The sequence below is a fragment of the Plectonema cf. radiosum LEGE 06105 genome, from assembly GCF_015207665.1.
GTDB classification, from domain to species: Bacteria; Cyanobacteriota; Cyanobacteriia; order Cyanobacteriales; family Nostocaceae; genus Rivularia; species Rivularia radiosa_A.
The window spans coordinates 1-57,671 of the sequence record NZ_JADEWL010000006.1 but is presented as its reverse complement, the minus strand read 5'-3'; the positions used below and the strand labels follow the sequence as shown (position 1 = coordinate 57,671).

39 protein-coding genes, 1 tRNA gene and 1 other RNA gene (1 of these 41 running past the window's edge) are annotated in these 57,671 nt (G+C 37.3%); 22 read left to right on the top strand and 19 right to left on the bottom strand.

Features of this window, described 5'->3' with window-relative positions; translation table 11 throughout:
- From IQ247_RS03030 to IQ247_RS03010, 5 genes are all read left to right on the top strand, one after another.
- Positions 1 to 1,100, top strand: the 3' portion of a protein-coding gene (locus IQ247_RS03030) for a 5-(carboxyamino)imidazole ribonucleotide synthase (protein ID WP_322745404.1). Its footprint begins 73 nt before the window's first position; the window shows 1,100 of its 1,173 coding nt (coding positions 74–1,173); the start codon falls outside the window, past its left edge; its stop codon occupies positions 1,098 to 1,100.
- Positions 1,101 to 1,172: 72 nt separating this feature from the next.
- Positions 1,173 to 1,355: non-coding RNA, 6S RNA (ssrS, locus tag IQ247_RS03025), on the top strand.
- A gap of 500 nt (positions 1,356 to 1,855) precedes the next feature.
- Complete coding sequence (locus IQ247_RS03020) at positions 1,856 to 3,127, top strand: M16 family metallopeptidase (protein WP_193916910.1); 1,272 nt, start codon at positions 1,856 to 1,858, stop codon at positions 3,125 to 3,127.
- A 187-nt stretch (positions 3,128 to 3,314) separates the two neighbouring features.
- The gene (locus IQ247_RS03015) at positions 3,315 to 4,238 is read left to right on the top strand and encodes a peptidoglycan-binding protein (protein WP_322745403.1); all 924 of its coding nucleotides are present in this window, start codon (positions 3,315 to 3,317) and stop codon (positions 4,236 to 4,238) included.
- A 337-nt stretch (positions 4,239 to 4,575) separates the two neighbouring features.
- Positions 4,576 to 4,821 (top strand): hypothetical protein, encoded by a 246-nt coding sequence (locus IQ247_RS03010; RefSeq protein ID WP_193916906.1) that lies wholly within the window; start codon positions 4,576 to 4,578, stop codon positions 4,819 to 4,821.
- Positions 4,822 to 5,133: 312 nt separating this feature from the next.
- Here the strand turns inward: IQ247_RS03010 and IQ247_RS03005 are convergent, their stop codons facing one another.
- Together IQ247_RS03005 and IQ247_RS03000 are read right to left on the bottom strand one after the other, a co-directional pair.
- Positions 5,134 to 7,662, bottom strand: coding sequence for a GUN4 domain-containing protein (locus IQ247_RS03005; RefSeq protein ID WP_193916904.1), 2,529 nt, complete (start codon positions 7,660 to 7,662; stop codon positions 5,134 to 5,136).
- A gap of 205 nt (positions 7,663 to 7,867) precedes the next feature.
- Positions 7,868 to 9,472, bottom strand: coding sequence for an AAA-like domain-containing protein (locus IQ247_RS03000; protein WP_193916902.1), 1,605 nt, complete (start codon positions 9,470 to 9,472; stop codon positions 7,868 to 7,870).
- Between the two features lie 326 nt (positions 9,473 to 9,798).
- Between IQ247_RS03000 and IQ247_RS02995 the strand changes: the two genes are divergently transcribed.
- Entirely contained in the window at positions 9,799 to 10,152 is a 354-nt protein-coding gene (locus tag IQ247_RS02995; protein ID WP_193916900.1) for a phage holin family protein, read from the top strand.
- Positions 10,153 to 10,485: 333 nt separating this feature from the next.
- Here IQ247_RS02995 and IQ247_RS02990 read toward each other — a convergent pair whose 3' ends face one another.
- From IQ247_RS02990 to IQ247_RS02950, 9 genes are all read right to left on the bottom strand, one after another.
- Complete coding sequence (locus tag IQ247_RS02990) at positions 10,486 to 11,409, bottom strand: NAD(+) kinase (RefSeq protein WP_193916898.1); 924 nt, start codon at positions 11,407 to 11,409, stop codon at positions 10,486 to 10,488.
- 4 nt (positions 11,410 to 11,413) lie between these two features.
- On the bottom strand, positions 11,414 to 11,719 hold the full coding sequence (gene nuoK / locus IQ247_RS02985) for an NADH-quinone oxidoreductase subunit NuoK (protein ID WP_193916896.1): 306 nt from the start codon (positions 11,717 to 11,719) through the stop codon (positions 11,414 to 11,416).
- Positions 11,720 to 11,765: 46 nt separating this feature from the next.
- Complete coding sequence (locus IQ247_RS02980) at positions 11,766 to 12,371, bottom strand: NADH-quinone oxidoreductase subunit J (RefSeq protein ID WP_193916894.1); 606 nt, start codon at positions 12,369 to 12,371, stop codon at positions 11,766 to 11,768.
- A 207-nt stretch (positions 12,372 to 12,578) separates the two neighbouring features.
- A complete protein-coding gene (gene ndhI, locus IQ247_RS02975) occupies positions 12,579 to 13,157 on the bottom strand; it encodes an NAD(P)H-quinone oxidoreductase subunit I (protein WP_193917024.1) in 579 nt (192 codons plus the stop codon).
- A gap of 178 nt (positions 13,158 to 13,335) precedes the next feature.
- Positions 13,336 to 14,454: an NADH-quinone oxidoreductase subunit NuoH gene (nuoH, locus tag IQ247_RS02970; protein WP_193916892.1), complete on the bottom strand. Its 1,119-nt coding sequence runs from the start codon at positions 14,452 to 14,454 to the stop codon at positions 13,336 to 13,338.
- Between the two features lie 490 nt (positions 14,455 to 14,944).
- Positions 14,945 to 16,084: a citrate synthase gene (locus tag IQ247_RS02965; RefSeq protein ID WP_193916890.1), complete on the bottom strand. Its 1,140-nt coding sequence runs from the start codon at positions 16,082 to 16,084 to the stop codon at positions 14,945 to 14,947.
- A gap of 114 nt (positions 16,085 to 16,198) precedes the next feature.
- Positions 16,199 to 16,693: a phosphohistidine phosphatase SixA gene (gene sixA, locus IQ247_RS02960; RefSeq protein WP_193916887.1), complete on the bottom strand. Its 495-nt coding sequence runs from the start codon at positions 16,691 to 16,693 to the stop codon at positions 16,199 to 16,201.
- A 197-nt stretch (positions 16,694 to 16,890) separates the two neighbouring features.
- Positions 16,891 to 18,183, bottom strand: a complete 1,293-nt coding sequence (locus tag IQ247_RS02955; protein WP_193916885.1) for a DHH family phosphoesterase — start codon at positions 18,181 to 18,183, stop codon at positions 16,891 to 16,893.
- Positions 18,184 to 19,515: 1,332 nt separating this feature from the next.
- Entirely contained in the window at positions 19,516 to 20,013 is a 498-nt protein-coding gene (locus IQ247_RS02950) for an HNH endonuclease (protein WP_193916883.1), read from the bottom strand.
- 214 nt (positions 20,014 to 20,227) lie between these two features.
- Between IQ247_RS02950 and alr the strand changes: the two genes are divergently transcribed.
- From alr to IQ247_RS02910, 8 genes are all read left to right on the top strand, one after another.
- Positions 20,228 to 21,424: an alanine racemase gene (alr, locus tag IQ247_RS02945; protein ID WP_193916881.1), complete on the top strand. Its 1,197-nt coding sequence runs from the start codon at positions 20,228 to 20,230 to the stop codon at positions 21,422 to 21,424.
- Positions 21,425 to 21,468: 44 nt separating this feature from the next.
- Positions 21,469 to 21,550, top strand: a tRNA-Leu gene (locus IQ247_RS02940).
- A gap of 1,093 nt (positions 21,551 to 22,643) precedes the next feature.
- Positions 22,644 to 23,720: a response regulator gene (locus tag IQ247_RS02935; protein ID WP_193916879.1), complete on the top strand. Its 1,077-nt coding sequence runs from the start codon at positions 22,644 to 22,646 to the stop codon at positions 23,718 to 23,720.
- Positions 23,721 to 23,793: 73 nt separating this feature from the next.
- A complete protein-coding gene (locus IQ247_RS02930; RefSeq protein WP_193916877.1) occupies positions 23,794 to 24,171 on the top strand; it encodes a response regulator in 378 nt (125 codons plus the stop codon).
- A 4-nt stretch (positions 24,172 to 24,175) separates the two neighbouring features.
- Entirely contained in the window at positions 24,176 to 24,679 is a 504-nt protein-coding gene (locus tag IQ247_RS02925) for a chemotaxis protein CheW (protein WP_193916875.1), read from the top strand.
- Positions 24,680 to 24,741: 62 nt separating this feature from the next.
- Positions 24,742 to 27,570 (top strand): methyl-accepting chemotaxis protein, encoded by a 2,829-nt coding sequence (locus tag IQ247_RS02920; RefSeq protein ID WP_193916873.1) that lies wholly within the window; start codon positions 24,742 to 24,744, stop codon positions 27,568 to 27,570.
- 290 nt (positions 27,571 to 27,860) lie between these two features.
- The gene (locus tag IQ247_RS02915) at positions 27,861 to 30,896 is read left to right on the top strand and encodes a hybrid sensor histidine kinase/response regulator (RefSeq protein ID WP_193916871.1); all 3,036 of its coding nucleotides are present in this window, start codon (positions 27,861 to 27,863) and stop codon (positions 30,894 to 30,896) included.
- Between the two features lie 686 nt (positions 30,897 to 31,582).
- Positions 31,583 to 34,456, top strand: coding sequence for a methyl-accepting chemotaxis protein (locus tag IQ247_RS02910; RefSeq protein ID WP_193916869.1), 2,874 nt, complete (start codon positions 31,583 to 31,585; stop codon positions 34,454 to 34,456).
- Between the two features lie 1,093 nt (positions 34,457 to 35,549).
- On the opposite strand, the gene IQ247_RS02905 is transcribed toward IQ247_RS02910, so the two are convergent.
- Together IQ247_RS02905 and IQ247_RS02900 are read right to left on the bottom strand one after the other, a co-directional pair.
- The gene (locus tag IQ247_RS02905) at positions 35,550 to 36,662 is read right to left on the bottom strand and encodes a sensor histidine kinase (protein ID WP_193916867.1); all 1,113 of its coding nucleotides are present in this window, start codon (positions 36,660 to 36,662) and stop codon (positions 35,550 to 35,552) included.
- A gap of 50 nt (positions 36,663 to 36,712) precedes the next feature.
- Complete coding sequence (locus IQ247_RS02900) at positions 36,713 to 38,032, bottom strand: ATP-binding response regulator (RefSeq protein ID WP_193916865.1); 1,320 nt, start codon at positions 38,030 to 38,032, stop codon at positions 36,713 to 36,715.
- Positions 38,033 to 39,010: 978 nt separating this feature from the next.
- Here IQ247_RS02900 and IQ247_RS02895 point away from each other — a divergent pair.
- Positions 39,011 to 39,730, top strand: a complete 720-nt coding sequence (locus tag IQ247_RS02895) for a response regulator (protein ID WP_193917022.1) — start codon at positions 39,011 to 39,013, stop codon at positions 39,728 to 39,730.
- A 152-nt stretch (positions 39,731 to 39,882) separates the two neighbouring features.
- Positions 39,883 to 40,233 (top strand): Dethiobiotin synthetase, encoded by a 351-nt coding sequence (locus IQ247_RS02890; RefSeq protein ID WP_193916863.1) that lies wholly within the window; start codon positions 39,883 to 39,885, stop codon positions 40,231 to 40,233.
- Between the two features lie 63 nt (positions 40,234 to 40,296).
- On the opposite strand, the gene IQ247_RS02885 is transcribed toward IQ247_RS02890, so the two are convergent.
- Both IQ247_RS02885 and IQ247_RS02880 read right to left on the bottom strand, forming a co-directional pair.
- Entirely contained in the window at positions 40,297 to 40,890 is a 594-nt protein-coding gene (locus IQ247_RS02885; RefSeq protein WP_193916861.1) for a hypothetical protein, read from the bottom strand.
- Between the two features lie 243 nt (positions 40,891 to 41,133).
- Positions 41,134 to 42,201, bottom strand: a complete 1,068-nt coding sequence (locus IQ247_RS02880) for a glycosyltransferase family 4 protein (RefSeq protein WP_193916859.1) — start codon at positions 42,199 to 42,201, stop codon at positions 41,134 to 41,136.
- A gap of 560 nt (positions 42,202 to 42,761) precedes the next feature.
- Between IQ247_RS02880 and xth the strand changes: the two genes are divergently transcribed.
- The 3 genes from xth to IQ247_RS02865 all read left to right on the top strand — a co-directional run bounded on the left by xth (position 42,762) and on the right by IQ247_RS02865 (position 46,145).
- Entirely contained in the window at positions 42,762 to 43,544 is a 783-nt protein-coding gene (xth, locus tag IQ247_RS02875) for an exodeoxyribonuclease III (RefSeq protein WP_193916857.1), read from the top strand.
- Positions 43,545 to 43,645: 101 nt separating this feature from the next.
- On the top strand, positions 43,646 to 44,521 hold the full coding sequence (locus IQ247_RS02870) for an SDR family oxidoreductase (RefSeq protein WP_193917020.1): 876 nt from the start codon (positions 43,646 to 43,648) through the stop codon (positions 44,519 to 44,521).
- Between the two features lie 127 nt (positions 44,522 to 44,648).
- Positions 44,649 to 46,145 (top strand): beta-barrel domain-containing protein, encoded by a 1,497-nt coding sequence (locus tag IQ247_RS02865; RefSeq protein ID WP_193916855.1) that lies wholly within the window; start codon positions 44,649 to 44,651, stop codon positions 46,143 to 46,145.
- Between the two features lie 70 nt (positions 46,146 to 46,215).
- Here IQ247_RS02865 and IQ247_RS02860 read toward each other — a convergent pair whose 3' ends face one another.
- The 4 genes from IQ247_RS02860 to IQ247_RS02845 form a co-directional block, all read right to left on the bottom strand.
- Positions 46,216 to 47,211: a TIGR00341 family protein gene (locus IQ247_RS02860; RefSeq protein ID WP_193916853.1), complete on the bottom strand. Its 996-nt coding sequence runs from the start codon at positions 47,209 to 47,211 to the stop codon at positions 46,216 to 46,218.
- Between the two features lie 372 nt (positions 47,212 to 47,583).
- On the bottom strand, positions 47,584 to 49,053 hold the full coding sequence (locus tag IQ247_RS02855; protein WP_193916851.1) for a S8 family peptidase: 1,470 nt from the start codon (positions 49,051 to 49,053) through the stop codon (positions 47,584 to 47,586).
- A 388-nt stretch (positions 49,054 to 49,441) separates the two neighbouring features.
- Complete coding sequence (locus tag IQ247_RS02850; RefSeq protein ID WP_193916848.1) at positions 49,442 to 51,796, bottom strand: C2 family cysteine protease; 2,355 nt, start codon at positions 51,794 to 51,796, stop codon at positions 49,442 to 49,444.
- Between the two features lie 779 nt (positions 51,797 to 52,575).
- Complete coding sequence (locus IQ247_RS02845) at positions 52,576 to 54,660, bottom strand: S8 family serine peptidase (protein ID WP_193916846.1); 2,085 nt, start codon at positions 54,658 to 54,660, stop codon at positions 52,576 to 52,578.
- 810 nt (positions 54,661 to 55,470) lie between these two features.
- Between IQ247_RS02845 and IQ247_RS02840 the strand changes: the two genes are divergently transcribed.
- From IQ247_RS02840 to IQ247_RS02830, 3 genes are all read left to right on the top strand, one after another.
- Entirely contained in the window at positions 55,471 to 56,247 is a 777-nt protein-coding gene (locus tag IQ247_RS02840) for a TIGR00297 family protein (protein WP_193916844.1), read from the top strand.
- Positions 56,248 to 56,453: 206 nt separating this feature from the next.
- Positions 56,454 to 57,212, top strand: coding sequence for a peptidylprolyl isomerase (locus IQ247_RS02835; RefSeq protein WP_193916842.1), 759 nt, complete (start codon positions 56,454 to 56,456; stop codon positions 57,210 to 57,212).
- Positions 57,161 to 57,671 (top strand): cyclic nucleotide-binding domain-containing protein (locus IQ247_RS02830; RefSeq protein ID WP_322745402.1); only part of this gene is annotated, 511 nt, incomplete at its 3' end. The genes IQ247_RS02835 and IQ247_RS02830, both read left to right, overlap by 52 nt.

Here is a 57,671-nt window from a genome sequence, read left to right as displayed (position 1 = left end):
TAGGAGTAGAATTAATTGTCCAAACTCCAGAGTGCAATGACCCCGCTGTTGGGATTGCTAGCGATACTGTTTTGGCAGCTGTTAATGATGCTCAAGCCACAACTGAGTTAGCAACAAAATGCGATGTGATCACTTTTGAAAACGAATTTGTTGATATAGAAGCGTTATCTCAAATTGCTTCACAAGGTGTTTGTTTTCGTCCTAGAATCGAAGCTTTATCTCCTCTACTAGATAAATATGATCAACGTTGTTTTTTGCGAGATTTGGGTATACCAGTTCCCAAGTTTATATTACCTGAATCATTATTTGCCGTTTCATCAGTTAATCAAAGTATATACACAAAAAAATCTGAACACTCGGAATGGGAATTAAGCTTTCCATCTGTTTTAAAAGCTCGTCGTCACGGCTATGATGGTCAAGGTACTTTTATCATCAAAAATTTAACTGATTTAGAAACAAAAATTTGTTTGAATTCTAATTTTCTGTTAGAAGAATTCATTCCTTTTCAAAAAGAATTATCCATAATTGCGGCGCGTTCAGCAAGTGGTGAAATTTCTCCTTTTGTAGTTGTAGAAACCCAACAAGAACAACAAATTTGTCGGCGAGTTATTGCACCTGCGGACATCAGTCCTCAGACAGAAAAAACCATTCAAGATATTGCTTGTACTGTACTAAATAGCTTGCAAGTAGTAGGAATTTTTGCTATAGAATTATTTTTGACCGATGGTGATAAAGTATTAGTAAATGAGATTGCACCCCGGACTCATAATTCCGGACACTTTTCTATTGATGCTTGCTTTACTTCGCAATTCGAGCAACACTTAAGAGCCGTTTGCGATTTACCTTTAGGTAATGTGGCGATGAAAAATCCTTGTGCTATTATGGTAAATTTGTTAGGTTATGAAACACGAACAACTAACTATATCGATAAACGCTCTACCCTCGCAAAAATTCCTGGAGCCTATCTTCATTGGTATGGAAAATCAGAATCTCGTCCCGGACGTAAACTGGGTCACATTACAGTTTTATTAAATGAATTAAACCGTGATGAAGCAATGACAATTGCCCGAAATATAGAGTCTGTATGGTATTCTCAATAAATCAGGAATAAAAGGATAATAAAAAATATTTATTTATTACACAATAACAACAGTGAAAGTTATAATAGATTTGTTGCACTACGACGTTGGTGACTGCCATACAGTTTTGTGATCTATGACTTTTATGATATGGGAACTGAATAGTTTCGTGGCAGTATACCGGGCTTGTACCCGGAAACTTTAAACGTTCTAATTAGGTACCCCCCTGGTTTAACCAGGTCATAAACTTAGGTAAAACGGCGTTGCGGTGAACTAAAATTTTAAAGTTCCTCTAGTCACTTGTTGATTTGAGGGCTTTATTTTTTGAGTCTATTTTTTTTGATAACAACATATCCTAATGGAACATCATATTTTCAATTAACCCAGCCATACTTACTAATTTCTTTTTATCCTTGATTAATTGAAAATTCAAAATAAAAAATATGTTTCATAAAATTAGACAAAAAACTGTATTATAAACATCTATTTAGTTAAAACATTTCATTCAGGAATAAGAAAATTAAAAGTAATGTCAAGAAAACTGATAATATAGTTTAATCTTAATTATTCAGAACTTACGCTTTCCTAGAATTGTCCGCAGCGATGACCACTATATATAGAGAAACATTCACCCGGACGGTAAATACGTCGCTCTATAGCGAATAATGACGTAATTATCTTACCTTTAATTAATCGAGAAATATCAAACAATTCCCTAATTGTGGCAGATATTTGATAACTCCGGTAGTCCCCATTCCAAATCGAAAATCTTGCTGATGACAACCTTGCCAAAAAAATTGAATCTCCATCGTACCGTATTGAAGAATGGGATAATACTACTGGTTTCGGAAAATTCCGCTGCTGATATTATTGCAGCTCGAATATTTATCCGTGCGGGAAGTTGTGATGAAAAGCCAGAAAAAGCCGGTTTAGCCAATTTACTCAGTGCTGTACTCACAAAAGGATGTGATGGACTTTCAAACTTGGAAATTGCCCAACGTGTAGAATCTGTGGGAGCGAGTTTGAGTGCTGATACCACAACAGATTACTTTGTTTTATCCTTAAAAACCGTCACAGCGGATTTTACTCACATCTTGGAATTAGCAACACGAATATTGCGATCGCCAACTTTCCCAGCAGAGTCGGTAGAGATGGAAAAGCGGATTGCTCTACAAGATATACGCTTGCAAAAGGAACAGCCCTTTAACGTCGCATTTGAGCAATTACGGCAGATTATGTACAAAAATCATCCTTATGCATCGTCGGGATTGGGGGATGAAACAACTATTAGCAGCTTGACTCGCGAAGATTTAGTAAAATTTTATTCAGATTATTTTCGCCCAGATAATATAGTTATTAGTATTGCAGGTCGTATTTCCCCAGAGGATGCAACGAAACAAGTAGAAGAACTTTTTGGTGATTGGCAAACGCTAGATACACCACCACCAGTTATAGACGTACCATTTCCTCAAACTAAACCGCAACAAATAATTACCCCCCAAGCAACACAACAATCGATAATTATGTTGGGTTATTTGGGTGCTTCAGTGCAAGAAGCCGACTACCCTGCTTTAAAGCTGCTTTCTACTTATTTAGGAAATGGGCTTTCTAGTCGCTTATTTATAGAATTACGAGAAAAGCTTGGTTTAGCCTACGATGTGTCCGCATTGTATCCGACAAGAAAGTTTTCCAGTTCCTTTGTAGTCTACATGGGTACCGCACCGGAAAATACCACTACAGCTTTAGCAGGGTTACGAAGAGAAGTTGATTTACTTTCTAGTAGTAAATTAGCAGAAAGCGCTTTACAAACTGCGAAAAATAAAATACTCGGACAGTACGCTTTGGGAAAACAAACCAACGGACAAATTGCTCAAATATATGGTTGGTATGAAATTTTAGGATTAGGAATTGCCTTCGACCAAAAATTTCAACAAGATATTACAGCTTTAACTCCTGTAGAAACTATTAACGCAGCTTCTAAATACTTAAAGGAACCATTCGTATCTGTAATCGGTCAAAAAGAAGCAATTAACCGTGTAATTGCTTAACAGTAGTCTAAAGTATTTAGTTGGCATCAATTACTGACAATTTGCCGCTTTTTTTAAGCATTTATACTGCTGTGACAAATTAATTTTATACTGGTTAATAGATAGTATATTTGTAAGAGACTTGCCGGGGGCAAAAACCATGATAGGTAGTAGAAAAATAAGTATTTTCAAGTACTTAAGCTCTCTCGTGTCGTTTCGCTTCCTTCCGATAAATAGGATTTATTGGTTAGTTTTACTTTCTTCTACTCCTCTGCTATTTGGTTCCCAAATTGGAATATCAATTGCAGCAAAGCAACAAACAATTGCTCAAGTAGTCGTAGAGGCTAACATCAACCGTCCTAACCTGAAAATAGGTAGCGAAGGAGTACCTGTAAGAGAATTGCAAGGAGCTTTGATACTTTTGGGTTTTTATGAGGGTGAAGTCAATGGTGTGTTCACCGAAACAACCCAAAAAGCAGTTGCACGTTTCCAACAAGCAGCGGGTTTAAAAGCAGATGGGGTTGTCGATACAAATACTTGGGAAACGCTTTTCCCCAATGCAACAGTATCAACAGAAGTCGCTAATACCCCTACACCACCTCCTTTTGATACCTTCCCCGTACCTACAGAGTCCCTCTCTAACGTTAGGGTGGTGAATAATTCTACACAGCAACAAAGACCGATAACACCTGCTGTAGAGAGTCCGGTGAGGATTGTTCAGCCTGCACCAGAACCAAAACCCGCAACACCACCAAAAAATAATTCCCAGCCAAAACCAGTAAAACCAAAACCTCGAACAACTGCTACTGTGCAGCCCAAACCCGTACAAAAACAAGCTGCTACAACCCGTACTCGTCAAACCACCACATCTTCATCTTCCCAAACAAAAACCTCCACAATCCAATATACAGCCCAAGGATTACCGATTTTGCGTCCAGGAATGCGAGGTTCTCAAGTTGTCGAGTTGCAACAAAAATTATCTAAATTGGGATTTCTCAAAAGTATTGATGGAGATTTTGGTCCGGTAACAACAGAAGCAGTAAAAGCATTTCAGAAACGTAACGGTTTGGAACCCGATGGTGTTGTTGGAGGTGCTACCTGGCAACTTTTAGATAGAGGTAAACGTAATTGATGGTGAGTTAATTTAATATCCGATTTTTGTAGGGTGTGTTACCGCTGTCATGGTAATGCACCATTTATATATTTAGGGTTAACTCCATATCAAATGGGTTACTTCTTCCGTAGTGCAATTATTACCAAGGTTTATCTCTTACGAATGATGTAAAAATCCCCGAAAATTTAAACAATTGATGCATAACCTATCGCTTTATTCTTAAAGGCATATTCTTCTTGTAGGGTGCTGTACCCTAGGAGAAATTCCGAACGTAGCAATAAAGCTTGTGGTGTCACGCACCAACTACCTGATAGGTTGAAATCATTGTTTTTAATAATAAGGAAATTACATCAAAATGAATCCCTCAGAAGATAAAAACTATAATACATCCGGAGCATCAACTCACGGTAGCGGTAGTATAACTCCAGATGCTGGTCCTGATATTGGTCGTGCGGAGTATTCATCTACTCAAGTACCCGAAGATAATGAATCTCAATTAGATGAAGATGTAAATGAAGCTAATCCTCAAACTTATGAGGAAGAAAAAGAAGATAATGTTGGTCAAAATCAAATAGGTATTGTTGGTCGTACAACTGGGTAATTGTGGTTATTGATTGCTAATATAGCAATCCGAATTGAGATGTGAGAAAATACTTAGATTCAAAGTTGGGAATAGAAGTCAAATTTGACTCATGCCTGGCGACTGTAAGTCGCGTCTACACAAACCGGCACCCGCCGTGGCAGCGGGTTATTTAATTAAGTCCAGATCGCCGGACTTCGTTTGTGTAGTAGCGGTAATAAAGCGCCAGATTAACCTTTGACCTTCTGGCGGTGCCAGGTATCGGATTCTTGAAAAGCCTATGATTTCGTAAAAAAACTTCTATTTACAAATTTTAATAAAGAACTGGAACGCTTATATGTTAAAGTTTACAAGCCGCAACGCGAGAAAAGAAATACCGTTTTCCACTGCCCCGTAGTCCATATAGCGAGTGTGTGGTAATGTCCCCACAGGTGCTTGTTGATAATTTTTATCAACTACTTCTATCACTTTTGCATAATTTTTCCAAGCTCTTTCTTCACTATCATACCACCCAACGCGAGATATAAAACGCTTAAAGTTTTTTCCATCCTCGTCAGAAGGCTCAATAATACCTAGTCGATTTCCTGTCTTAACCCAAATCTGCTTTTGCACGCTAAAGCCAAAACGTTCGTCTGAATGTTTTACCCACAGCGAATCAATGTCTTGAAGGCTTTTGCAGGAGAAAGTTTTGAGAGAGTCTATATCTAAATAACTACTACTTTCTCTATTAGCAACATATAGCATAAGCCGATCTGTTCTTTGATCGGCTTCCTGCCATTTTTTGTTCGCAAGTAAGTTATTAAGCTCATCTAGATAGTGTTCTTTGAGAGATTCCTTAACTTGGCTCTTAAGATTTTCATTTCCAGCTTTTGATAGTAAATCGATAAATTCTCGATGTAATGCTTCTACATTTTCCTTAGATAAGATTTTAATTTGAGTATCTTGGAATGGAGGACTAATATTATTAACTGTCTTGTTTCCTCTTTTACCTTTTGATTTCAACTTTTCAAGGTATTTATAAGCTGATTGATATTCTCTGATTGCTTCTTGACTTTTCTTCTGCTCTCTTAAGAGATTTGCTGACGTTTTTAAAGTCAGGATACAAAATTGTGATGCTTCATTAGGAATATTTTGTTCCGACAGTTTACATTGCTTTTTAATTTGTTGTTTGCTTCTGTCTAAATTCTTTTGTGCTTCTTCTAAATCCTTTAATTTAAGCTTTTGGTAAGCATAAGATATGCCAGCATTCAGAATTGCAAGTCTAAGTTTATGGTCTTTAATATTAACAGATTGACCTGCTTGTGAGAAAAGTTCTTTAGCTTCCGAATCAGAACTTTCATCTTCAAGTTGCCCTGCAAGTTTTGCTAATGTTTCAACTGTTGCAAGATATTCATTAGTTTTGCTAGCTTCTCTTACTTTATTGGCTGCAACTAAGCTTGATATCGCTGTAAATGATAAGGTAAATACTAAAATAAAACTACCGATTGCTATACGTCGTTTCGCTTTCTGATTCGCTTCACTCAATACCAGATTTCTCTTCTCTACTGCTTCCTTATCCTTCCTCTCCCTCTCCAACTTTGCTGCTTGTTCATCAGCAGCAATTTTCTCCTGAATCTCCTTTTCCCTACTAGCAGCTAAAAACTGTTTATCTTGATAACTTAAATTCTTATCTTTCCCCCATTCCTTAGCATCTATTAAAGCTTTTCCTCGCAACAATCGTGATTCGTCTTTACCTCCAGAAGCAACCCAAAATTTAAAACTTTCGGAATAGGGACGCAAATTCTTTAATTCATTTTCAACCCAATTCTCGTTAAAAACTTGTTTATATATAAGGTTATAAACTCTTAATTTACCTTCTCGTCTGGCAACTAATCCTGAAAGCAGTAATTCACTTTGTTCTAAAGTATTATCGGCTGTAATCTCAGTTTCTACTTCCGAACGTCTAACTTGCTGATATAAATCCAACAAATACCCAGCACGTTCCTCATTACTTAAAATTCTGGCTCGAATGGTGCGTAAATGTTCTGGTTCATCTTGAGATTCCCAATTTTCAATAATCTTTGATCTAACAACTTCCTCAACAGTACGCGGATTTTCTTTTTCAGATTCTTCCACCATAAACTGACACAACTTTTGCGTCAGAAACGGTTGTCCTTTCGTCCAATCTAAAATTTCTTGCATCACCGCTTGGGGTTCACTAAATTTTCCCTTCAAACCCTTTACTAACGGTTCAACTTCGTGTAATTGAAACCCCTGAAGAGAAATAGCTTTACCAATATTAAACGGAGTGCGTTGTTTATCTTGAATTAAATTGCTGGGTGAAGCGACTCCCAACAAACAAAATGTCAAACGGTTATATGCGGGATTATCAACACGCTGGTTATAACAGGAACGAATAAAAGCGAAAAAGTCATCAGTGGGAAAATTTAAACTGAGAACACTATCAATTTCATCAATAAAAATAACAATATTTTCTTTAACTTCAACAAGTAATATTTCTTCCAGAAACTTGCGAAATTTGGTAACAAGAGAATTTAATTGATTTGCTCCCCACCACTCCCCAAAATCAACATCCAAATCAAAACTATCAATCAGCGTATCAATCAAATCCGCATACCATTGCTCTGGTGGGACATTTTGAATACCACCCGCAGAAAGATCGATCGCAGCACATTCGACACCATTTTCTCTTAAACGGCGCATTGTTTGCACTCGTAAGCTGGATTTACCGCTCTGACGGGAATTCAACACATAACAAAACTTTCCCGCTTGCAATCCATCATACAATTCACCGTCAGCATCTCGCGTTACATAGGTGCTGGCATTTTCCGGTAGACTTCCAGAGAAAATATAGTCAACCATAATTTACTCCAATTAGCATTCTCCGAAGGTGTCTTTTTTGTACCTCACCCCGCCTTCGGCACCCCTCTCCTTGCCAAGGAGAGGGGAAGGGGGTGGTCAACCATGATTTACTCCAATTAGCATTCTCCGAAGGTGTCTTTTTTGTACCTCACCCCGCCTTCGGCACCCCTCTCCTTGCCAAGGAGAGGGGAAGGGGGTGAGGTTATTAAACCAAACGCTCCGAAAAATACCGACGATATAAATCGTAGCTAGGAACACAATCATTACCTAAAAGCTTCACCAATCCCATGCTATGTAGTTTAAACCCAGTTTCTGCATCAAGTCGCACGGGTTTGTTTGCTGTCACCACTTTTTTATAAGCCGACTCCAACTGAGGATTATGTTGTAAATTCCATAATTGTTCCCGTAGATGGTTGCTAAAAATTCCCTCTTCTGTAGGTGCAAGTTTTAAAAGTTGCTCTAGAGTTATTTGTTTGGTTTTGAGATTGCTAATAGCTTCCTGTATTAAATAAGGATGTCCCCCTACTAATTCCATTAATTTATTTAAACCTTCTTGTCCCAACTGACTGTTATCATAGCGGTTGGCAATATTTTCTACTTGTTGCAAATTAAACTCAGGTAAATCAATTGCTATGCCAACATTAAAAGGTGAGTGATTGGTATCCAAGCAAGGATAAGCTTCAGTAGAATGAACTACCACTAGCCGCAATTTCTGCCAAATTTTACCAATCCTGTCTCCTTGCTTAGCAGATTCATACCATCCCCGCAGCAGCAAGCAGAATTGAGGGAAAATATCGGGATATTCAAACAGTCGCTCAAAATTATCGATCGCAAATACTAAGGGTTTATCGGTGACAGATAATAAATATTTTTGAAAATAACGAGTACAGTTTTTATTCAGCCCATAAATATCTTGCCAGTATTTATCCAATTCTGGCTCCAGTTCCAAACTGTCAGAAACATCAGCACACAACCACTGTAAGAATGTTTTTAAATCAGCTAGGGTATTAACATCAGCTTGTTTTAAATCTAATTTTGCTGTTTGATAACCTTGCTCTGTGGAATAGTCGAGCAATTTCTCCAAAAGCGAAGTTTTCCCCATTTTCTGCGCTGCTTTAATGCGAATTAGCGCTCCGGGTTGCAAAATTACTTGATAGCATTTTTCTTCAATATTCTGACGTTCAATATATACAGTTGTCGCTGCTTCCGCAGGATTTTCTGGAGGCGTTTGTGAAGAATTCCCTGCGATAAATCGGGGTGTGTGTTGCTCCGGTATTCCTGCTATCCCAATCAAATTACAACCTAATTTATAAGCAAACTCATAATTGTGTCCCGCTCCCAGTGCATCATAAAAACCCACCGCAAATTCAATCGCTGCTTTATCCCCAATTTCTTGACTCATCCCCACCACATAATCAATATACTGAGATATCTCCAAAGCCTGGTATTCTGAGTAACAACAATTCAGGACAACACACTCAACTTGGTTGCTAAATAATTGGAATAATCCAGCTAAAGCTTCTGCATCAACTAATTTGATTTGACCAGATTCATCTTCAAAAACCAAACCATCTTCACCAGTTCCATGTCCACAAAAATGAATAACCTGCGGTTCGTATTCTAGAATTGCTCTATGTATATCCCTATAGCGTACTGCTTCCGCCGAATCTATTGAATATTGCTCCCGCTTCTTAGCTCGCTTCAACCCTTCCTTAATCTCCCGCTTTTCCTCATCTAGACGCAGTAAACCAGTACCTCTGGGGTTCGCTGACAGAAGCAAAATTTTTCGAGTTGGATTATTTACATTCATGAGCAGCCCGAATATCTTGATGGCACTAGACTAAGAACAGCCAATGATTCAAATTTTGATACAAGATAAGTATGTAGTTTTCCGGCTTCAAAAGCAATCTCGCGAGTTTCTACATCACGATTAATACTGCGATCGCGCAACGTTACATTTAAGTAATTAACCAAATTTTAGCCGCAATAGGATAATATATATACCTTGTGAACTGAGGTATCATTAGATGCCTAATTAATGAAAAGCCCTATTTCTCAGCTTTCACGCATAAATAAATACTGAAAAGTCCTAGTGAATTATCTCAAGCAAATCAATAAAATTCGTACACAAAGCCTATGATGCATTTTTTATTAACTTGGCTTGGCACTGCGGTGTCATTACTAATTACCGCTCATATTGTTCCTGGATTCGTGATTAAAACTTTTGTTGCAGCTTTAGTTGCAGCTGTAATTATAGGACTAGTTAATGCTTTTATTAGACCAATTTTAAGCATTTTAACACTGCCAATAAACCTGCTGACCTTTGGATTATTCACCTTTGTCATTAACGGATTTACCCTTTGGCTAGCAAGTATTTTTACTCCTAATTACGGTTTTATCATCAACGGACCATTAGCTGCTTTACTTGGTTCAATAGTATTAGCGATAGTTTCTAGCGTAATTAATTATTTATTAAGAGCAGTTGATTAAAAGGTTATGATTACAGGTTAATTACACTCTTATCCTTACGGTAGGTTGGGTTAGACGCACGCAGAATACAGAATTAAACTAATATATTATTGCGTCGTAACCCAACATCTTCATTGTCTATATTAAAAATATTTTTGTTTGTCGATTCCAAACTTCAGATATTTAAAAGGCGATCGCCATGCAAATCCACAGAACTTTTTCCGGTGCAGCTTGGGAATCTACTAAATTATCTTCATCTACATTTTGTATTAAACACGAAACTGTTGTAGAGACGTAGCAGTGCTACGTCTCCAACAATCTGAAAACATAACATTATATTTTGAATAAGCGCGGTCAATTCGTACTATGTTTAGTATTATACCTAACTCTAGTTCCCGCCCAAAGCAATTTCTCTCGTAAAACCTGATAGTACGAATAGTTTTCCCGTAAAATAATAAACTTAGAACGACATTCCGCCATCCGTACATCTACGCGGTGTCCAGGCCATATCGAAGTCGCTAATACACCATCAGTCCACAATTTAGTACTTAAATCAAAATCCCCCAAAGGCCAAATGCTAATCACCGAACCCGGAGGTAAAACAATGGGACGACTTGAAAGACTCATGGGGCAAATAGGAGTAATGGTAATTGCTTCCATTCCATCATGCATTATCGGACCATTAGCAGAAACCGTATAACCTGTAGAACCAGTAGGTGTAGAAATAATTAACCCGTCTCCTTGATATTGATCAACGACCTCATTATCAATTTCCATTTCCAAAATTGACGTGATCATCCGGTGTGCGGAAGCGGGTTTGATACACATTTCGTTCAAAGCCAGGTAGGTTTCGGTTATCGGTTCCAAATTAGAACCATGTCCCTCATACACCGCTGCTTGCAACATCATTCGTCGCTGTATAGCATAGCGATCTTCTAGCAGTCGATTCCAAACTAATTCGGTATCCTGAAATTCTTCTACGGACTCAGTTAAGAATCCTAAATGACCCCCTACATTTACAGCCAAAATCGGAATGCCAGCAGGGGCTAAATGTCTGGCAGCAGTTAGAACTGTACCATCACCACCAAGTACTATAGCAAGGTCAATTTGTTGAGTAGCAGAAGCCAAAAAAACCGGGTATGGATTATCTTTTGGACCGCTAGGACCCATTAGTACATGGCATTTCAGATGTTCTAACTGGCTGGCACAGATTTCGGCCCAACGTTTGCTTTGGGGGTCTCGCGCCTTATAGGCAATAATTACTTGGTTAAGCTCCACGAAATTACCACTTTAGGAGATTAAATTGCTCCATATCAACAGTATCGCGATTTCGATAGATTGCCAGTACGATCGCTAAGCCTACAGCTGCTTCAGCCGCAGCTACAGTAATTACAAATACGGCGAAAACCTGACCTTTAATTAAAGTTGAATCCAAATAATTGGAAAAAGCCATTAAGTTCAAATTAACTGAATTGAGTAACAATTCAATTGACATTAACACTCGTACCGCATTACGACTGGTGACAATTCCATAAATACCGATACAAAATAGAGCGGCAGATAGTAATAAAAAGTACTGAAGTTGCATGATTATTTGCTGTTCCTATTTCAACTCAATTATTCATTGATAATTGCTATTTATCTTCGCTTGCAGCCGATACTAATTCTCTCGGACGTTCGGGCAATTGTAGAACAGTTTGTGGTAATTGGTCTGAAGTTTCTTCGGGAGGTAAATACTCGCGACGAGCTAAGATTATTGCTCCTACCATTGCCATCAATAGTAAAACAGAAGCCAATTCAAAAGGTAACAAAAAGTCGGTGAAGAAATGTTCACCAATTAAAACAATTGAGTTATTAACAGGAGTCCCAGTTGAATAACTCCAAGGGGTTGCCAAAACCATCGTACTTAACAGTACAAACAATCCCACACTAACTAATCCTGTTAATGCTTTCCTTGCCCAAGTTTTCGGTAAAGGAACAAAATTTTCTTGTTTGTTTACCAACATAATGGCAAACAAAATTAGTACGTTTACTGCTCCAACATAAACTAGTAATTGGGCTGCTGCGACAAAATCCGCATTCAACAGCAGATACAATCCCGCAATACTAACGAATACCCCCCCTAGCAAAAAAGCAGAGTAAACAATATTATCAAATAGCACAACTCCCAGAGCCGATCCAATCATCATCGCAGCCAGGATGGCAAACGAAATTATCTGTACTCCATCAGCTAAATTCACTTTTTTCGTCCTTCATTGTTGATTGTTGATTGTTGGTTGTTAGTTGTTAGTTGATGGTTGTTAGTTGATGGTTGTTAGTTGATGGTTGATGGTTGTTAGTTGTTTTTAAATTCCTAACTCCTAACTCATCACTCATAACTCCTAACTATTAACTCATTATTCCTAACTCATCACTCCTAACTCCTAACTCTTAACTCATAACTTTTTTTACTTTTCTTTTTCCACAAGGTCTTGTGGAAAAGCACCAGCACGGGGAGCATCCGCTGGTAAATCGTGGGGTTCCATTACTCCTTCGGGAAGGTAAACTAATTCGCGTAACGGCGTTACCATTGGGTCATTTGTGACTTTGTAAGGTAGACGACCAAGAGCAACGCTATCATAATTCAATTCGTGACGATCGTAGGTAGAAAGTTCGTAATCTTCCGTCATAGATAGACAGTTGGTCGGGCAATACTCGACACAATTACCGCAGAATATACAAACTCCGAAATCGATACTGTAGTGATTAAGCTTTTTCTTTTTGTTAGCTTTGTCAAATTCCCAGTCCACTACAGGTAGGTTAATAGGACATACCCGGACGCAAACCTCACAGGAAATACACTTATCAAACTCGAAATGAATTCTACCGCGAAAGCGTTCGCTAGGAATTAGTTTTTCGTAAGGATACTGTACCGTCACAGGACGACGCTGCATATGGTCAAAGGTAACAGCTAAACCTTGACCGATATAACGAGTAGCTTCCCAGGTTTCTTTGCCGTAATCAACAACTTGTTTGAGAAATTTCAACATCACAGTGTCTCTCTCCTTAAATTTTGGATTTTGAATTTTGGATTTTAGATTTAAGAACTAATTCAAAATTTAAAATCGGTTTATTTTCCAAAAGCAAACTCAAAAGCTACTTCTAATCCCAGATTTTAGATTTAAAAACCAATCCAAAATCTAAAATCTAAAATCCAAAATCGTTTCATCCACCAAAAGCAACGGGAAAAGCTAATTTTAAGGCTGCGGTTAACAACAAGTTAACTAAGCCGATGGGTAGCAAAAATTTCCACCCTAAATCTAACAGTTGGTCAATACGAACTCTCGGCACTGTCCAGCGCAATAAAATTGCTAGGAATACCAAGAAGTAGGCTTTGAGTACGGTCATTGTGATGCCTAAAGAGGCAGTTACTATCTGTAATACGGGATTAGCTTCACTAACTCCCAATACACTAGCAATTAAGTTGATGGGAATCGGAAAATCCCAACCACCAAGATACAAAACCGATACTAATAAAGCAGATAGTACTAAGTTTACGTAGGAACTTAAGTAAAACAAAGCGAACTTCATACCAGAATATTCGGTTTGATAACCTGCTACGAGTTCTTCTTCTGCTTCTGGTAAATCGAAAGGCATACGTTCGCATTCTGCTAGCGCTGCTATCCAAAAGATAACGAAACCTGCTGGTTGTCGCCAAATGTTCCAGCCCAAAATACCGTAACCCGATTGTTGATTGACAATATCGATGGTGCTGAGGCTATTCGACATCATGGCGATCGCTAATACAGCCAGAGCCAAGGGAATCTCATAACTAATAGATTGCGCTGCGGCTCGCAACCCCCCTAAGAGAGAGTATTTGTTATTTGAGGCATAACCAGCCATCAATAAACCAATCGGTTGAATGGAAGAAAGAGCAATCCACAGAAAAACTCCCATTCCGACATCAGTTATTAATAAATTCTGTCCAAATGGCACAATCAAATAGGACAAAAATACCGGCAGCACAACAATGATCGGACCAAGGGTAAACAGCCAACGGTCGGCTTTTGCCGGTACAACATCTTCTTTAAAGACTAGCTTCAAACCATCCGCGACTGGGGCAAGTAATCCCAAAGGCCCGATAAATTCCGGACCAATCCGCTGCTGGGCTGCGGCTGAAATTTTTCGCTCTTGCCAAACACAGACCAGCACCCCTACTGTGGCACCAATCAGCATCAAAATCATCGGTAACGGCATCCAAATGGCTTTAGCTGTACCATAGGGCAGTCCTAAATCCATCAAGCTTTGAATAAAATTTCCTTGCAGATCAATTCCTGAATTCATCTTTAATAATTATTGAAGTTAACTCAAGCTTGACATCACCCGCGATCAAGAAAACGCGGGATTATTTATACTTCATGCACATGATGGTTATTTACAACTATCTCTAATTATTAATAACTGTAAAGTAACCAAACAATATTTTTACCTCAAAAAGGTAAAATTTAAGATTTGTGAAAATAACCATGCCTAGTATATCGCTCTGTGGCTTGGTATTCTCTCACCCGAACGAGAGTTTCTAGTTATCTTATCGATAACTGATTAAAGGTGGGAAAAGGAAATGAGGAAGCTTACCACCGCCCTTGATACTCCTCCCCTTCCTTTAAATTTCGTACAAACGTACCAATGATACAGCCTCTAACGGGGGGGTACAGTCAACGGGGAACGGGGAGCAGGGGAAGAATTAGCCCCTAAATTAATTTATGAAAACAAATCCCCTGATTTTAATTATGGGATTTTCCTACTCCCTACTCCCTACTCCCTACTCACTGATTTAATCCCTTTCAGTTATATGGACATATTCAACTTGATGATGACCTTTGTAAACCTGACCAGGACGGAAAATGCGATTTTCTGCAATCTGTTCTTTCCAATGTGCTAACCAACCAGCAACACGAGCCATCGCAAATACTGGTGTAAAAAAGTCTGTAGAAATGCCTAATTTTCTATACACTAAACCTGAGTAAAAGTCAACATTAGGATAAATTCCTTTATGACCTAATTTTTCCTCTACTACTCGTTCCATTTCTTGGGCAATGTCATAGTATTTGTCATACCCAAATTTGGCAAATAGTTCTTCTGCTAAGTTTTGTAAAATCAGAGCGCGTGGATCTTTGACCTTATAGACACGATGACCAAAACCCATTATTTTAGTTTTGCGCTGAATACAATCTAAAACGTAAGGGCGGACGTTTTCTATAGAACCAATTTCTTCTAGCATCCCAATTACTTCTTCGTTCGCACCACCGTGTAAAGGTCCACCCAAGGTTCCTACTGCACTTGCAACTACTGCGTAGGGGTCTGTAAGAGTGGAAGCTGTCACCCTAGCGCTGAAAGTAGAAGCATTCATGGTGTGTTCGGCATGAAGTATCAAGCAAACATCAAATATCCGCGCTGCTAAGGGGTCTGGTTTTTCCTCATGGAGCATATACAAAAAGTTCGCAGCATAGTCTAGCTCATCATGAGGACGCACGGGGTCATCACCTCGTCGCATTAGTTCAAATGCGGCTACCATCGTCGGAATACTTGCTAACAGACGCACAACAGCATCTCTAATGTAAGCTGGATTATTTAAATCGCGGCGGGAATAAAATAAACCCAATGCTGCTGCTGAAGCTTGCAAAACATCCATGGGATGACCGCTTTCGGGAAAACACTTCATCATGTCCCGAATGCGGTATTTTATCCGTCTATTTTGGTGAACTTCACGTTCAAATAATGCTAGCTCTTCTTTATTGGGCAATTCACCCCAAATTAGCAGATAAGCAGTTTCTAAGAAAGTACTCTTTTTTGCTAGTTCTTCAATTCTGATGCCACGATATTCCAATATTCCCTTTTGCCCGTCAACATGACTGATACTAGACTGGGCTGCGGGAACACCATCCAATCCGGGCTTAAATTCGGACACCATCATGGCAATACCATATGAACGTTTGAAAGATTTTATAGAGCTAACTTACCAGAAAGTTTCACCATGATAACAGTATCCGTTAATACAAAATTTCTTGAACCAAGGATTGGATAACTATCATAGCAAATATCTAGGTGGTGTCAGCCAAAACATCTGACAACGACCCACAAGAGAACCGTTAGGGGGTGTTTCTATTCCGATAGTACCTGCTTTTTTCAGGACTAAGCTATCTTTAGCTTCACCCCAAACTAAAATTTCTGCCCAATTGCTTAAACAAGGTTCGTGTCCCACCAGCCCCAAGCGTGTGGAAGATGGATATTTTTTGGACATTAACCATTGTGTAATCCAATCTTGGATACTACCTTCAGGAGCAAGGTAAGAACATTCTTCTAGTTGCGAACTTAAACCTGTTGAAATTAATATTTCCGCCGTTTGTTGCGCTCTTACTAAGGGACTTGTAGCAATCAAATCAAAACTTAAGCCCAAGTTTTTTAAACGTTGAGCAACTTTTTGGGTTTTTTTTCGTCCATCTTCGGTGAGGCTTCGTTCTTGATCTTTCATCTCGCTTGTAGCAACTTGTGCGATACCATGACGAATCAAATATAGTTCCACGGCATTTAATTTTAGATTTTAGGTTGATAGTTGATAGTTGATGGTTGGTGATTATTAAGAGGGAAAAGACAGTTTACGCTAAGTTTTTTCACAAATTAATACAATAATCTTATATCTTATAGTAATTAGGTATTTATAAGTGAACTAACTTTTAACTAACCACTAACCACTAACCACTGTCCACTATCAACTATTTATTATTCATCATCAGACGAAATCGGATTATCTTTGGGATTGACCAATTTCAATAATTTTTGTTTAATTTGGGTATCATACACTTCCCATTTCATTTTGGCGTAACCGGAGTCTTCGTTGCTTCCAGACAAGAAACCCATGGGAATCTCAAAGCCTCCTGCACTGGTACGTCCACCACCAAAAAAACGACCCGTACTATCTTGCCCAAAAGCTTCTTTGATAAATTCATCGGGGTCTAAAGTTAGTTTATTCGTTCTCAAAGAACCAATCACTACTTCTAATTCTTCATCTTCATCGTGAACTATACCGTAGACAACTGCGGTGTGTACGTTGTCTTCTGTCACTAAAAAATCAGCTGCTTGGGGAATCGCATCTCTATCTTCGTAGCGCAAAAAACCAACACCAGCAATTGAAAAGTTATTTTGCACAATCCGATTTTTTAAAGAACGTTCAATTACATCCATAACTCGCTTAGAACGAGTCGCCCGCAATATGGTGTTAAGCAACTGACCGTCATAAAATCGACTTAGATAAGCTGCTGCGATGAAATCTTCTTCTTTAGCCTGCATCAGCCGATTTGTATCTGAGTGCAAGCCATGCATTAACGCTGTTGCACAATTAATGTGTTCGCTGATGCTGCTATCTAACTGCAATAACCCATTCTGTAGGTATTGAGTAAAAATTGTTGCCGTTGCCCTTACTCCAGGACGTATGTCAACAAATTCTGATTTAAAATCACCTTGTAAATTGTGATGGTCTACAACCACAATCGCTGGGATTCCCGCCTCTTTTACTACGTCTATTAAAGCAGAAGTGGTGCCTTGATTATCAATTAAAACGTAGCCTTGATAAGATGATAAATCACGTTTCTTAAAGTTTTGTAAGGGAGTGCGTGTTGCTGGTAAGTTGGTTAACTTGACTAGAGCAATATTTTCTTGATGAGAAAGAGTCCCACCATAGACGATATCGCATTTTATATCGTATTGCTCGGCAATCAATTGATAAGTCCAAGCTGAAGAAAGAGCATCGGGGTCGGGGAAATCCTGTAATATAATTATTTGACGCTCGTGTTTATGTGCTTTAAGCGTTTGCAATAATTGTTCTGATTTTTGGACAGCTACAGAATTAGCACGCAAGCCTGCTCCATAATTACCGCTCTCGAGTTCCACTGTCGCAATAGACCTTTTTTTTGATGGAAGCGATTCTTCTAAGGATTTTTGATTATTTTCAAGGGTTTTTAAGTCTGGTGTCAATTGCAATTCTTTAACCTGCTTATTGTAATAATTTAGTTGCATAGAGAGGGTTTATCGTAGCCTGAAAGGTTAGTTTCAAAAATTTTAAAAAACAGCTAATATTTTCACCTGCCACATACTACAATTTTCGCACTCTATGTAGCAAAGTGCTAATATCTCATATATTTATAATTTGTCAAGTTAACCGCTCGAAAAAATCTGGACATATCTACCAATATATAGACATATCTAGACAAAAACGTTTGTAATCTTAGACCAAAGTCCTAAAACAATCATTGCTTTTAACGCTTCTTTTAAGCAACTTACCTTTCGCATCGGAGGCGCAATTGATAGCGGTTTCTCATCGGCGTTTAACGACGCTAGTTCCTAAGACCATAAGCAGAGTATGAAACATGGGCTACAGCCAGGTGTAGCGCAACACGCTTCTTACGAAGTCTGTCCTCCGAATACTGGGCGCTACTGTCTGTATTGTTTTGGGTTAGACAATTTCCGACTAGTTACCTAGTTACTTTTCTGTGTACGGGTTGTCACCTCACGCTCTAAGTGGCTCTATTACTGTGCTTTAGCTCACTAAGCTAATTATAAACCGAAGCTACCAAATATCAACTGTGAAGATTGGTTGTTTCCACTTCATTCCAAGAACCCGCTCTAACCCCTACCCTATGAGTACACTCAGGGTAGGGACTGCCGCGAGTAGTTCAATCATAGCTAAGTCAGCATCATTAAATCGGCGTTGCCTCAAAAGGCTAATAAAATAATATTTTGCACCATTCTTGACCCAGACATTTGCTAGAAACCAAGGTTTAGTTCAGGTGGCTGAAGGTGTGATAGAACTAATTATAATATATTAATTTGAGATATAAATTTTCTTGGGGCGGGGAACACCTTAATTTTAAAGGATAAAGGAAAACAAACGCAGATAGTTCGATTTATTTTAACCAATCTGAGTTGTAAAGCCCGAAATTCGCCGCCAAAAGCCTCTTGTCAAGGATTTTCAGCCAGCCTTCCTGATGAAATTCTTGTTTTTTAACCGATTCCTATTAAATTTACATATCATTTAACTTTTTTTGATAATTTTAATTTAGATGCACCCTGCTTGCCGTTTTGTAAACATGATGTAAGATATTAAAGTTCTTGTCGCTTAGTGATTTGATTTGGCTTGGCAATAGCAATATTGCACTACTCCGATCCAGTCGTCGTGTAGCTGCATGATTCAAAAGCCTATTTTTATTTTGCCAACTCTTTGACGACAAAATTTAAACGGCAATATTCAAATTGTCCCTCGCAACCTGAGTTGTTTTGTCTGCCTTGCATCGCATCTTAACTGCTTGTATCAAAGCAATTTATGCCGTACTCGTGACATCTAGATTTATGTCAAAGTCCTATAACATATTTTTGCCATTCTTGATGCAAACCACTTTTAAGATGTTTACTGACCTCAAAGTAGAGGCTACTATAAGGTCGGCGTGGGGTATGATGCAATGGCATATGAGCTTCTTGCGGTGTACGATTTCCTTTCTTGACATTACAGCGAACGCAAGCTGTAACGATATTTTCCCAGCTATCGCCCCCACGACGCGATCGCGGTATTACATGATCTAATGTTAAGTCATCGCCCTTGTACCCGCAGTATTGACAAGTGTGACTATCGCGATGCAATATATTCCGACGTGTTAAAGGAATTTCCTTGTAAGGCACGCGCACGTAATAGCGCAACCGGATAACAGTAGGGAGTGGAAAACCTGAGTAAATAAATTTACCGTTATGTTCTACCCGTTCTGCTTTTCCTTTAATTAGTAAAATTGCAGCACGACGCCAGCTCGTAATATTGAGCGGTTCGTAAGAAGCGTTTAAGACTAAAACCTTTCCCATTGATAGTCGCTCAAGGTATTAGTTTTACATATATTAACACAAATTCACTCTAATTTGGGAATGAGTTTAATTTATACTGGCCACTAAATTTTAGATTTTGGATTAACAATGACGACTCTTGTATTCTAATCGTAAATAACGCTAAACTTCCAGATCGACCCGAACAGCTTCTAAGAAAAAGAATAGAAACATAGTTGTGAATGGGAGATCATAAATGTTAAGTCATCAACAAAATAAAAGTGTCAGTTCGATTGTTCCTTGTGATACTTATGCTTGGTTTTCGCAACGTGCTTGGGTGGAAATTGATTTAGCGGCATTATCTAATAACATACTTGAGCTACGTAAATTGCTATCACCGCGCACTCAATTCATGGCTGTGGTGAAAGCAGATGCTTACGGACATGGAGCTGTAAGTGTGGCTCAAACGGCGTTAAAATCAGGAGCTAGTTGGTTGGGTGTTGCGACAGTTCCAGAAGGAATTGAACTAAGAGAAGCTGGGATTAAAGCTCCTATTTTGATTTTAGGTGCTACCTATACTCCAGAACAAGTCCAGGCAATTGCTCATTGGCAATTACAACCGACACTTTGTAGTACTAAACAAGCTTTAATATTTTCTGATATTTTAGAAGCGATAAATTTTGATTCCTCATTACAGGTACATATTAAATTAGATACCGGAATGTCGCGCTTAGGTACTGATTGGCAGCATTGTGCCGAGTTTGTTCAATTGGTTGCACGGTTGCCTTATCTTCAGATTGCCAGTATTTATTCTCATCTGGCAACCGCCGATAGCCTTGATAATACCGTGATGAAACTGCAACATCAGCGTTTTGAAAGTGCGATCGCCACGATTAAAGATATTGGCATAGAAATACCCTGTCTGCATTTAGCAAATTCTGCCGGTACTTTAAGCGATAAATCTTTACATTACGATATGGTTCGGGTAGGTTTAGCTGTTTATGGACTTTATCCATCAGTTCATTTAGGCTCCACAGTTGAGTTAAAGCCGGTTTTACAGGTAAAAGCGCGAGTGACTCACGTCAAAACAATTGAGAAAGGTGTTGGTGTTAGCTACGGACACACATTTATTAGCAACAAACAAATGCGTTTAGCAGTTGTAGGAATTGGTTATGCAGATGGAATACCGCGCAATCTTTCTAATAAAATGCAAGTTTTGCTTCGGGGATTAAAAGTCCCTCAAGTTGGTGCGATTACTATGGATCAAATAATGATCGATATCAGCGCTATATCTGATGTACAAGAGGGAGAAATCGTGACTATTCTGGGGTTTGAAGGTGAACAACAAATTACTGCCGAAGATTGGGCAAATCAATTAAATACTATTTCTTGGGAAATTCTTTGCTCTTTCAAGCATCGTTTACCTCGCGTGAATCCTAAAATAAAAAAATAACTCTTCTCAAAAATATTTTTTTATGATATCCTCATTAAGTGAATGCGGATGTGGCGGAATTGGCAGACGCGCTAGATTTAGGTTCTAGTGCCTCCGGGCGTGAAGGTTCAAGTCCTTTCATCCGCATTTTTTTATCTTTTTATTTTTTAAATACCTTGATAGAATCAAGCTCACTGTTGTATGTGTTTGCATGATTTGGTGTCAGGAACAAATACGCTTCATTCTCTACATTTAAAAGTAAAATTTTTGACAACATAGTCTCAATATACGGTTCTGAGTTTGACCTGGTTAAAATAACCGACATTGAGCAAGAAAAATCTTGATATTATTAGGCAACACCATAGCATTTCCCAGTACTTGGGGTTGGAATATAGCGAGTCTATGAGTAAATTTTAGAGCGTAATACTTAAATAAGTAGTTAAGATTTGCAAAGTATATAAATATAAATCTAAATATTAAGATTGCGGCTAAGGCAACAGCAACTAACTGAAATTTCTCAAAATTAGCTAGTATCAGGATTTACACTCTTCTTTTGGGATAAATCAAGAATGGTGAACAAATTCGTTTAAAAAAGAAGAATTGCATCAACAACCAAAAAAAAGCTGAAATATACTAAGTTTTACTAAGTATTTATGATAATTAGTTTCTGAATGTTCGCAAGTAACTATATAAATAAAGCTAACTTGCAGTAGATTTAAAAATCATAATTTTTGGTAATGTATAAAGTTAAACTTTCTATTTACCGATAGCTACCTTAATATAAAGGCTGCAATCTTTGTCTGCTTTGAGAAATATCTAATTAAATTTGATTATGTGAGAATGAATAATAAGGTAAAAATATTTTATACAAGTGACCAAGGAATAAATTAACTGTATTATACTTAAGTAGTAATACGGTAAATTTAATTTAATTAAACAACATTAATAGCTGAACAATTTAAATTGCTTGAGTAAGCAAAACACTCAGTACCTTTAAGTAGTCTTTACAGTTTTTTTACTTCTTATCTAGAAATCTCTGTTAACCTCAGTACAAGTAAGTTGTTAACCAAAATATAACTGATTATCTTTAAACGTTTACTAACTAAGATTTTGTTACTTGTATAGATAATATACTGGGTTTTATTTGTTACTAAAATACATAAAGTTTATTTTTTATATCAGGGAAAATTCGGAAAAAATTAGATGTAAATTGATCCAATTTAGCAGTGGTAAGAGCAAAATGAGTACAACTCCCGTAGATGGTTATAAATTATTTCAGAAACTTCATCCGTTATCTTTGTTGGCACAGTTAAGCAGTCGTCATGCTACAGGTTGCTTAAGAATATTTACTAAGTCAAATTCATGGAGTATCTATTTGGAGGAAGGAAAACTTACTTATGCTTCTTGCTCGGATAACTTATTTGAACGACTTGATACTCGTCTCCGACAATTGAATCAGCAAATACCGACTCTGAATAGTTCAGCACGTATACAAATGCGAATGAAATTTGAAACTAAGGATGAGTCAGTTTGTCAACCAGATTATCAAGCAATTTGCTGGTTAGTTGATGGTGATTATATTACTTATCCTCAAGCAGCAACTTTAGTAAATGAATTAGCAAAGGAAGTATTAGAATCGTTTCTGACAATCAAAGAAGGAAGTTACGAATTTATTTGTGAAAATCCCTTAGAAGATTTACCAATATTTTGCCATTTGGATTTACGTTCTTTGGTAGAAAATGCTCAAAAAGAGTTGAGAAGTCGTCGGATAAACCAACAAAAAACCACATCAGAGGAGCATTCATCTATAGTAAAGGAAATAAAACTGCCAACTATTGAGGTTAAGGCTAATGAGGAAGTTGAAGACCAACTAAAAAAACAAACTAAGAACGAAATTGTCAAGGATAATAAAGATAATAAAAATACAAATATTTCAAATAGTACCAAAGAACGGTTATATACAGTTGCCTGTATTGATGATAGTTTAACTATCTTGAAATCCATTAAACGTTTTTTGGACGAAGATAATTTCTCAGTTGTAATGATCAATGATCCGGTAAAAGCTTTGATGCAAATTTTGCGTAGTAAACCGGACTTAATTTTATTAGACGTAGAAATGCCAAACTTAGACGGTTATGAATTGTGTTCCTTACTACGAAGACATTCAGCTTTCAAAAATATTCCGATCATTATGGTAACTGGGAGGACTGGATTTGTAGATAGAGCAAAAGCAAAGATGGTAAGGGCTTCTGGTTATTTGACCAAACCTTTTACGCAATCAGAGTTGTTAAAGATAGTCTTTAAACATATCAGTTGATCGATCAACATTTACCGTAAATAATAGTAACCTGATTTAATAGATACCGAACAATTTTTGGGGATAAATAAAAATGAGTCTTACTTTGCTCGGAACGATTTTAGTAGTAGAAGATTCACCTAGTGAATTGGAATTAATCAGTCATTTTTTAAACGAGAGTGGATATAAAGTAATAAAAGCTACAGGTGGTAAGGAAGCATTAGAAAAATTAGAACTAGAAAAACCAGATGCAATTATTACTGATGTAGTAATGCCGGGAATGAGTGGTTTTGAGCTTTGTCGCTCATTGAAAAAAAATCCCGCAACTCAAAAAGTTCCCATCGTTATTTGTAGTTCTAAAAATCAGGAAATTGATCGTTTGTGGGCAATGAGACAAGGGGCTGATGCTTATCTGACAAAGCCTTATACTCGTGAAGAACTTTTACGTGCGATTAAATCCATCGCAATTTGAGCCAATGAATAATTCAAGCATTATATTAGCTAACGGGCAAAACCAAAACCCAAAAAATTTGGGAGATGGTTATCTGAAGTTTTTTATTAATCCACAAACTCCTGCTATTGTGTCGATGAACCAGACACAAGAAGCAATGGTTGTGTCTGTAGAATCCGTTACAGCGATGCCAAATATGCCTTTCGGTATTTTGGGGTTAATGAATTGGCGAAGTCGGATCATTTGGGTAGTTGACTTAGCCAAGATACTCAATCTACAATCCCCCCAGAATCGTCCCCGACAATATAGTGTAATCATTGTTCGGACTCAATCGATGATTTTAGGTTTGGTAGTGGATGAAATTATCGGTACTCTCAGGTTTAACAACGATGAAATTCGTTCACCTGTAGGTCAGGTTGCATCTAGTTTAGTTCCCTATTTACGCGGATGCGTTGTGCAACAAAAAGAAATATTACTGGTATTAGATGCACAAGCGATTGTGCATTCTTCTAATCTCCGCAGTGAGTAGGGTGTACTACAAAATTAATCGACGTTTAGTGTAATATTTTACCACTCCGGGGCAATTAATTTATGCTTAATAAAACAGATGCGGCTAAGAGTCCTGATGCTCAAAATAAGACATCACTTATTTCATCTTCCGACAACAGCGATCGCGCAGTAGAAATATCTTCAATACCAGATAAATTAGCAACTGTAAATCCTGTTGAGTCCAATAGTTTAATCACTCGATTTAAACGGCTGAGCTTGAGTACCAAAACGGCAATTTTGGCGATCGCCATAGCCACATTTCCTGTATTGATTATTGGTACGGGTGCCTACATAGTTGCTAGTCAGGCTATAAGCAACAAGATTTCTCGTTCACAGGAAGCACAAGCAAAAGATTTTGCGGATAAAATCAACCGTTTTATGTTTGAACGGTATGGAGATATTCAGATATTAGCGAATCTGCCGACTATAAGAATTCCTGGGACAGCTTCTAGCGAGCAAAGAGCGGTGCTGGATAATTATGTTGATACTTATCAAGTATATGATGGCATTGGCATTTTTAATTTGAATGGGGATGCAATCGTTGAGTCGGAAGGAACTAATTTTGGCAATCAAGGAAATTTAAACTATTTTCAGAATGCTAAAAATACCGGCAATGCTGCGATTAGTCAGCCAGTGTTTTCCAAGTCTAGTAATAGCTTCAATATTTATACTGCTGCTCCCATTAAAAATGCTCAAACCGGAGCAACTACATCTGTAGTTATAGCGCGGATGCCGGTTAAATCTTTAGAAAACGTAATTAAGAATTATGCCAGTGACGGGCAAGAATATCATATTGCTGATGCTGAAAATAAAATTTTTCTCAGTCAGGAAGAAAGTTATATCGGCAAGAACCTGACAGAAGAATATTCAAAGATACCTCAAAAAGCTGAATCAGAAAAAGCTTTTACGGATGTTATAAAACATCAAAATCATTCAGAAGCTGAATTAGTAAGTTATGTACCTTCCTCAGAACAGATTCAGGTACAAGGTTTACAGCCTTTGAATTGGGATGTAGTTTTAGCAACGGATGCTTCTAGTGCCTTTGCACCGCAAAGAAATTTGCTGCTAACTATCGCGTTGGGGACGGGGTTAACGGCTGTTTCCGTAGCCTTGCTTGCGGCTTGGTTAGCAAAACAGGCTACCCAGCCGATTTTGAATGCTACAGCAGCGGTGGCAAAATTGGGTAAAGGTCAATTTAATACCCGTTTGGATGTGGGAGCAGAAGATGAAATTGGGCTGTTAAATGCCAATATTAATCAAATGGCATCCCAATTGCAACTGCTAGTTAAAGAACAAGAAGTAGAAGCACAAAGAGAAAAGTTAAAAGCAGATATTACCCTGCGTATCCGTAGAAGTCTCAAAGCAGAGGATATTCAGAAAACAGCGGTTCGAGAAATTCGTCAAGCTTTGAAAACAGATCGGGTTGTGATTTACGAGTTTAATCCCGAAACCTGGGATGGAGCAGTGGTTTCCGAATCCGTAAGCGCTGGTTTTCCCAAAATGATGGGGGTTTATATTGAAGACCCTTGTTTCCGCGAACGTCAAGTGCAAATGTATAAAAATGGTCGAGTTAGGGCGATCGCCAACATTTATGAAGAAAAGGGCTTAAAGCAAGCCAGTTGCTATGTAAAAATGTTGGAACAGTTTGCAGTTAAGGCTAATTTGGTTGCACCAATTTTAATTCAAGACCAATTAATGGGTTTATTGATTGCTCATAATTGTGAAAGTCCCCGAGATTGGCAGCAACAAGAAGTTGATTTGTTCAAACAATTAGCAACTCAAATCGGTTTTGCTTTAGAACAAGCCAAGCTGTTGGAAGAAGTTGAGCAAGCGCGACAATCAGCGCAAACTGATTCCGACGACGAAAGACATCAAAAAGAAGAACTGCAAATGCAGTTGCTCGAATTGCTCAGTGAAGTCGAAGGTGCAGCGATGGGTGACTTGACGGTACGGGCTGACGTTACCGCAGGTGATATCGGTACAGTTGCCGACTTTTTTAACTCTATTGTCGAAAGCTTACGAGACATCGTAACCCAGGTTAAAACTTCTGCTACCAAAGTGAATCAAGCGATTGGAGACAACTCCGGTGCGATTAACCTGCTTGCAGAACAAGCGCTTTCTCAAGCTGCGGAAATCACTAACACCTTAGATGCCGTTGATCAGATGACGCAATCAATACAAGCAGTCGCAGAAAATGCCAGGGAAGCAGCCGTGATTGCTAATACCGCTAGAAGCACTGCTGCCAATTCTGGAAAAGCAATGGAGTTGACAGTACAAAACATTTTTAGTTTGCGTGAGACAGTAGGAGAAACTGCGAAAAAAGTCAAGCGTTTGGGTGAATCTACGCAGCAAATTTCTCGTGTGGTAGCATTGATTAACCAGATTTCCATGCAGACCAATCTGCTGGCAATTAATGCCGGAATTGAAGCAGCACGTGCTGGCGAAGAAGGTCAAGGTTTTGCAGTAGTAGCCGAAGAAGTTGGCGAACTAGCAGCCAGAAGTGCCGCAGCCACCAATGAGATAGAACAAATCGTGGAAAATATCCAGCGTGAAACTACTGATGTTGTCCAGGCAATGGAAGTAGGAGTATCCCAGGTGGTACAAGGGACGCAAATTGTGGAAGATGCTAAGCTGTCATTAAGTCAGATTCTAGAGGTTTCGCGCCAAATAGACGACTTAGTACAGTCAATTTCTACAACTACCAATCGTGGTGTAGAAACATCTGAGCAAGTAAGCGCTTTAATGAAAGAGATTGCTGCTGTTTCGCAGCAGACTAGTACTTCTTCCCGTCAGGTTTCCGAATCGCTGCAACAAACTGTTGCAATTTCCCAACAATTACAAGAAAGTGTCGGTACATTCAAGGTCAGTTAAGAGTAATTGGTTACTAGTAATTGAGTTTGTAGTTATAAATAACTAACAACTGATGACTAAATAGATTTTAGATTTTAGATTTTGCGGAAAGTTTGGGGTGTAGATTCTCGAACCCCAAAACTTTCCAAGACAGATGAAGGGATTTTCAATAATATGCTCCTAACTTGAGTTATCTGGATATTTGAAAATTCCCAAATCATAAAATCAGCAATCCAAAATCCATTAGCCCAAATCCAAAATTGAGTGACTAACAACTAATAACTGATGACTAATGGCTAGGGACAAATAATATGTCACAGGACAAAGAATTTGAAATCCAGATGCAGTTCCTGGAAGAAGCTAGCGACTACCTCAACACGATTGAAGGGGTATTGCTAGAAATCGACACCAGCGATCGCATCGACTTGGAAAAGATCAACGCCGCGCTTCGAGCCGCTCATTCGATTAAAGGAGGAGCGGCTATGATGGGATTTCGCTCCCTGAGCGATTTGGCTCACCGTCTGGAAGATTCGTTCAAAGTTCTGAAAACGAGGAAAAGCTCTTTAGAAGTTGATACCCAATTACAAAGTCTACTTTTGTCTGGAGTCGATTGGCTGCGGCAAATAGTAGAATTGCATTCAGAAGGTCATGAATTAGACGAGCAGTGGTTAGCAAGTTTTTGCTACCCAGTTTTTGAAGAACTGCATCAGCGTTTGGGAGATCCTAGCCCAGAAGATGCTTCTTCGATGTTATCACCTGAAGATGGGCAAGATATTATACCCTTGTTATTTGAAACCGAAGTAGAAGGGTGTTTGCAGCGTCTGGAGTCAGTATTAGCCGATCGCGAGCAACCTTGTCTGAAAGAAGAAGTTGCGATTATGGCGGCGGAGTTGGGTGGTTTGGGTGAGATGCTGCAATTGCAGGCTTTCAGCGGCTTTTGCGAGTCAGTTACTTCGTTATTGGAAATTGTCCCCCAGGAACAAGTCGAAGAAATAGCGCGTGCAGCCCTTGCTGGATGGAGACGTTGCCAAGCTTTGGTATTAACAAATCAAATCGAAAGTTTACCTACACACTTAGAATTGGGTGGCATAGAGGAAACCCAAATCGTAACTGATATCGAAGTAGAGCATTTTACACAATCGACAGAAGTAGAGGAAGTCGAAGATACAGGGGAAGAAAACTGGCTGGTTGAAGATATAATTACCGCAGATTTTGAAGCTTTGGAGGCGGCTTTTGCTCAAGAAAGCGCTGCTTCTGAGTTTGATGAAGTTGAGGTACATACACCCGCAACCGCTCAAGAATTTGCTACTAACGTAAATCAACCATTTGTCGAACGCAAGCCTGAACCAGTTGCGGCTGCTAAAAGTGAAACCTTAGAAAATACAGTCCGGGTTCCTAGTAAGCAACTCGAAGAAATTAACGATTTATTCGGCGAACTGATTATTCAACGCAACGGACTAAACTTACAAATGGAAAGATTGCGTAAACTAGTTCGCAATCTCAGCCAAAGGGTACAAGTTCTCGATCGCGAAAATCAACGTTTGCGTACTTCATACGATAAAATTGCTACTCAAGCTACAATACCATATCCTGTTCAATCTCTGGCGATGATTCCAGGAGAAGGTACGAATATTGAATCTCACAAGATTTATGAATCCGATAGCATCAATAATGAATTTGATGCTTTGGAAATGGATCGTTACAGTGAGATGAGTCTTTTGTCCCAAGAAGTGATGGAAACCATCGTCATGGTACAAGAGGTGACAACTGACGTACAAATTAGTCTTGACGATACAGACAACGTTTCGCGGAAATTAAATAAAACCTCAAAACAATTGCAGCGTAAGCTGACTCAAGTGCGGATGCGTCCGCTATCGGATTTAACTGACCGTTTTCCCAGAGCTTTACGGGATTTGTGCGTAGAATACGGTAAAAATGCTCAGTTAAAAATAGAAGGTGCGAGTATTTTAATTGAAAGGAGAATTTTAGAAGCTTTAAATGACCCCTTGATGCACCTGCTGAGAAATGCTTTTGACCACGGTATTGAAGACCCCAGCACCAGAATACAACAAGGTAAGCCAGAACAAGGTTTAATTGAAATTAAAGCCATCAACCGTTCCAATCGTACCATAATTACCATGCGCGATGATGGTAATGGTATTTCCCTAGATAAAGTTCGCAACCGTGCTATCAGCATGGGGTTGGATGAATCTTTGATTAATCAGGCTACCGATGAAGAAATATTATCGTTAATTTTTGAGCCTGGATTTACCACTTCTGACCAAGTTACAGCATTATCCGGTCGCGGTGTAGGTATGGATGTGGTTCGTAACAATCTTAAACAAATTCGGGGAGATATCAAAGTTGATACGGTACCCGGAGTTGGAACTACATTTACGCTGTCAATGCCTTTCACTCTATCAGTTTCCCGAGTTCTCTTGGTAGAAAGCAGTCGAATGTTACTAGCTTTCCCAACAGATGTGGTTGAGGAAATATTTTTACTTGATGAAGAACAAGTATTCCCTGTGGGTGGTGGACAAGTTCTGAATTGGCAAGGAAAAAGCTTACCCTTGATTGGGCTTGGTGATTATTTACAGTTTAATTGTCCTCGTTACAATAATCCCGACTTGGAAACTCCTCCAGCAATTAATGCTAGTAGTGTATTAATTATCAACAATAGCAATCAATTAGTAGCAATACAAATTGACCGTTGTTGGGGAGAAATGGAAGTTGCGATTCGTCGGGTAGAAGGAGATATACCGTTACCAGCGGGTTTCAACAACTGTACAATTCTCGGTGATGGAAGAGTAGTAGCTTTAGTTAATGCTGGGGAATTGCTTTACTGGATAGCTGCTAACGAACGTACTCCTAAAAACAATCAACTACCATCAACAAAGTTAAAAACTGCTTTTCTACATCAAACAGAGGAACAAGCTCTAGAACACGTAACTAAGGGCAAGGGTACAATTTTGATTGTAGATGATTCGATCAATGTCCGGCGCTTTTTAGCATTAACTTTGGAAAAGGGTGGGTATCAAGTAGAACAAGCAAAAGACGGTCAAGATGCGTTGGAAAAACTTCAAACTGGTTTAATTGTACAGGCTGTAATTTGTGATATCGAAATGCCTCGCGTTGATGGTTACGGCTTTTTAGGTCGAGTAAAATCAAACAGTGATTTAAAAAATATACCCGTTGCGATGTTGACTTCTCGTAGTAGCGATAAGCATCGACAATTAGCAATGCAGTTAGGAGCCTTAGCTTATTTTTCTAAACCTTACAACGAACAAGAATTACTCCGAACTTTGGAGGAGATGATTTTTTCTGTCGCTGGAGTTAGCAAAGGTTAATGATAGGATTGTTTGAGTTATGAGCTGATTCATTAATCGACTCATAACTTGATTTTTTGATTTTTAAATTAAGATAAATTAAGATAAATCATTTTATTTATATTTTATAAATATCTTCCAATAATCTATTCACCCGATATCTTTGAGATATTGCAATACAGTTGAGTTAAAACTGTGAATAAACGATTAACCTAATGTAGAGACGCGATAGGGTTCACGCGAAAGCGTGAAGCGATAGCGTCATAGGGTATTATTTTGCGTCTCTACTTACTCAAAAAACAAACTATCTTTAAAGCAAACTTACAGCTATGATCTTGATTTTTGAACATAATTATTAATATAGAATGTCGTTATTTAAGCATAAAGTCTGAGTAATTTAATATACATAAGTTTTTTATAAAATATTGTAAATTGATGATGCAAACAATAATTAAGATTAAGTAAGATTTCCTATCAGCTAGGTGCGGCATGAAAGTATTTTTATGATTTTTATTAATTAAATAAAAAAAAGCAAATTTATTAAAAATAAACTGAATTAAAAATACAAATAAATTAATTAATTTAGTTTAAATTTGTTTGAAATTAGCTTAATAAATCTGTCGAATCAGGTTTATATTTAATAGTTCTAATCAATAAAATCACTAAATAATTTCCGATATTTACCTGACAAAACCTTAGCCAAACCAATGAATTATACTTCTAAAGTATCGCCACAAACTTTTTCTGTTAAAACAACTTCATCGAACAAGCAAAAAACTTGGCTAAAAAAGTTTTATAACCTGCCAATTAGCCGTAAACAATTGATTGCATTAATTTTCTGTCAATTGGTATCTATCTTGGGTATAGGTATCGGAGGTACCTTGATTATTACTCAAGGTTTGCGGAATCAGTTGCTCGAACAAACCAAGTCAGAAATTGCGGTAGCGGATATTAATTACAATATCAAAATCGACCAAATGGGTTTTGGTTTTCGGGGACAATCCGATAATGAGGCGATTATTACAGCAGCTACATTCAAGGCTGCTAATCGCTCTTTAAACAACACTTTGATAACTTCTGTTGAGCGAATTTTGCAAAACGAAATCAAAGCCAGAAACATTGAATATGCGATTTTGGTAGGTACAGATTTAAATATTATTGCTAGTGCTAATACTAACCGTATAGGTGAGACTTTTAACCCTAATAATTTAGTCAGTCAGGTTTTACAAAATCCCCGACAAATTAAAGCAAGTGCGATTATTAATGCTTCAGAATTGAGTAAAGAATTTCCATCCTTACCCGAAAATCTGAAAAATAAAGATGCTTTAATTCGCTATACTGTCACACCTGTAAAAAATCCTCAAACCCAAGAAGTCATTGGTGCTTTGGTTTCTGGGGATATTGTCAACGGCAAAGATTCTATTGTCAAGAAAACTTTACAAGCCATGAATGGTGGTTATAGCGCGATTTATTTAAACAAACCCACAGGAGAATTTGAGCTAGCAACATCTCTTCAAATTAGTTCCGAAGCAAATAGAGCTACACCGAATATATCTTTACCTCCCGAAAGTAAATCTTTATTAGCAGCAGCAGCACAAGCTAAAGGTAGAATTGTTACCGGACGCATCAATGTAGAAGGTATAAATTATACAGTTGCAGCCAAGGCTGTTCCCAACCAAATTATTGAATTAGTAGACAATCAACAAGTCATTTACTCAGAAAAATCTCCTGCTGTTTTGGTGCGAGGAACTCCCGAAACAGCCCTGAATAATTTCTTAAATCAGAGTTTACGAGAACAAGCTCTAACTATCTTAATAGCTTTGTTTGTAGTTGGTTTTTGGGCGATAATTTTACGTCGAGCCATGATTCTTCCCATCGAAAACCTGCAAGAAACTGCACAGAAATTTGCGTCGGGCGATCGCAATTCTCGTGCAGAGGTTTTTGCTACTGATGAAATTGGGGATTTGGCAGTTAATTTCAATACGATGGCAGATAGTATTATTACTCAAGTCCGCCGTCAAGAATTAGAAGCGAAAATGGCACTGCAATTAAACGAAATTACCAGCCGGATTCGAGAAACTCTCAACGCCGAAACAATTCTCAAAACAGTTGTCACAACTACACAAGAAACTTTACAAGTAAATCGAGTCGTTTTCTATAAATTAGAAGAATCAACAGGTGAAATTATTGCTGAATCGGTTGATTACAGTTTAAATGCTGTTTTAGGGATAAAAGTTGATGATCCTTATTTAGTAAACGAATATCCAGATGAATACGAATTTGGCAGCATTAAAGTAGTTGAAAATATTCAGGATTTACGTTTAAACCAATCTTACCTCGAACAGCTTAAAGAGTTGGATGTTAAAGCGTTTTTACTAGCACCAGTTTTTGTCAGCAACAAATTACACGGTTTATTGGTTGCTCATGATTGTGCGGGTATGCGTTCTTGGCAAGAAATAGAAGTAAACTTGTTTAAACAAGTAGGGATTCAAATTGGCTACGCTTTAGAGCAAGCAGAACTTTTACAACAGATACAGCAAGGAAGAAACACAGCCGAAACCACTTCTGAGATTGAACGAAAGCAAAAAGAAAAACTGCAAATGCAGCTTCTGGAATTGCTGAATAATGTTGAAGGTGCAGCAATGGGAGATTTAACGGTACGTGCTGATGTCATTGAAGGAGAAATTGGTACCGTTGCCGACTTTTTCAACTCAATTGTCGAAAATTTGCGGGAAATTGTCACCGAAGTCAAAACATCAGCTTCTCAGGTGAATGACTCTTTGGGTTCTAATTCCAGCGCGATCGCTCTCTTAGCAACGGAAGCTAAAACCCAAGCAGCGGAAATCAACCGGACTTTAAATGCAGTTGATAGCATGACAGATTCCATCAAAACAGTAGCACAAAACGCTTATCAAGCTGCTGTAGTTGCTAACTCTGCTGCAACTGCTGCGACACAAAGCGATGCAGCAATGGATTTAACAGTACAGAATATTGTTAATTTACGAGAAACCGTTGGTGAAACTGCGAAAAAAGTAAAACGTTTGGGTGAATCTACTCAAGAAATTAGTAGAGTTGTAGCATTAATTCACCAAATTTCCATGCAAACCAACCTATTAGCAATCAACGCTGGAATTGAAGCAGCACGTGCTGGTGAGCAAGGACAAGGTTTTGCCGTAGTTGCTGAGGAAGTTAGTGAACTTGCAGCCAAAAGTGCTTCTGCAACCAAAGAAATTGAGCAAGTAGTAGAAAACATCCAGCGAGAAACCAGTGAGTTAGTAGAGTCGATTGAATTTGGAGTTACTACCGTAGTCGAAGGAACCCGTGTTGTTGAAGATGCTAAATATTCCTTGAATGAGATTTTACAGGTTTCCCGTCAAATTGACTCCTTAGTAAATTCTATTTCGCAGGCTACTGCATCTCAAGTGCAAACATCTCAAGCAGTTAGTGATTTGATCAAAGATATTGCTAATATCTCCCAACGTACTACAACTTATTCTGAGCAAGCATCTGTATCACTACAGCAAACTGTAGAAATTTCTCAGCGTCTGCAACAGAGTGTGGGTACTTTTAAGGTTGATTGAGAAAGTTAGGAATTAGTACCACCGGAGTTATAAATTACTGATTTGTCCATGATATTACTGAGCTAGAGACGCGATAAATTGCGTCTCAAAAGCTTTGAATTGGGTATTTACAATGGGGGAAATTGATTTGGTTGCGATATTTATTGCACTTTTCGGTTGAATGCAATCCAAATTAAAGTGATGGAAATTCGGACGGGCAAGGATGTCCATCCCAGAATTTAAATTTATTTGATCGGGGAACCCATAGGTAAAAAAACTTAAGCAATAATTATAAAAAAAGACTTTAAGGACTCTGGGAACATTGTTTATGCTGGTAGAAATCAAGTAATAACACAGGCTAAATTCATAATATAAGTATTAAAAAATATCAGTTTTTTTATGCGATATTGTGTCTTTATTTATGCAATAAATTCTAAATTAGTATTGTAGCGATTAAATAAATGAAAATAGACATCTCCAAAAATTAATTATGCGTCATCCAGAAACCTTGTAGAGACGCGAAATTTCGCGTCTCTACATTCTTTTTCGGAGATGTCTAATAAACTATGTTTAAAATACTTCAAAAAACTATTCAAGCATTTCTACTGTCAGCTTCGTGAGTACGATCGAAATACTCCCCACCCTTGGAGAGAAGTACAACGTTGTTAGCGATCGAAATGATACCTAATTAACCAACGAATTATATTGTCGCGAACCCGATACGCTTATTATGCAATCTGCAAATAGGCGTATTTTTTATTTCAATTTTTAGGCGTTCTTCGTCGGCATAGCACACACGCTACGCGAGCCTCGTTCCTCGATAAGTTGTCGGTGAATCAGTCCTGTTCGCTGAAATATCCCGAACTCTGGTTGACTGAGAAAAGCTATATCTAAAAATATTTAAGTATTAATTGGCATTTCATCTAAAAATAATTAATTATCAATAATCTAACATCGGCATTGCACCCAGAACAAACTTCTCGCTCAGTACCAAAAAAAGTCTAACAATCTCCTAGATTCTCTAGATGGAACAGACTTGACGCTCTATACCCATTGCAATTCAAACTAATCCCTCCAGGGGGATTGAAACAGGAACTTTGGCTTGTTGTACTAATCATTTAGGTAGCAAAACAGTAAACAAACTACCTTTACCAAGTTCAGACAAAACTTGAATTTTTCCCCGATGTGTTTCTATAATCCGATTAGATAAATGAAGACCTAAACCACTACCGGAACGTTTATTTCTACCTTGACGGAAACGTTCAAAGATAGTTTTTTGGTCTTCTTGAGCTATTCCATACCCAGTATCTTCAACTTCTAATTTTACCCAGCTTTGCCCTGTATCGGATATTAATTCTGATAAACGAATTTTCACACCACCTTCGTCAGTGAATTTTATCGCATTACCAATTAAGTTACTAACAACACGTCGCAATTCTAAACAATCTCCATTTTTAATCACGCTAGTATCTTCAGCTTGTTGTAAATTATTCTTAAATTCAATGGTTAAATCTCTTTCTTGCGCTAGTGGACTTAATTCTTGAACTACTTCCTCAACTATGGAAAGTAGATTACAGCTTTCAAAATTCAAAGTTTTTTTACCAGCTTCAAAACGTGATACCTCTAGCAGAGTATTCACCATTTCTAATAAGTTATGATTGCTGCGAATCATTGCGGCGATCGCCTTTTTCATTTCTGGGGAAATCTGACAGAATGTTTCTTGTAAAAATAAATTCAACATTCTATCCGCAGCTACTAAAGGTGTTCGCAAATCATGAGTTAAACGCGATACAAAGTCTTCTCGCTGACGTGTCATTTCTTTCTGTGCATCGATACTGTGCTTAAGACGCAAAAGACTGCGTACTCGGGCAAGTAATTCGTCTGTGTCGAAAGGTTTGCGAATAAAATCATCGGCACCTGCATCTAAACCTTCAACAACACTAGCATCGTCAAAGGCTGTAACTAATAATATTGGAATGTAATCATTCTCAGGATTATTACGGATGCGACGAGTCACTTCATAACCATCTATTCCCGGCATCATTACATCTAAGAGTATCAAACTTGGAGGCAATCGCTGAATTTCTTCTAATGCTGTTTCACCATTTACTACTAACTTAACTTCGTATCCTTCACTTTCCAAAATAGCTTGGACTAAGTGTAGATTATCAGGAATATCATCAACCGCTAAGATTCGATCTACTATTTGCAAATCTTGAAGTGACATAATAAGACTTTTTATAGAATAGATATTTTTTATACAGAATTAATTATTAATTATCTCTGCTGGTGTTTAGAATCCCTTTTTTGTTTATAATCTCCTTTTTTCTGATTGTTTACAAGCTGTTTTAAAGAAGAATCATAGTTAGTTTCTCTAATTTCTTGATCTGAAACAGATGACACTTGCCGTAGTAATTCTACACGAAATATCGAACCTTTTCCTAATTGGCTTTCAATCGTAATTTTTCCCCCCATCATATTTACCAATGCACTAACTATAGGTAAACCCAAACCCGTACCCCCAAATTTACGATTGGTACCTTGATCGAGTTGTCTGAAAGGTTCAAAAATATTTTGTATATTATCGAGGGCAATTCCAATTCCTGTGTCTTCAACTGCTAATTCAACACGATTATGAGAAAGTTCTGTGATTTTTACCTTAATACTACCAGTTTCCGTAAATTTAATCGCGTTTGAAAGCAGTTTAGCTAAAATTTGTCGCACGCGCAACGAGTCATTATATAAGATAGAATTTTCTAAATTGATGTCAATGTTTATGGAAAGTTTTTTCGCTTCTGCTAAAGAACGCATTTCTTCAACACTAAATTTAACCAATTTTGTGATATCGAATATTTCTGGTTTTAAATCTAAGTTTCCTGCTTGTAATTTAGAAAATTCTAAAATTTCGTTAACCAGTATCAATAAATTTTTCCCATTGTTAAGGATACGTTCTATCATCTGCTTTTGCTGATGTGTAAGTATACCTGATTTAGGACGCAGCAACAATTGAGAAAACCCAATAATCGCATTCATGGGAGTCCGTAATTCATGAGATATTGTTGCTAAAAATTGCGATTTTAACTCCAATGCTTCAATTAACTTGAGATTTTGTAAATTTATTTGTTGTTTTTGCTGTTCAATTTTTTGAGTTTTACTGATGATTAATTGCTTATTTTGCTGTATTTGCTGATTCGCTAGAGCTAATTGTGCTTTAGTTTGATAGATTGCGATCGCGTTACGTGTGACTAAATCTAAAATTTCTGCCGATAATGTCGATTTATTAACGTAATCTGTAGCTCCTGCTGCGATTACTTTTTCAATGATTCCTTTATCGCTGTTTTCAATTAGAACAACTACAGGAACTGGAATTCCTAAACTACGTACTTTTCTCAACAATGTTAAGGTTTGAGTTCCGGACAAACAATTATCCAAGAAAATACAGTCATAGGAAGTATTCTGTAAAACATCAATCGCGTCTTTGCTTTCCACTACTTTTAACATTTCTCTGCTTGCTCCAGCATTAGTGAAAGCACGACATATTGTTGCTTGATCTATTTGATTATCTTCGATAATTAAGATTTTCAGCTTCTCGTCCATCGTTTTTCAACTTAGGCTATTAGATGTTAATTTATTTTCGTGAAATTTTTCCCAGTCATCTGATCAATGATTATATTTTTTAGGTTATGATAATTTTTATGTATATCAGATTTATCATAAGTTAAATTGCTTATTTTTAACACAAGCAAAATTTTATGCTGATAATCTATATATACTTTAGCTCTTGAATTATATTAACTACCGTGAATCTTTATACCATAAATTAATCTCAAATTTTTTTTTAAACCTTATTTTATTGATGAAATATTGATTTATTAATTACTATTTCTTCTCTGACAACTTTTTTAATTATTTTATTCCACGAAAGTAAAAAGCCTGAGTAGTCCTTGGCGTAAGTGTAAGTAATTATTAGACGCAAAAATCTAAATAATGATGCCACTAACCTAACAATTGTCCTAAAAGCACTTATTAACCGCAATCAATCATAGAAGATTACAATCAACAGACAAATTAACTAATTTTACAATATTTTTTGTCAAAAAATATACTATATTATAATTGTGATTCTATTTTATGCAAATACATTTTTATTCGTCGTCAGTCCTTAGTATGAGTTTTCCCAGCATATTTGTGGCTAAAGGGAAATAGAAGTTTTTCTTAAGTCCGGCAGATAAAAACTTTAACAAAATCAGCATTATTGATTTTTGATAATTTTAAAGGGTTTCAATTGGTAATTGAAGTTGTAAATTATAAATGAATAATTAAATGAGTAAAAACAAGAAATTCGCAATATTTAGCAATATATATATTTAGTGCGGCATATATTTAGATATCTGAATGTATCTTAAGATATATTATCAACTATATCAAAAGACTAAACAAAAATTTTGCAGTTACTTCTGTCGATGGATGTATGCTTGAAAAAAAACCTCTATCTTAAGTTGTGAATGTTAATTAAAAAATTTCAATCAATAAGATTTCCTAAATATATTAAATAAAAATCATATGAGTGTAGCAATGAGTGAAATCAGTATTGTGTTAATTGAAGACCATGATTTAACTAGAATGGGAATAAAAGCTGCATTGCAGACAAATAGCGAACTGCAAGTAATAGGAGAAGCAGCTAACGCAACTAAAGGGCTGAAAATGCTAGAAACGATGAAGCCAGATGTAGCACTTGTAGATATTGGTTTACCCGATATCGATGGGATTGAACTTACCCGTAAATTTAGAGAATCTCAAAATAGTAGGGGAGATACTTCTACAAGAATTTTGGTTTTGACAATGAACCACACGAACGATACCGTACTTGCGGCTTTTGCAGCAGGAGCAGATTCCTATTACATGAAAGATACAAGTATTGATAAACTGACAGAAGCAATTTACGCAACTCATTACGGTAACTCTTGGATAGACCCTGCGATCGCGAATATAGTATTACATCAGATAAGACAGGAAACCTTCGACAATAAAACCTCGTTACAAGCGAAAACAGTAAAAATTGAAGCGCTTTCTTATGAATACGAGCAAGTTTTAGAAACTTACCCTTTAACTCAAAGAGAATTAGAAATTTTAGAATTAATAGTAGCCGGACATAGCAACGGAGAAATTGCTGAGCAACTATATATCACAGTTGGTACCGTTAAAACTCATGTTCGCAATATTCTTAACAAACTTTGCGCTGATGACCGTACTCAAGCAGCTGTAAGAGCATTACGTTCTGGATTGGTAGCCTGAAACTGGTGTATTTAAAATCACTCACTCAGGGACTGAAAGTCCCTCTCTTATAGCCAAAGTCCATTCCTAACTCCTAACTCCTAACTCCTACACGTTTACTTTGCTATAGTGTTGGTTTGTTGCCATTGAATATCTACCATACGCGCTTAGTAATGAACTACGAAACAGCTCATCAATTTCTTTTAAACCAAACTATAGCAAGCGAAAACAACTCAGATGCATTACTAACACGAATGCGACAAGGAAAAGCGCCCATACCCGGTCAAATTACTTCAATTTTGCTTGCATTAAAAGTAGTCTTTGAAGCATTAAAACATAATACTACCATCGAAAAAGAACTCGCTTACGCTTTATATTTATTAGCTATAAAAGCTCAACAATTATTTGCAGCGGGGCTGAAAGCTGGTGTAGATTGGCCCCCAATGCTAAAAGAAGATTTGTTAAGAATCGCAAACGCAACCGAAAGTATTCTTTGTGGTGAATGGCATAACGTGCATCAATAAATAGTGGTTGGTGGATAGTAGTTATCAACCAACAACCATAAATTAACAACCATCAACTAACTTCTAACGATTTCGTAATTCTTCTTCCAACTTATCCAAATCAGATTTAAGAAAAACCGTCATCTGACCAGTATAAGCTTTACCGTTTTTACCTTGTGCCACTTCTACCCAATAAGCATAGCGATCGCCAACACGTAATTCTCCGATTGTACCTTCTCTGATGGGAGTTTTAGCAAAACGTGCTGCATTAATTGCGCTTTGGTTGGGATACTCGTAAATAATTTGAGCGCCTTTATAATCTTGATAAATATCTAAACCGTAAATTATTCGCAAAGACTCTTTCAATTTATCCAAACTCATACCATTAATTGCATCATACATAGATATGCGTTCGGTACGAATTTGGCTACGGTTTTTGGTAAATGTGACTCTACCAGGTGCTGACACCATCGCTTGAAAACTGAATCTTTGAGCTGCGGTATCAGTTTTCGTCACCAAAAAGCGCTCCCCACTCCGAGGGCTTAATGTCGGATGTGCTTTAATCCAAGTTTCTACTTCTTCTGTAGCTTGTCCAGGTAAAGCCGTAGCCGCACTATTATTAGATATCAAGAATGCTAAGGGTAAAATTAAAACTTGTAATAGAGATTTTTTTAGCATTTTTCAGTTTTGAAAGTTTCTATATATAGAATTCCCCTTTTTTTCAATTAATTAACGCACTGTCTTCACAGTATTTTTTTTTCATGGAAAATTTTAAAACTCCACCGATTTTTATCAGGTGGAGTTGGGAACTTTAAAAAAAACAAATTAGTCTTGTTTGATTAGAGACTAAAATTTCACAACTTGCAAAGCAACAGTAGACTTGGTTTTAGCGTTGCCTGTGTGAAAAAAGTTGTTGTTGGATTAGTATGTGATTTTTGTAGAGTGAATAAAACCGTTTTTCTGAAGGCGATTTTCAAGGATTTTTCTGTAAACCGCTTCGTATCCATCAACCATTTTGCTCACGGTAAATCTATCTTCTACATACTTGCGACAACCATGACGGCTGAGTTCCAAAGCTTTGGGAATCATTGCTGCTATTTCTTCATAGCTTTGACAAACAAAACCACTTACACCATGACTTACAACTTCTGGTACCGAACCCAAATTAGTCGCAATCACTGGTGTACCTGTAACCATTGACTCAATCATCACCAAGCCGAAAGGTTCTTGCCAAGTAATCGGGAATAAAGTGATCGCAGCATTCCCTAGAAGTTCGGCTTTCTCCTTGTGAGTCACTTCGCCGAAAAATTGAATTTGTTTACCATCAATATGAGGAGCAATTTCTTGCTCGAAAAATTTACGATCAACCTCATCAACTTTTCCTGCCATTCTCAAATGCCAACCTGTTTGTTTGGCTATGGAAATAGCATGATGTGGTCCTTTTTCTGGAGAAAATCTCCCTAAAAATGCTAAGTACGGTGGATTTTCGGGTTCAGCAATGAATGGATAATTCTTTTCATCAATGCCGTTATAAACAGTTCCTACATAGTTCAGGTCTACCTGCCGTTGGGAATCACTGATACTAACGTATGGTTGCTTGTAGTGGTGGGTGTATATCTTTGCCGTATCTTGATTAAAGCTATGGTGCAAAGTATGTACAGTAGGTGTTGTCACCAATCCCGCTGAAGCCAAAGTCAAAACGCCATTATGGGAATGAATTAAATCAAATTCCGCCGCTCGTTGGTAAACCTGGCTGATTTCGAGCAGTTCATAAGCATCATAGTTTGAAACGTTAGGGTCTAAACGCAAAGCGCGATCGCAAACGGCTTCCAACTTAGCAAGAGTTAGCGAATCACCTGAAGCAAACAATGTTACTTCATGACCCCGACGAACTAATTCATCGGTTAAGTGAGCAACTACCAACTCTATTCCTCCATAAGAAGGAGGCGGAACTCGTTCCCTTAAAGGGGCTACTTGAGCGATTCTCATAAATTATTTGTGTTTGTACAACTAAAAAAGTCCATGTTAAATCAGTTATCAATTGACAGTTGTGACGGTCTATGGTATGAGAACAGATCGGAACCATATCAATAGATTATTTGTTCACTGTTAAGCAGGACTCAGATTTTCACTGGGTAGAGAAAAAAACATTCACCCATAGCAAAATCAATTAACCATGCTGACTTGCAATAAGTCTATTTTTGGTTAATCAAATTTTGACTAATCTTTCAAATTATCTCAGATTGTCAACAATTAATAACTATTAAGCAACTACATTTACAAATTACAGCTTGTTTGTAATATTGAACATCTATCCTGGGAATCATAGAAAATACTTTTTTTAGTATACTAAAATACAGTTTTTTGAACCACTTTACTTTTCATGAATTTATTTCGGATTTTTCGGAGTTTTTCGGAGTTTTTTAGGAGAAGCAAAGAGAGTCCTGTTTGTGTTTAGGCAATCAAGGTTTTGCTTTTGCCATCTTGATGATGTGTAATCGAATATGCTGGAATTGTGTCCAGAATGATCAAGAATCGGAAGGGAAATCATGAAAATCGCGACTTGGAATGTCAACTCAATTAGAACTCGTTTGGAACAGGTTATTAATTGGTTGAAGGAAAGTGCTGTTGATGTGCTTTGTTTACAAGAAACTAAAGTTGTAGATGAACAATTTCCCCAAGAACCTTTTCAAGAATTAGGGTATTATCTCTATACTTATGGACAAAAATCATACAACGGTGTAGCAATAATCAGTCGTCAACCTTTAAAAGATGTTGCCTTTGGTTTTACTTCAGTCTTAGACAATATCGATTCCAAATGGGACGAGCAAAAACGAGTAATTTCCGGTGTAATTGGTGATATTAGAATTATCAATCTTTACGTACCTAACGGTTCTGAAATAGGTAGCGAAAAATATGAATATAAATTGCAATGGTTGAAAATATTAGGGGATTATTTGCAAAAACAGCAAGAATCGACCGACGATATATGTATGTGCGGAGACTTCAATATTGCTTTAGAAGATAAAGATATTCACGAAAAAGCCGACCCCAAAAATCATATCATGTCATCTGAGGCGGAACGGCAAGCTTTACGAGATATTTTAACCTTGGGATTTGCCGATGCTTTTCGTAAATTTACCTTAGAAGGCGGACATTACAGTTGGTGGGACTATCGCGCAGCGGGATTTCCTCGTAACCGAGGCTGGCGGATCGACCATCATTATCTCACACCCGATTTGTGCGATCGCGCAAAAAGCTGCATCATTGACATCGAACCCAGAAAATTAACTCAACCAAGTGACCATGCTCCTGTTATTGTGGAATTTTAGAAGACCTTCGGGATGACCAGAGTTAGGAGTTAAGAGTTAAGAGTTAGTAACTTCCAATTTCCAATCCCCAATTACCCATTCCCCATTACCCATTAGCAATGATGTTTTTAGTAACAGGTGCAACCGGCGATATTGGTACCAGAGTGGTACGACTGCTGCGGGAACGAGAGATGCTAGTCAAAGCTTTTGTCCGTCTCACCTCGCGTTATAGTGAATTACAACATCGAGGTGCCGATATTTTTATCGGTGACTTAAGGGAAGAAAAAGACATTCGTAAAGCTTGTCAAGGAGTTGATTATATTGTTAGCGCTCACGGTTCAGATGGTGATGCGCTATCCTTGGATTATCGCGCCAATATAGAGTTAATTGACCAAGCAAAAGCGAATGGAGTTCAACACTTTGTCTTTATTTCCGTATTGGGTGTAGATCGAGGGTATGAAGATGCTCCGACTTTTAAAGCAAAACTTGCTGTAGAACAATATCTACAAAACAGCGGTTTAAACTATACAATTTTACGACCTGCTGGATTAGCGTCTAATTTACTGAGCTTAGCTGAAAGATTTCGCGAAACCGGGTTTTATTTACTTATCGGTGATCCTAAAAACCGCACTTCTATAGTCAGTACAGATGATTTAGCAAAAATGGTAGTTGATTGTGTCATTCTGTCAAGCGCTCGCAATAAAATTTTACCTGTGGGAGGCCCAGAGGTTTTATACAGAGAAGATATACCGCATATTCTCGGTCGTATTTTTAATAAAGAACCAGTAATAGTTAACGCACCATTATTTTTAATTGATGGATTGCGGAGTGGATTAGGTTTAGTTAATTCTAAAACACAAGCAGAATTAGGTACTTTTCGCACTTTACTAGCCAATGAATTTTTCTGTACAACAGAAGAAGTTAAAAACTTAGAAGAAATTTTCGGTTTTGAATTAGAAACCCTAGAAAGTTTTTTAAGACGTTATTTAGGAGTTTAGTTGATAGTTGATGGTTGTTAGTAGTTAGTTGATGGTTGTTATTACACTACACCTTAAACTTTTGACCTTTAACCTTTAACCTCTAACCTTTAACCTTTAACCTTTAACCTTTAACCTTTAACTTTTTATGAAGTATTCCTTAGTTGCAAATCCATCTCAAGCACGTAGAACCAAACAAGAATTTGCTCAACCAGATGAACAATTATCTTATGAATTGGGTAAAGCCGTACAGGAACTGCCACCGCTTTATACTAGATTGTTAGCAGGAACCATCAGCGCAATTATTTTTGGTTCAATTACCTGGGCTTATTTCTCGAAAGTAGAAGAAGTCGCGAGTGCGTCAGGAAAAATCATTGCTTCTACACAAGTTAGGCCTGTAACATCCTTGGGTAATGGGTCAATTGTCGAAGTGAATGTCAAGGAAGGTGATAAAGTAGAAAGAGGTGAAGTTTTAATTCAACGTGACCCAGATTTGCAGCAAGCGGATGTTGCTCGTTTAGCGAAAAATGCTAGCTTGATTCGAGAAGATTTACGCCGTTTGGATGCGGAGCGTACTGGTGTTAAAACAGCGGGGAATAAGTTACAAGATGAATTGTTGCTGTCTCGCTTGCAAGATTATCAAGCACGTCAAGCTAGTGCGGAAGCGGAAGCAAATCGTCAAGCAGCCCTTGTAGAACAAGCAAAGGTACGTTTTACTCGTTTGCAAGAAAATTTTGCTAACGCTAAAACCAATTTAATTAATGCTAAAACAAATTTGAAAAATGCTCAAGAACTTCGTAAGCAAGTTGGAAGTGGTGTAACATTAGCGAAAACGAGAGAGAAAAGTTTACGGGGACTAACTACTGAAGGTGCTATACCGCGACTCGATTACTTAGATGCACAGGATAGACTTAACCGTGCTAGTGCTGAAATAACCAGAGCTGAAGACCAAATAGTCAACGCTGATAATAAAATAACTGAAGCCCAAGACAGAGTTACATCTTTAGACAAAGATATAGCTGCTCAACAGCAAGAAATTAGCCAAGCACAAGCAGCATTTGAAGCAGCTAGTAGTCAAGCACAACGTTTAGCTTCGGAACGTCAAAGTGAAATTTTGACTCAAATTAACCAGCGTAAAGAAGAATTGAGCAACATTGTCGGTCAATTAGAGCAAGCGAAAAAACAGCAACAATTAGAAACTATCAAGTCTCCAGTAAAGGGGATAGTTTACGATGTCAAAGCAAGTAAAGGTCCTGTACAAGCAGGAGAACAGTTACTCTCAATTTTACCTCAAGGAGAAGAATTATTATTAGAAGTCAAAGTTCTCAACCGCGATATTGGTTTTATTCGGCAAGGAATGAAAGCAAAAGTCAAAATGGCAACTTTTCCTTTTCAAGAATTTGGTACCATTCCTGGTGAAGTAGTACGTGTTAGTCCTAATGCGATAGTAGATGAGAAATTAGGATTGATATTTCCCACGACAATTAAGCTAAATAAAAAATCAGTTGTATTGCGTGACAAAGAAGTAATATTTACGCCTGGAATGGTTGCAAATGCTGATATTGTAACTCGTAAAAAGTCGATTTTGACATTTTTGGTTGAGCCTGTGACGCGACGGTTTAGCGAAGCATTTTCTGTAAGATAATTGTCAAAGGTCTAAGGTCTAAGGTCTAAGGTTAAAGGTCAACTGTCAACTGTCAACTGTCAACTAACAACTAACCACCTTTATACTTCAAAACAAAAATTACCCCGATTAAACCAGCTAAAAGCATTATCCAAGCTCCAGTTGCTATTTTGATTAACTTTTTGGCCTTGATGTTTTGCCACCAACCCGTGGGGCGTAAATCTTGAAGTAAGAGAGTGGCGATCGCCGCTAAGTTTAAACTGGCAATATTGGCAATTAATAATAACATTGCTCCGATTGCGGGTTGCCATTCTGCGGAGCCCATCAACATTCCCCAAGTTACCAAAGGTGGTAATAAGGCAACTGAAACCATGACTCCGACGATGGAACTGATTTCACCAGCGGTTAAGGAAATCGCCGCAGCAGCACCGGAAGCAAGAGCAACGACGATATCAGCTAAAGTTAATTTGGTTCGGATAGCTATTTCTGGTAAGTCTGGACTAATAGGAGAGAGTAAGCCGATTAAAATTGAAAAAATAATCGGGATGATAATTCCAATTACACCAACTCTGATAGTTCGTACAGCTAAAGTAAAATCTCCTAAAATAGTAGCTACTGCTAATGCCATATTAGGTTTAAGTAATGGTGCTAGTACCATTGCACCAATTATTACTGCTTCACTACCGCGTACCAAACCCACAGCAGCAATACTAGAAGATAATAATAATAATGAAATCTGTGTCCAGGAAAAATGAACGCTTGAGGCTACATTGGTGTAAATTTCTTCGCGATTAATTCGAGTTGGCGCGGATGGTAAACCAACTGAATTTTCCGATGATTCTAGTCGAGGTAAGGAAGCTTCTACTGGTAATAGAAGCAATCGAAAGTCTTGTATATCCTTGAACTGTCCAACTAAACAATCAATTAGTGGTTCTACTTCCCCTGAAGAAAGCAATATTTTAAACTCCAGTTGATTATTTTCTAGTTTTTTTTGCCAAACTCCTAAAGAAGAATATTCTGCGATTAATTCCTCTAATCGTTGACTCTTTTCTTGTGGTAAATAAACCTCAACTAAGCGTAGATTCATGTACTGTGTTTTTGGAGAAAGTTTTTTGATAATGTAATAGTTATTTTTTAGCGTAGCTGATTACCACAATAAAAGCTTGTTTTCTTTGTCACTCTGTTGGTATGAAGTTTAAATTATTCCTTAATGAGGATGCGCTTGATTTTTTTAATGATAGTAAAGGGTTGGGAAAAACAGGGAATAATAACTACTCCCTTCCTGCCCTAAAATTAGCGTTCTCTTTTGATCTCTTTCCTCTGTGTTCTCTGCGTCTCTGCGGTTTTTTTTTCGGTAATCTTTCAGGAGAAAAGGAGTAATCATCCAGGCTTGATATTACTCACAGTACAGAAGTCGAGTAACTTTTACAAAAACCAATTTCTAGCTCTATACTACTCCCTAAAATAAAAAATCAGGTTCTTCGAGCATACTTTCAAAATCTTTGTTGAAGATAGGGTTATTTTTATTTCCTAAACTATTATGTTGATAATTAATCAACTGTGATTCAAAGGAGAGATTTACAGACTTGTTAATATTTTGATTGGGGGATAAATTAAAAGTTTCAGTATTGCCAAAATCAAGGCTTGTACTAAAACTTTTGTTTGGATATCCAGCATCAAAATTAGATGTAAAACTACTACCTTGAATTAAGTCACTAGAATCGAATTTTAAACTGATAGTTTGGATATTATTACTAGCTGTTTCTTCGAGAGTTTGACGTATCAAGTTACTATTCAAGTTAGGATTAGCACTTAACATTAAAGCTACTACTCCTGCAATATGAGGAGTTGCCATAGATGTACCACTATAGGAATCATACCTGTTATTTGGAAGTGTAGAGTAAATATCGACTCCGGGAGCGGTAAGATATGTTAAAGCATCGGTTCCTGCACGGTTAGAAAATCGAGCCATATTTTTATCTTTATCTATAGCTCCTACAGCAATTCCATATTTGTCTGCATAACGAGCCGGATAAAGTGGTGTTTCACCGCTACTGTTTCCCGCTGCCATGACTACGATTACTCCTTTACTGTTAGCATACTCTACAGCTCTTTCTATACTAAAGCTAGGAAAAGAACCACCCAATGAAAGGTTAATGACATCGGCTCCATTATCGGCAGCATAGTAAATACCATTAGCCACCGCAGTAGTAGAACCAGAACCAAAATCATCTAAAACTTTTACTGGCATTATTTGAGCATCGTAAGCAATACCAGTTACACCAAAATCATTTTTTGTCCCCGCAATAGTACCAGAAACGTGGGTACCATGTCCATCTACATCTATGGTGTTATTATTCTTTCCATCAAAGTTCCAACCGTAGACATCATCTACATAACCGTTACCATCATCATCTTTACCGTTGTTGGGAATTTCACCCTGATTTGTCCAAATATTCTGTTTTAAATCATCATGATTGCGATCGACACCAGTATCTAATACCGCAACTACCACACCTTGCCCTGTATATCCTTTTTCCCATACAGACGGTGCTTTGACAGCATCGGCTCCCCAATTTTTACCTCCTTGCTCAGGAACATTCGCAAATGTGTCTTCTCCAATGATTTTAGCTACTGCTGCTGCTGCATTTGCTAAACCATAACCATTTTCAGAGTTGTATCCTTGACTGCTGGAAGTATAAATATTTTGTTGGGAATTTAATTGAATATTGTTATCTATATATGGTATTACAGTTTCTTCAGAGTTTTTAACAATTGAATCATCTGTAGAAGATTCAAAACTGCTACGACTCAGAAGGTTAAGATTATTTTGTTCAATCTGGAAATTTAATTCATCTGTTGTGATAAATGCTGTGTTATTTTGTGTTGTTTCAGGGAATAAATTACTATCATTCAAGTTAGGTTGCATAAAGTTATACCTTAAATAAATTAATCTTTATTTTGATGACACCATTAATAGTGAAAATTCTGAAATTAATTCAAATTTTAAGTTGCAAAAATATTCGGATTAACCATAAGTACTATGAAATTTAATTGTAAATTGCTAGTAATTTAACAGTAAGATTGTTTTTGATATTTTTATGAATATAAATCTAATTTTATTAATAGATTAATTCTCAAATCAGACATTTCTTAATTATCAAAATGTGTATTTTAAACTTTTTATTTCCAGAAGTCGGGTTTTTGTAAATAAAAACCCGACTTCTATTTATCAATTGTTTTCAAGAAGTCGGGTTTTTATGAAGATTTTCTATGAGTACCGATATTTATCTAAAAACCCGACTTATATTGACAATTTACGTAGAAACTACATTTTTAATTGTAGAATCCCAATAACTAAAGTTGTTGCTAATTTCATTCCAACTTAATTCTAAAGTGCGAGATTTTAAAGCAGTATTATCAGTACTCCAAGGATTTAATAAAGTAAACTTTTGAGTTGTAGCATTATAATCGATTAAGGCGTAAGCATGGGAAGTGACAATATTTGATTCTACTCCACTAGATTTTGAACCAAATCCCACAACTTCACCGGAACTAAAAGCATCAATAACCGTATTAAAATTGAGTATTCTACCCAAAGCAGATTTTTCTCCAGTAATATGCGCGAATGCATCACTCAAATATCCAGCATTTCCAATACCATTATATGAATTGGTATTATCTTGATTAATCCATCCAGATTCATTTAGTTGAGCATAAGCTTTTTCTGCTAATGCAACCCATAATTCATTATTACTATTTCCGTGATAATCACCTGCATTAGCATATACAAAATTACCGATATTATTGGTTGGTAAATATCTGTCTACCGTTACATAATCGGCAACTCCTTTATTATAAAAACGAACCGTAAAAGTACCATCTCCATTATCAATAAACATATTTTGGATAATTTCTGGAGATTGTACGGCAGTTGCACCTAAACCAGCTAGGAAAAAACAGTCATTGATATAACCTTGCTTGATATCATCATGACTGATACCATTTTGAAATAAAGAACCTTGTGCATATTGATAAGTGTGAGTTGTTATCGGACGTTCACTTCCTAAAAACCACTTGTTGATCAGCTTGTCTAATTGCACATCGCTACTTCCAGCTTGTAAATTCCCCGATTTATTCGCAACATCACCGTTAACTACTTTATTTGATAAAACTCTTACATAGTCTGACATTCCCAAGTAAGAAGCGTTATTAATTATGGTACGTAAATCATTTAATTCCGTTGAATCAACCACACCGTCATCTTTTGCATTTCGGATAATCGCGATCGCCTCATTGCGGTCTATAATATTATCTGAAAATAACGACCTGCTTAATTCACGGATGTTTGTATCTTGAATATTCTGATCAAACCAGTCTTGTTGGGGAACAGTATCTACAACTTGGAAAGACTTTTGCCAGATATTACTATAATCATCTATCTTATCGCGGGTTCTTGCCCATAATAAGTAGTCACCACCTTCGAGGGAATCAATACTGTAATCAAAGCCGAAGGAACCATCTTCATTACTGCGGAATTCCACCGCATCAGCGATATTTTGCCAATTTCCACCCTGTTTTTGTAACCAAAAATCAACTCTGCTCAAGTCATCTATACCGTTAGCATCAAATACTTTACCATTGATAACGCGCACACCACCCTCAATTGTTTGAATGTCAAACTCAAAGTTAGAAGGTGCTACATTCGCAACTTTAAAGTAAGTTGTTAATGCATCTCCAGAAGCACCGGCTTTATCATACGCGATGGCTTTTAGCTCATAATTACCTTGTTTTAAATCGCTAATACTGTAGTTAAAACCGATAGAAGCATCCTGATTTTGATAAAAGTTGAGAGCGTCTTTAATATCAGTCCATTCACCACCCTCTTTCTTCAGTTGAAAATCAATTCTTTCTAAGTCATCTATACCATTTGCATCAAATACCTTGGTGTTAGTCAGTTTGATTCCTCCAGTAATTTGATCGATTGCAAAGCCTAAATTTTGAGGAGCTAGATTGACAATATTTTCAACGTTAAAAGATTCTGTCCAAACGTTGCTTCTAGCACCGAGTTTATCCGTAGCTCTACCCCATATATGGTATTTCCCTTGTTCAAGATTATTGATATCGTAATTAAAGCCAATTGAACCATCAGTATTCTCACTAAATTCAGATACACTACCAAATTTTTTCCAGCTTTCACCCTGTTTTTTCAGCCAAAAATCCACTGTTCGTAAGTCATTTACACCATCAGCATCAAAAACTTTGGTATCTGTAAGACGTACTCCACCTGCAATCGCTTCTGTATTAAATTGAAATGCTTGTGGTATATGGTTGCTTCTCACTCTCAAATTGTAGGAAGTACCAACATTACCAACCTGATGAACATGAATATGATAACTACCTGAATCTAAAATTTGATTAATTTTTTCAGATACATTACCGTTACCAGATGAATTCGCAATTTCTGAACCATGATCATTTAATAGTCGAACATCTGCATTATCAGATAAATTACTCAATACAAGGTTAAAACTACTGCGACTGCTTAATTTGAAGCTATAGTAATCATCAGTATTATCCAAGCCAACTTTATCTTTGATAACTTGCCACTTTTGATTAGTATCTAAAGGAGTCGAAGAACCGAGAAAGTTTCCCCCATTATCTATTTGCATAATATACGGCTGCTTTTTGTTATGTAAATAAAGTTTGTCAACATCACCTTGCATACAAACAAGCAAGGTAAAGATTTTATAGTAGTTTGTAAACTTTCCTATCTTTTTGAGAGGAACTTCTATAGTGCTACTTACATTCCCAAAACAGCTAGGGAAAAATTACGTATTAATTAAATATAAAAAAATGGCATATCTCACCTAGATAAAACGTACAAATCACAAAGTTAATTCCCATAAGTTCAGTATTGATGCGATATTTTATAAAGTTATTTAAAAGTAGTCTAATTTTTCAACCCTGAGTAAGTATATCGCTAAAAGTCTTTATGGATAAGCTTTATAAACAAATAAGAGTTTGAGAATGAATATACATCCTGTAAGAAATAATACTTTATTAAGTAAAGAATACAATATTTTTGATTATTTAAGTTGAATATTAAAACATAGTACTTAAGTAGATAGAGGCAAATCTAAGACATGATATTTTAAATAATTAATTAAAGAATAAGTATCAAAGTAAAAAATTTACTATATTCAAGGAAAAACCAATTAATCCGGAAAAAAGGGATTATTTAATTCTTTAAGTATTTAATTATTTATTGAATTTATTGAATTTATTGAATTTAATTAATTTAATTGATTTTATTTATATTTGTAGAAACGTAGCAGTGCTACGTCTCCAATGATGTGAAATCATCACCGATATTTTTATTCAGCAACGACTAAAATTGAATCTTGCTGCCGCTGAATGCAATGATGAAAATTATATCTGTTCGATTAAATTAAGCAAAACCCCGTGCAATCGCTAAAGCCCTTCTTACTCCTGCATCGGCGTTAATAAATCCGTTGCCATAAACAGTGTCATAACCTTGATTGCCCAAATCATAAGCTGTTTCGGAGATAATTGCCTTAATCTGTGCGGCGCTTAGATTGGGATTAACGCTCCATAATAATGAAGCAACACCGGAAACGTTAGCTGTAGAAGCGGAAGTTCCATTAAAGTTCTGGTTGTAACCAAAATCAAAGTTACCCGAAGCATTACGAGTTGCACTGGTACTAATAAACTCAGATGGAGCAGTTACAGTTAAACCATTACCATAATTAGAACCCCACCAATTTTCATAGGAAATGCGTTCACCCGGTGTTTTTGCATTCCCGAAATAATCTGTAGTACCCCAAGAAGAACCGACAGCTACAACATTACCGTATTTTTGGGCTAAATCTGCCGGACTAGCAATACTGTTAGTATTAGCATTACCTGAAGCAATGACAAACAAAGCTGTATTCTGGTTGTCTGCAATTAGTTGTTCAAATTCAGGGGAATAACCACCAGCCAAACTGATATTAACCACCAAACGCTTACCTTGAGCCTTGGATTGCTCTATCATTGCTTGGGTTGCAGTAGCTAAGTTGTAATTGGGAGCATCATCACCAACAACATCGATGTTGATTACGTCTGAATTCCAGTTAATACCAGCCCCTCCAATTCCGTTATTACTTGCAGCAGCGATAGTTCCTTGTACTAAAGTTCCATGAGAAAAATCACTCGATTTACTCCATTCATCCAAGTAGTTATTACCGATAAAATTAGTACCGCGTAAATCTGGATGAATATTTCCACTGCTATCAGTTCCCAAGCCAGTATCTTGGATACCAATCATGACATTATTGGAACCAGTTGTAAAGCGCCATGCATTATGAACCCCCATCCCATGCAGGTTCCACTGTTGGTTAAACAAAGGATCATTAGGAGTTACTGATAAATCCATGGTAGTATCCGCAAATTTTATTGTTTCAATACCTTCAAATAAAATTTCGCTACCATCACCAAAAGTTAGAGCATCAAATATTCGATTACCGTTCCCCGAATTATAAACTACACCACCATCGGGACTATTAGCATAATTCAAGACAACCGAAGATGAAATAAACTCGGATAAATCTAGTAAATCCCGCTTTCCACTACCATAGTCAACGTTACCGTTACCGGAAAACACTGTGCGACTCGAACCTGGTTGGTATGTAAAGGTATCAGCCCTTAAAGTTCCTAGGAAGGTATTGGTAGTTTGGGGGATAGCAGAAGTAGGAATCGGAGATGATGCACTTGTTGTTCCCGTATCTACTGTTGTATTATTTACAGACGTGGGAATTATTTCCACTAGAGACGCTGATAAATGCAGGTCGTAGTAAGTCTCGCTATTATTGTAGGAATTAACTTCTAGATAGTAACTTCCCGCAGCTAAGGTTTTGGCGATCGCTTCATTTAAACTACTTATATTCGCTGAGCGAGCAAGAATATTTCCTTGACTTGATAGCAAGCGTAAATCAGCATCAGCACTCAAACCATCCAAAACTATGTTCAAGTCACTGGTATTATCAAGATGAAATTTGTAATAGTCCTTGGAGTCTAATTTACCCACCCAATTGCTAATACTTTTAGTCTGAGAATCGATCACAACTTCGCGAGCAAGATCAATGCTATTTCCTGCGCTGTCAAAGGGTACTGCTGAAACACTTAAACGATAGTCAGTTTGAATATTACCGTAAGGATAAACTTCAATATAGTAAGTACCTTTCTCTAAACTCGTGCGAATGGATTCGGCTAATTTACCTCCATTGTTGGAATAAGCGATTATTTCATCTTTCTCAAATTTTCCATTGCCATTGCGATCTTGAATCAACTTTACGTCTGCATCTGCACTTAAACCGTCAAGAGTCAAGTCAAAACTACTACGTCCTTTAAGATTGAAGCTGTATAAATCATTTGCTTCAAGACTGCTAACTGTATCCGTAAAAAATTGAGGACTAGTATTAATACTTAAGTGTGTTGCTGAATCCAAATATCCTCTCAGTGCATTTTCTGACATACTTTTGAAATCCGAAAAAACGGTATTTTTTAACTCAATATCTATAAATAGTCTTTTTCAATGTCAAAATAGAGACTATGTGCTTACTTTAACCTTAACACCACAATAAATTTACTTAATCTTCATCAAAGTTTTCAATTTTATTTTAATTGGAAAAATTGTTTATCTGTAGAAAATATGCAAATTTTCCTCCTTATAATAAAAATTATCGGGTGATTTTATGGTAAATGGTTTTTCTAGTTTAAAGCTATTTGTTACTGATTTTTAGTTATCCCTAAAAAATCAAAAGTAGGTAAAACAAGCAAGGTTCATCTTGCCGTAAATAAAAGCTACAACCGAAGAAAAATCATTTTTAATTCCAAGGCTTCCTTAGGGCTTATCCTGATTATTTGGGATATTACCTTGTGATTTTATGCTCCCTTACTCCAAGACTTGTGATTTAAGTAATTGGTATAATCGGAAACTAATCTTCCTAAATACAGCTATTTGCTGTACGAATTGAAATAAAAATTATTGGGAATAAGCAACCATAAATAATTTACTGAAATAGAAAAATATATTACTTTTGAAAAAAATGATATGGGAGTAAGAGAGATGCTTCGTTAATTGATCGGGTAGTTAACATGGGGACAGGTAATCAATAATATCAATAATTTTCGCAAAAGATAAAATTTATGCTTATTAATCTAAAAGTTAGTAAAAATTTTGCTGTTATTACTGGTATTAAATATTTATGGGAGTGCATATTGGCTTATGGACGGTTAATTGCAATACTTGTGATGTGACGAAAACATTGGTGAAAAATAACTGATGCTGTCTTTATACAATTTTCCGAACAGTTGGCTCGTAGCAGTTGGACTCAATACCGTACTCTTAGGTATAGTTTGGCTGCTACCAAAAAAACTGCTGACTACTGCTGGAATATTTAATGCTTGGTTACTGGGTGTGTTGATTTGGGGAACCCTTGGTTGGTCTGGGTATGGGATAGTTGTTGTTTACTTTATAGTTGGTTCGGCTGTCACCCGCATCGGAATGGCTCAGAAAGAAGCCGAAGGAATTGCCGAAAAACGTTCCGGTGCTAGAGGTCCGGAGAATGTTTGGGGTTCGGCTTTCACTGCGGCTTTGTGCGCTTTGGGCATAGGAATTATTGATGGTTTGGGAAGTAATCAGCCTATTTTAAGTTCTTTGCTGCTGTTGGGTTATGTTGCGAGTTTCTGCACCAAACTTTCCGATACTTGTGCTAGTGAAGTGGGTAAAGCCTATGGTAAACGGACTTTTTTAATTACAACTTTACAACCAGTACCGCGAGGAACTGAAGGTGCTATTAGCCTTGAAGGAACTGTTGCGGGAATCTTCGCTTCCGTAGTGCTGGCAATTTTAGGCTGGAGTCTGAGCTTGATTGATGTGTGGGGTATTGTATGGTGCGTATTAGCAGCATTTATCGCCACTAATTTAGAAAGCGTAATTGGAGCAACATTGCAATCCCGATGGCAGTGGCTGACTAATGAATTAGTTAATGTTCTCAACACTTTGATAGGAGCTGCTAGTGCGATGCTATTTGCCTGGATGCGAGCAAATATTATTTAGAATATAATGTGTTTTCAAATACAAGTTGTTTAAATTTCATAAATCTATAAGTATTTATACATAATATTTATCAAGATTTGTTGCAGTATTACTGCAAGGCAACTTGGCATTACAATAGCATTGTCCTTATTAAGTGTCAGTTGAATAGGATTTGCTTCAATTTTATTGCTGTATATTTTTTAAGGTAATTTCTAAGTAAGCATTTTATGGAATCTTCATCGTTTTTGACTGTTGATGACCGATTAATTTCAGTACAGCAGGCAGTACAACACTTACAAATTAGTGGAAAATTAGGTCAGTTTATTAGGGATATTCTGCGCCAAGATGTCATAGAACAAGAAATTAAAGCTAGAACTGAGATAGAACTGTCTCCAGCTTTAACCGAACAAGCAATTATTGATTTTCGACTCAAAAATGAACTTAGCGACCCCCAAAAGTTTCAGGATTGGTTAAATAATAGCGGTACCGATTATGATACATTTCACGCCACAGTTGCTTTTGGATTTAAGTTGGAAAAGCTGAAAAGCGCGATCGCAGATCCAAAGTTAGGGGAATATTTTATTGAAAGAAAGATTTTTTTAGATAGAGTAGTACTTTCTCGAATTATTGTTGATAATCGGGAGTTAGCTGAGGAGTTGCACACCCAAATTGAAGAAGGAACTAGTTTTGAGCAGCTGGCGAGGGAATATTCCTTAGCTGACGACAAGATTGTTAACGGTATGATGGGACCAGTCAGTCGCGGAACAATGCCGGATAAACTGCGAGCTGCTGTAGATGTAGCTGGTTCTGGAGATATTTTAGGACCAATACAGCTAGAAGAACGCTATGGATTGTTTCGTTTAGAACAACTTTTACCAGCATCATTAGAAGATACTCAACTCAAGCAAGCACTACAAAATGAACTGTTCGAGAAATGGCTAGCAGAGAAAATTCAAAAGCTGACAGTCAAACTACAAGTAAAATAACCCTTTCAGATGATCAATTTCATCAAGCAACAGTTTTAGATTCACCGGCTTGGCATCAACCACCTTTAAGCTGGTTGAGTGACGAACAAAAAACTTTGTTGCAAGACGGATCGGATATTCTTGATTTTCGTTTAGGAGAGAAAATTTGGTATCAAGATAAAGATGGTTATCAATTTCTGATCGTTTCTGGCAAAGTCCGCCTGCGCCAAGAAGGAGTTGGTAAGCCTTTAGCCACTTTACAAGCAGGAGATTGGTTCGGTGATTTAAACAATTATCCCACAGAATGTAAAGCTGTCGCAGCGAGTAAAGAAGTTTTATTGCTGCGTACCGATACAGGATTATGGGCAGAATTATCCACACCGCAAATTGAAGAGTTTTGGGTAGGGAGACAAGGGGACAAGGGGACAAGGAGACAAGATGAGAATCTAGAAAAAAATTCTCCCCATCCCCCCATCCCCC

Excerpts from the sequence above, each read along its gene's own strand:
- IQ247_RS02885 (WP_193916861.1), bottom strand. The coding sequence starts at position 40,890 with ATGCTAAAAAAATCTCTATTACAAGTTTTAATTTTACCCTTAGCATTC.
- IQ247_RS03005 (WP_193916904.1), bottom strand. The coding sequence starts at position 7,662 with ATGGTTGACTATATTTTCTCTGGAAGTCTACCGGAAAATGCCAGCACC.
- IQ247_RS02870 (WP_193917020.1), top strand. The coding sequence starts at position 43,646 with ATGTTTTTAGTAACAGGTGCAACCGGCGATATTGGTACCAGAGTGGTA.
- IQ247_RS02845 (WP_193916846.1), bottom strand. The coding sequence starts at position 54,660 with ATGTCAGAAAATGCACTGAGAGGATATTTGGATTCAGCAACACACTTA.
- IQ247_RS02855 (WP_193916851.1), bottom strand. The coding sequence starts at position 49,053 with ATGCAACCTAACTTGAATGATAGTAATTTATTCCCTGAAACAACACAA.
- IQ247_RS02835 (WP_193916842.1), top strand. The coding sequence starts at position 56,454 with ATGGAATCTTCATCGTTTTTGACTGTTGATGACCGATTAATTTCAGTA.
- IQ247_RS02880 (WP_193916859.1), bottom strand. The coding sequence starts at position 42,201 with ATGAGAATCGCTCAAGTAGCCCCTTTAAGGGAACGAGTTCCGCCTCCT.
- IQ247_RS02900 (WP_193916865.1), bottom strand. The coding sequence starts at position 38,032 with ATGGACGAGAAGCTGAAAATCTTAATTATCGAAGATAATCAAATAGAT.
- IQ247_RS02935 (WP_193916879.1), top strand. The coding sequence starts at position 22,644 with ATGAGTACAACTCCCGTAGATGGTTATAAATTATTTCAGAAACTTCAT.
- IQ247_RS03010 (WP_193916906.1), top strand. The coding sequence starts at position 4,576 with ATGAATCCCTCAGAAGATAAAAACTATAATACATCCGGAGCATCAACT.
- IQ247_RS02930 (WP_193916877.1), top strand. The coding sequence starts at position 23,794 with ATGAGTCTTACTTTGCTCGGAACGATTTTAGTAGTAGAAGATTCACCT.
- IQ247_RS02895 (WP_193917022.1), top strand. The coding sequence starts at position 39,011 with ATGAGTGAAATCAGTATTGTGTTAATTGAAGACCATGATTTAACTAGA.
- xth (WP_193916857.1), top strand. The coding sequence starts at position 42,762 with ATGAAAATCGCGACTTGGAATGTCAACTCAATTAGAACTCGTTTGGAA.
- IQ247_RS03020 (WP_193916910.1), top strand. The coding sequence starts at position 1,856 with ATGACAACCTTGCCAAAAAAATTGAATCTCCATCGTACCGTATTGAAG.
- IQ247_RS03000 (WP_193916902.1), bottom strand. The coding sequence starts at position 9,472 with ATGAATGTAAATAATCCAACTCGAAAAATTTTGCTTCTGTCAGCGAAC.
- IQ247_RS02910 (WP_193916869.1), top strand. The coding sequence starts at position 31,583 with ATGAATTATACTTCTAAAGTATCGCCACAAACTTTTTCTGTTAAAACA.
- IQ247_RS02890 (WP_193916863.1), top strand. The coding sequence starts at position 39,883 with ATGAACTACGAAACAGCTCATCAATTTCTTTTAAACCAAACTATAGCA.
- IQ247_RS02950 (WP_193916883.1), bottom strand. The coding sequence starts at position 20,013 with ATGGGAAAGGTTTTAGTCTTAAACGCTTCTTACGAACCGCTCAATATT.
- IQ247_RS02865 (WP_193916855.1), top strand. The coding sequence starts at position 44,649 with ATGAAGTATTCCTTAGTTGCAAATCCATCTCAAGCACGTAGAACCAAA.
- IQ247_RS02925 (WP_193916875.1), top strand. The coding sequence starts at position 24,176 with ATGAATAATTCAAGCATTATATTAGCTAACGGGCAAAACCAAAACCCA.
- IQ247_RS02850 (WP_193916848.1), bottom strand. The coding sequence starts at position 51,796 with ATGCAAATAGATAATGGGGGAAACTTTCTCGGTTCTTCGACTCCTTTA.
- nuoH (WP_193916892.1), bottom strand. The coding sequence starts at position 14,454 with ATGAATTCAGGAATTGATCTGCAAGGAAATTTTATTCAAAGCTTGATG.
- IQ247_RS02860 (WP_193916853.1), bottom strand. The coding sequence starts at position 47,211 with ATGAATCTACGCTTAGTTGAGGTTTATTTACCACAAGAAAAGAGTCAA.
- IQ247_RS02920 (WP_193916873.1), top strand. The coding sequence starts at position 24,742 with ATGCTTAATAAAACAGATGCGGCTAAGAGTCCTGATGCTCAAAATAAG.
- nuoK (WP_193916896.1), bottom strand. The coding sequence starts at position 11,719 with ATGCAACTTCAGTACTTTTTATTACTATCTGCCGCTCTATTTTGTATC.
- IQ247_RS02955 (WP_193916885.1), bottom strand. The coding sequence starts at position 18,183 with ATGCAACTAAATTATTACAATAAGCAGGTTAAAGAATTGCAATTGACA.
- IQ247_RS02965 (WP_193916890.1), bottom strand. The coding sequence starts at position 16,084 with ATGATGGTGTCCGAATTTAAGCCCGGATTGGATGGTGTTCCCGCAGCC.
- IQ247_RS02915 (WP_193916871.1), top strand. The coding sequence starts at position 27,861 with ATGTCACAGGACAAAGAATTTGAAATCCAGATGCAGTTCCTGGAAGAA.
- IQ247_RS02905 (WP_193916867.1), bottom strand. The coding sequence starts at position 36,662 with ATGTCACTTCAAGATTTGCAAATAGTAGATCGAATCTTAGCGGTTGAT.
- IQ247_RS02840 (WP_193916844.1), top strand. The coding sequence starts at position 55,471 with ATGCTGTCTTTATACAATTTTCCGAACAGTTGGCTCGTAGCAGTTGGA.
- alr (WP_193916881.1), top strand. The coding sequence starts at position 20,228 with ATGTTAAGTCATCAACAAAATAAAAGTGTCAGTTCGATTGTTCCTTGT.
- IQ247_RS02995 (WP_193916900.1), top strand. The coding sequence starts at position 9,799 with ATGATGCATTTTTTATTAACTTGGCTTGGCACTGCGGTGTCATTACTA.